The organism is Rhizobium phaseoli, from assembly GCF_003985125.1.
Classification (GTDB): domain Bacteria; phylum Pseudomonadota; class Alphaproteobacteria; order Rhizobiales; family Rhizobiaceae; genus Rhizobium; species Rhizobium phaseoli.
In genome coordinates this window covers 1-54,835 of sequence record NZ_ML133577.1, presented here as the reverse complement: position 1 = coordinate 54,835, position 54,835 = coordinate 1, and the positions used below count along the sequence as shown (strand labels likewise).

General features: G+C 61.4%; 53 protein-coding genes and 4 pseudogenes (1 of these 57 cut by a window edge). 27 read left to right on the top strand and 30 right to left on the bottom strand.

What is annotated here, in order from left to right; translation table 11 throughout:
- Positions 1–843 carry the 3' portion of a right-handed parallel beta-helix repeat-containing protein gene (locus EFD56_RS20660; RefSeq protein WP_126906106.1) on the top strand. The gene continues 651 nt to the left of window position 1, outside the view, so 843 of the gene's 1,494 nt are visible here — the last part of the coding sequence; its start codon lies beyond the left edge, outside the window; its stop codon occupies positions 841–843.
- A 364-nt stretch (positions 844–1,207) separates the two neighbouring features.
- A complete protein-coding gene (locus EFD56_RS20655) occupies positions 1,208–2,680 on the top strand; it encodes a right-handed parallel beta-helix repeat-containing protein (protein WP_184332850.1) in 1,473 nt (490 codons plus the stop codon).
- Between the two features lie 20 nt (positions 2,681–2,700).
- Here EFD56_RS20655 and EFD56_RS20650 read toward each other — a convergent pair whose 3' ends face one another.
- The 3 genes from EFD56_RS20650 to EFD56_RS20640 form a co-directional block, all read right to left on the bottom strand.
- Positions 2,701–2,982, bottom strand: a complete 282-nt coding sequence (locus EFD56_RS20650) for a hypothetical protein (RefSeq protein WP_004677200.1) — start codon at positions 2,980–2,982, stop codon at positions 2,701–2,703.
- A gap of 212 nt (positions 2,983–3,194) precedes the next feature.
- Positions 3,195–3,971 carry a dioxygenase family protein gene (locus EFD56_RS20645; protein ID WP_126906104.1) on the bottom strand — a complete coding sequence of 259 codons (777 nt, stop codon included), beginning with the start codon at positions 3,969–3,971 and terminating at the stop codon, positions 3,195–3,197.
- A 79-nt stretch (positions 3,972–4,050) separates the two neighbouring features.
- Entirely contained in the window at positions 4,051–5,952 is a 1,902-nt protein-coding gene (locus tag EFD56_RS20640) for a potassium transporter Kup (RefSeq protein ID WP_064831202.1), read from the bottom strand.
- Positions 5,953–6,166: 214 nt separating this feature from the next.
- On the opposite strand from EFD56_RS20640, the gene EFD56_RS20635 reads away from it, so the two are divergent.
- Positions 6,167–7,750, top strand: coding sequence for a Na+/H+ antiporter (locus EFD56_RS20635; RefSeq protein WP_126906103.1), 1,584 nt, complete (start codon positions 6,167–6,169; stop codon positions 7,748–7,750).
- A 357-nt stretch (positions 7,751–8,107) separates the two neighbouring features.
- Complete coding sequence (locus EFD56_RS20630) at positions 8,108–8,530, top strand: TIGR02594 family protein (protein WP_004677204.1); 423 nt, start codon at positions 8,108–8,110, stop codon at positions 8,528–8,530.
- 36 nt (positions 8,531–8,566) lie between these two features.
- On the opposite strand, the pseudogene EFD56_RS20625 reads toward EFD56_RS20630, so the two are convergent.
- Positions 8,567–9,981, bottom strand: a pseudogene (locus EFD56_RS20625) (pyridoxal phosphate-dependent decarboxylase family protein).
- A gap of 242 nt (positions 9,982–10,223) precedes the next feature.
- Positions 10,224–11,144, bottom strand: a complete 921-nt coding sequence (locus EFD56_RS20620) for a phytanoyl-CoA dioxygenase family protein (protein WP_064818491.1) — start codon at positions 11,142–11,144, stop codon at positions 10,224–10,226.
- A gap of 96 nt (positions 11,145–11,240) precedes the next feature.
- On the opposite strand from EFD56_RS20620, the gene EFD56_RS20615 reads away from it, so the two are divergent.
- From EFD56_RS20615 to EFD56_RS20600, 3 genes and pseudogenes are all read left to right on the top strand, one after another.
- Entirely contained in the window at positions 11,241–12,056 is an 816-nt protein-coding gene (locus EFD56_RS20615; RefSeq protein WP_037117112.1) for a helix-turn-helix transcriptional regulator, read from the top strand.
- A 1,045-nt stretch (positions 12,057–13,101) separates the two neighbouring features.
- Positions 13,102–13,608 (top strand): GNAT family N-acetyltransferase, encoded by a 507-nt coding sequence (locus EFD56_RS20605; protein ID WP_064827856.1) that lies wholly within the window; start codon positions 13,102–13,104, stop codon positions 13,606–13,608.
- Positions 13,609–13,705: 97 nt separating this feature from the next.
- Positions 13,706–14,648, top strand: a pseudogene (locus EFD56_RS20600) (ornithine cyclodeaminase family protein).
- A 133-nt stretch (positions 14,649–14,781) separates the two neighbouring features.
- On the opposite strand, the gene dapB reads toward EFD56_RS20600, so the two are convergent.
- The 4 genes from dapB to EFD56_RS20580 all read right to left on the bottom strand — a co-directional run bounded on the left by dapB (position 14,782) and on the right by EFD56_RS20580 (position 16,993).
- A complete protein-coding gene (dapB, locus tag EFD56_RS20595; RefSeq protein WP_126906102.1) occupies positions 14,782–15,552 on the bottom strand; it encodes a 4-hydroxy-tetrahydrodipicolinate reductase in 771 nt (256 codons plus the stop codon).
- Positions 15,553–15,565: 13 nt separating this feature from the next.
- Positions 15,566–15,919, bottom strand: coding sequence for a hypothetical protein (locus tag EFD56_RS20590; protein ID WP_126906101.1), 354 nt, complete (start codon positions 15,917–15,919; stop codon positions 15,566–15,568).
- Between the two features lie 61 nt (positions 15,920–15,980).
- A complete protein-coding gene (locus EFD56_RS20585) occupies positions 15,981–16,196 on the bottom strand; it encodes a hypothetical protein (RefSeq protein ID WP_004677210.1) in 216 nt (71 codons plus the stop codon).
- A gap of 212 nt (positions 16,197–16,408) precedes the next feature.
- The gene (locus EFD56_RS20580) at positions 16,409–16,993 is read right to left on the bottom strand and encodes a nucleotidyltransferase family protein (protein ID WP_064818485.1); all 585 of its coding nucleotides are present in this window, start codon (positions 16,991–16,993) and stop codon (positions 16,409–16,411) included.
- 197 nt (positions 16,994–17,190) lie between these two features.
- On the opposite strand from EFD56_RS20580, the gene EFD56_RS20575 reads away from it, so the two are divergent.
- Positions 17,191–17,664 (top strand): VOC family protein, encoded by a 474-nt coding sequence (locus EFD56_RS20575; RefSeq protein WP_010004586.1) that lies wholly within the window; start codon positions 17,191–17,193, stop codon positions 17,662–17,664.
- Between the two features lie 55 nt (positions 17,665–17,719).
- On the opposite strand, the pseudogene EFD56_RS20570 reads toward EFD56_RS20575, so the two are convergent.
- Positions 17,720–18,120: pseudogene (locus EFD56_RS20570) on the bottom strand (GFA family protein).
- Positions 18,121–18,339: 219 nt separating this feature from the next.
- Here EFD56_RS20570 and EFD56_RS20565 point away from each other — a divergent pair.
- Both EFD56_RS20565 and EFD56_RS20560 read left to right on the top strand, forming a co-directional pair.
- Entirely contained in the window at positions 18,340–20,226 is a 1,887-nt protein-coding gene (locus EFD56_RS20565) for an ABC transporter ATP-binding protein (protein ID WP_126906100.1), read from the top strand.
- A complete protein-coding gene (locus tag EFD56_RS20560) occupies positions 20,223–20,819 on the top strand; it encodes a demethoxyubiquinone hydroxylase family protein (protein WP_126906099.1) in 597 nt (198 codons plus the stop codon). Before EFD56_RS20565 ends, EFD56_RS20560 begins: the two co-directional genes overlap by 4 nt.
- Before the next feature lie 199 nt (positions 20,820–21,018).
- On the opposite strand, the gene EFD56_RS20555 is transcribed toward EFD56_RS20560, so the two are convergent.
- From EFD56_RS20555 to EFD56_RS20550, 3 genes are all read right to left on the bottom strand, one after another.
- Complete coding sequence (locus EFD56_RS20555) at positions 21,019–21,792, bottom strand: phosphodiester glycosidase family protein (protein WP_126906098.1); 774 nt, start codon at positions 21,790–21,792, stop codon at positions 21,019–21,021.
- 208 nt (positions 21,793–22,000) lie between these two features.
- Positions 22,001–22,174: a hypothetical protein gene (locus EFD56_RS32705; protein WP_016733396.1), complete on the bottom strand. Its 174-nt coding sequence runs from the start codon at positions 22,172–22,174 to the stop codon at positions 22,001–22,003.
- A gap of 215 nt (positions 22,175–22,389) precedes the next feature.
- Positions 22,390–23,604, bottom strand: a complete 1,215-nt coding sequence (locus tag EFD56_RS20550) for an argininosuccinate synthase (protein ID WP_126906097.1) — start codon at positions 23,602–23,604, stop codon at positions 22,390–22,392.
- A 125-nt stretch (positions 23,605–23,729) separates the two neighbouring features.
- On the opposite strand from EFD56_RS20550, the gene EFD56_RS20545 reads away from it, so the two are divergent.
- Together EFD56_RS20545 and EFD56_RS20540 are read left to right on the top strand one after the other, a co-directional pair.
- A complete protein-coding gene (locus EFD56_RS20545; protein WP_126906096.1) occupies positions 23,730–24,197 on the top strand; it encodes an Lrp/AsnC family transcriptional regulator in 468 nt (155 codons plus the stop codon).
- 351 nt (positions 24,198–24,548) lie between these two features.
- The gene (locus EFD56_RS20540; RefSeq protein WP_064825386.1) at positions 24,549–24,785 is read left to right on the top strand and encodes a hypothetical protein; all 237 of its coding nucleotides are present in this window, start codon (positions 24,549–24,551) and stop codon (positions 24,783–24,785) included.
- 124 nt (positions 24,786–24,909) lie between these two features.
- Here the strand turns inward: EFD56_RS20540 and EFD56_RS20535 are convergent, their stop codons facing one another.
- Positions 24,910–25,749 carry an SDR family oxidoreductase gene (locus tag EFD56_RS20535; RefSeq protein ID WP_126906095.1) on the bottom strand — a complete coding sequence of 280 codons (840 nt, stop codon included), beginning with the start codon at positions 25,747–25,749 and terminating at the stop codon, positions 24,910–24,912.
- A 131-nt stretch (positions 25,750–25,880) separates the two neighbouring features.
- Here EFD56_RS20535 and EFD56_RS20530 point away from each other — a divergent pair, with 131 nt between their 5' ends.
- Entirely contained in the window at positions 25,881–26,258 is a 378-nt protein-coding gene (locus EFD56_RS20530) for a winged helix-turn-helix transcriptional regulator (protein WP_037114584.1), read from the top strand.
- Positions 26,259–26,345: 87 nt separating this feature from the next.
- Here EFD56_RS20530 and EFD56_RS20525 read toward each other — a convergent pair whose 3' ends face one another.
- From EFD56_RS20525 to EFD56_RS20515, 3 genes are all read right to left on the bottom strand, one after another.
- On the bottom strand, positions 26,346–27,344 hold the full coding sequence (locus EFD56_RS20525; protein WP_126906094.1) for a DUF808 domain-containing protein: 999 nt from the start codon (positions 27,342–27,344) through the stop codon (positions 26,346–26,348).
- Positions 27,345–27,461: 117 nt separating this feature from the next.
- Positions 27,462–28,274 (bottom strand): hypothetical protein, encoded by an 813-nt coding sequence (locus EFD56_RS20520; protein WP_064825383.1) that lies wholly within the window; start codon positions 28,272–28,274, stop codon positions 27,462–27,464.
- A gap of 167 nt (positions 28,275–28,441) precedes the next feature.
- Complete coding sequence (locus tag EFD56_RS20515) at positions 28,442–29,095, bottom strand: O-methyltransferase (RefSeq protein ID WP_126906093.1); 654 nt, start codon at positions 29,093–29,095, stop codon at positions 28,442–28,444.
- Between the two features lie 92 nt (positions 29,096–29,187).
- On the opposite strand from EFD56_RS20515, the gene EFD56_RS20510 reads away from it, so the two are divergent.
- Entirely contained in the window at positions 29,188–29,862 is a 675-nt protein-coding gene (locus tag EFD56_RS20510) for a TetR/AcrR family transcriptional regulator (RefSeq protein ID WP_126906092.1), read from the top strand.
- A gap of 104 nt (positions 29,863–29,966) precedes the next feature.
- Entirely contained in the window at positions 29,967–31,085 is a 1,119-nt protein-coding gene (locus EFD56_RS20505; protein ID WP_037139958.1) for an IS110 family RNA-guided transposase, read from the top strand.
- A 695-nt stretch (positions 31,086–31,780) separates the two neighbouring features.
- Here EFD56_RS20505 and EFD56_RS20495 read toward each other — a convergent pair.
- Complete coding sequence (locus EFD56_RS20495; RefSeq protein WP_085743652.1) at positions 31,781–31,984, bottom strand: hypothetical protein; 204 nt, start codon at positions 31,982–31,984, stop codon at positions 31,781–31,783.
- A gap of 259 nt (positions 31,985–32,243) precedes the next feature.
- On the opposite strand from EFD56_RS20495, the gene EFD56_RS20490 reads away from it, so the two are divergent.
- Both EFD56_RS20490 and EFD56_RS20485 read left to right on the top strand, forming a co-directional pair.
- Positions 32,244–33,689 carry an adenylate/guanylate cyclase domain-containing protein gene (locus tag EFD56_RS20490; protein WP_126906091.1) on the top strand — a complete coding sequence of 482 codons (1,446 nt, stop codon included), beginning with the start codon at positions 32,244–32,246 and terminating at the stop codon, positions 33,687–33,689.
- Between the two features lie 229 nt (positions 33,690–33,918).
- Positions 33,919–34,185, top strand: coding sequence for a hypothetical protein (locus tag EFD56_RS20485; RefSeq protein WP_225881608.1), 267 nt, complete (start codon positions 33,919–33,921; stop codon positions 34,183–34,185).
- 54 nt (positions 34,186–34,239) lie between these two features.
- On the opposite strand, the gene EFD56_RS20480 is transcribed toward EFD56_RS20485, so the two are convergent.
- Complete coding sequence (locus tag EFD56_RS20480; RefSeq protein ID WP_126906090.1) at positions 34,240–34,881, bottom strand: dihydrofolate reductase family protein; 642 nt, start codon at positions 34,879–34,881, stop codon at positions 34,240–34,242.
- 89 nt (positions 34,882–34,970) lie between these two features.
- On the opposite strand from EFD56_RS20480, the gene EFD56_RS20475 reads away from it, so the two are divergent.
- From EFD56_RS20475 to EFD56_RS20455, 4 genes are all read left to right on the top strand, one after another.
- Positions 34,971–35,492, top strand: a complete 522-nt coding sequence (locus EFD56_RS20475) for a winged helix-turn-helix transcriptional regulator (protein WP_064818470.1) — start codon at positions 34,971–34,973, stop codon at positions 35,490–35,492.
- Between the two features lie 546 nt (positions 35,493–36,038).
- Positions 36,039–36,710 carry a response regulator transcription factor gene (locus EFD56_RS20465; protein WP_126906089.1) on the top strand — a complete coding sequence of 224 codons (672 nt, stop codon included), beginning with the start codon at positions 36,039–36,041 and terminating at the stop codon, positions 36,708–36,710.
- Positions 36,710–38,053 (top strand): sensor histidine kinase, encoded by a 1,344-nt coding sequence (locus tag EFD56_RS20460; RefSeq protein ID WP_126906165.1) that lies wholly within the window; start codon positions 36,710–36,712, stop codon positions 38,051–38,053. The genes EFD56_RS20465 and EFD56_RS20460 overlap by 1 nt, the downstream gene beginning before the upstream one ends.
- Positions 38,054–38,134: 81 nt before the next feature.
- Complete coding sequence (locus EFD56_RS20455) at positions 38,135–39,025, top strand: DUF3313 domain-containing protein (protein WP_245440617.1); 891 nt, start codon at positions 38,135–38,137, stop codon at positions 39,023–39,025.
- Between the two features lie 146 nt (positions 39,026–39,171).
- On the opposite strand, the gene EFD56_RS20450 is transcribed toward EFD56_RS20455, so the two are convergent.
- On the bottom strand, positions 39,172–39,744 hold the full coding sequence (locus EFD56_RS20450; protein WP_126906087.1) for a GNAT family N-acetyltransferase: 573 nt from the start codon (positions 39,742–39,744) through the stop codon (positions 39,172–39,174).
- 146 nt (positions 39,745–39,890) lie between these two features.
- Positions 39,891–40,400, bottom strand: a complete 510-nt coding sequence (locus tag EFD56_RS20445; RefSeq protein ID WP_126906086.1) for a BA14K family protein — start codon at positions 40,398–40,400, stop codon at positions 39,891–39,893.
- Between the two features lie 199 nt (positions 40,401–40,599).
- Between EFD56_RS20445 and EFD56_RS32695 the strand changes: the two genes are divergently transcribed.
- On the top strand, positions 40,600–41,520 hold the full coding sequence (locus tag EFD56_RS32695) for a hypothetical protein (protein ID WP_164736850.1): 921 nt from the start codon (positions 40,600–40,602) through the stop codon (positions 41,518–41,520).
- A 112-nt stretch (positions 41,521–41,632) separates the two neighbouring features.
- Here EFD56_RS32695 and EFD56_RS20430 read toward each other — a convergent pair whose 3' ends face one another.
- On the bottom strand, positions 41,633–41,848 hold the full coding sequence (locus tag EFD56_RS20430; RefSeq protein ID WP_085743651.1) for a hypothetical protein: 216 nt from the start codon (positions 41,846–41,848) through the stop codon (positions 41,633–41,635).
- Between the two features lie 574 nt (positions 41,849–42,422).
- Positions 42,423–43,259 (bottom strand): alpha/beta fold hydrolase, encoded by an 837-nt coding sequence (locus EFD56_RS20425; protein WP_126906083.1) that lies wholly within the window; start codon positions 43,257–43,259, stop codon positions 42,423–42,425.
- Between the two features lie 569 nt (positions 43,260–43,828).
- Here EFD56_RS20425 and EFD56_RS20420 point away from each other — a divergent pair.
- Entirely contained in the window at positions 43,829–44,785 is a 957-nt protein-coding gene (locus EFD56_RS20420; protein ID WP_126906082.1) for a S1C family serine protease, read from the top strand.
- Between the two features lie 64 nt (positions 44,786–44,849).
- Here EFD56_RS20420 and dusA read toward each other — a convergent pair whose 3' ends face one another.
- The 4 genes from dusA to EFD56_RS20400 form a co-directional block, all read right to left on the bottom strand.
- Positions 44,850–45,851, bottom strand: a complete 1,002-nt coding sequence (gene dusA, locus EFD56_RS20415) for a tRNA dihydrouridine(20/20a) synthase DusA (protein ID WP_126906081.1) — start codon at positions 45,849–45,851, stop codon at positions 44,850–44,852.
- Positions 45,852–46,006: 155 nt separating this feature from the next.
- Complete coding sequence (locus tag EFD56_RS20410; protein WP_126906080.1) at positions 46,007–46,498, bottom strand: DUF1643 domain-containing protein; 492 nt, start codon at positions 46,496–46,498, stop codon at positions 46,007–46,009.
- A 150-nt stretch (positions 46,499–46,648) separates the two neighbouring features.
- Positions 46,649–46,861, bottom strand: coding sequence for a cold-shock protein (locus tag EFD56_RS20405; RefSeq protein ID WP_003540801.1), 213 nt, complete (start codon positions 46,859–46,861; stop codon positions 46,649–46,651).
- Positions 46,862–47,343: 482 nt separating this feature from the next.
- Positions 47,344–47,811, bottom strand: coding sequence for a DUF3828 domain-containing protein (locus tag EFD56_RS20400; protein WP_126906079.1), 468 nt, complete (start codon positions 47,809–47,811; stop codon positions 47,344–47,346).
- Positions 47,812–48,094: 283 nt separating this feature from the next.
- Between EFD56_RS20400 and EFD56_RS20395 the strand changes: the two genes are divergently transcribed.
- Together EFD56_RS20395 and EFD56_RS20390 are read left to right on the top strand one after the other, a co-directional pair.
- On the top strand, positions 48,095–48,817 hold the full coding sequence (locus tag EFD56_RS20395; protein WP_126906078.1) for an SOS response-associated peptidase: 723 nt from the start codon (positions 48,095–48,097) through the stop codon (positions 48,815–48,817).
- A gap of 119 nt (positions 48,818–48,936) precedes the next feature.
- Positions 48,937–49,656 carry a hypothetical protein gene (locus EFD56_RS20390; protein ID WP_126906077.1) on the top strand — a complete coding sequence of 240 codons (720 nt, stop codon included), beginning with the start codon at positions 48,937–48,939 and terminating at the stop codon, positions 49,654–49,656.
- Here EFD56_RS20390 and EFD56_RS20385 read toward each other — a convergent pair.
- The gene (locus EFD56_RS20385; RefSeq protein ID WP_064827828.1) at positions 49,643–50,029 is read right to left on the bottom strand and encodes a GNAT family N-acetyltransferase; all 387 of its coding nucleotides are present in this window, start codon (positions 50,027–50,029) and stop codon (positions 49,643–49,645) included. The genes EFD56_RS20390 and EFD56_RS20385 overlap by 14 nt on opposite strands.
- A 273-nt stretch (positions 50,030–50,302) precedes the next feature.
- Here EFD56_RS20385 and EFD56_RS33590 point away from each other — a divergent pair, with 273 nt between their 5' ends.
- Entirely contained in the window at positions 50,303–50,734 is a 432-nt protein-coding gene (locus EFD56_RS33590; RefSeq protein WP_342635159.1) for an Imm26 family immunity protein, read from the top strand.
- 165 nt (positions 50,735–50,899) lie between these two features.
- Here EFD56_RS33590 and uvrB read toward each other — a convergent pair whose 3' ends face one another.
- On the bottom strand, positions 50,900–53,944 hold the full coding sequence (uvrB, locus tag EFD56_RS20375; protein ID WP_126906076.1) for an excinuclease ABC subunit UvrB: 3,045 nt from the start codon (positions 53,942–53,944) through the stop codon (positions 50,900–50,902).
- A 225-nt stretch (positions 53,945–54,169) separates the two neighbouring features.
- Here uvrB and EFD56_RS20370 point away from each other — a divergent pair, with 225 nt between their 5' ends.
- The gene (locus EFD56_RS20370; RefSeq protein ID WP_126906075.1) at positions 54,170–54,526 is read left to right on the top strand and encodes a lipoprotein; all 357 of its coding nucleotides are present in this window, start codon (positions 54,170–54,172) and stop codon (positions 54,524–54,526) included.
- A gap of 69 nt (positions 54,527–54,595) precedes the next feature.
- Here the strand turns inward: EFD56_RS20370 and EFD56_RS20365 are convergent.
- Positions 54,596–54,835: pseudogene (locus EFD56_RS20365) on the bottom strand (IS110 family transposase); the annotation flags it as partial.

The following is a 54,835-nucleotide window of genomic DNA, read 5'->3' as shown; positions in this document are numbered from 1 at the left end:
AATGCCGTAGTCGAGGACAATACGCTGACCGGCGGCGGCTTTGGTATCAGCGCCCCCGCGGGCAAGAATGTCGCCATCCGCGACAATGATATATCGGGCTTTCACGGCTACGATTGGTCGTTCGCCGTCGGTCTCGGCGATCAGGGCGATAGCAGAGATTACGATATCGCGGGCAACCATATCCACGATGGAGCATGGGGCGTGGTCGTCACTGCTCCCGTCGACGGCACGAGCTATGTCCGCAGCGGTATCAAGGTCCATGACAATGTCTTCGACGACCTCACGCAGTCGGCGCTGAAAGTCGACCGGCCGGCATCCGGCTCCTTCTACAACAATACCATCGAAAGCGGTGTCAAGGCCTACAGCATATCGCCGGCGGTCGCCGACGCGCATACTTTTTCCGTCAGCAACAACCATACAGTCGCCAATGTCGAGACGGCGCTGGCGACGACTGCCACCACGGCGGCGGCAACGACGGACGCGGTCGCGGATCCGGCGGTTGTCGCGGTTCATGACAATTTGAAGATCATCACAGATACGGGCGAGGCCCATCGCGGCAATCTCCTGGAAAACGACAGCTCCGACAATGGCACCCTGTTGCTTCGCCGCTTCGGGAATGAAAGCGTCGGGAAGCATGGTCTGACCCTGACCGGAGAATACGGTGTCATCCACGTCGACCGGGACGGGAGCTATGCCTATACGCTGGATGAGACGAAGCTGCCTGCCGATCATGATGGACATGTGAGCGAAACCTTCCACTACGGGATCAACGATGGAACATCGCAGCATAGCGACGGGGATACGATGACCGTCTTCATCCATATGGATGGCCTGCTGAGCTAAGGGGCGGGCAAGCAGCCCTCGCGGACTTGACGCAGAGGCGCCCTGGGAGGGCGCCTCGAAGGATTTCCTGTCGGCAGCCGCCGCTCGTCGGCCTGCTGTCCAGCTTGCCGGACGTGAATTGCCGGACGCTGCGTTACCATTCGTTCACCTTCCGGTCGTTGTTTTCTAGATTATTTTCTTAAAAGTTGTATTGTTGAGCATGCAGCCACCGCCAGGCGCTTCTCGGGAGCGGGGCAGGCCCCATGCCTGCCGCCGCCGTAACGGCAATCGACGTCATCCTGGATGGCCTCCGCCCCCGACCGCATCCGATCCACGCGCTTCAGCCGTCTCAGACGGCTGAGCGACAATGCGAGAACAAGGCGAAATGACAATCTATTATGTGAATTCAGCGACGGGTTCGAACACGAACGCCGGAACGAGTGAGGACGCGCCCTTTGCAACCTTTTGGGCGGTTGAAAACCTGAAGCTGCAGCCTGGCGACAGCGTGCTTCTCGCCGCCGGAAGCGTGTTCAACGACCAGCTCGACCTGAAATATTCTGGCACGGTTGACGCCCCGATCACCATCGGCAGTTACGGCATCGGCGACGCCCCTATCATTCACAGCCCTGGCGACGGGATTCACAGCCTCTATGCTTCCAACATCGTTATCGAGAACATCAAGATTTCAGACACGGGTGGCGCGGCCATCTATGGCGGCTATGTTTCAAACTGGACAGTCAACAATGTCGAGGTTGACCACACCGGCTTGGCGGGAAAGGCCGGTTCCATCACGTTTCGGACCGGCTCGAACATCACGATCGAAAACAGCACGATCAACGACGTCAATGGCGATGGCCTCTGGCTCGAGAAGATCAACGGCATCACTCTGCTCAACAATACCGTCACCAACGCCCATGGAACTGCGGCAGATGCCGTTCAGATCAACGACAGCAGCAACATCGTCATCAGTGGCAATTATCTCGATCAAACGGGTGCGGTGACGCCGAAGGGTGTGCTGACGCTGGTCCGGCCGGTGGATGCGGTGATCGAGGGAAACACGATTATCGGCGGCGGCTTCGGGATCAGCGCGCAGGCCGGCACCAATATCGCTATCCATGACAACGATATTTCCGGCTATGGCGGCTACAGCTGGTCTTATGCCATCGGCCTGGGCGACCAGGGCGATACGCGCAACTACGATATTTCCGGCAACTATATCCATGACGGCGCGTGGGGCGTGTCAGTCAGCGCAGCCGGCACGACAACCTACGTTCGTGAGGACATCGATATTTACGGCAACCTTTTCGACGACCTGACGCAGGCGGCGCTGAAGGTCGACCGGCCGGCATCCGGATCCTTCCACGACAATTTCATTGCGAGCGATGTCACGCCTTACAGCATCTCCCCCTCGATCATTGCCGCAGGCACGTTTCCCGTCAGCGACAACACGAGTATCGAAGGAAGTGCCGCCACGCTGGCAAGCGCCGACAGTCTGGTCGCCACGGATGCCAGCATCAACCTCGTGTCGGACACCGGGCTCACATCCCATGACGGCATGAAACTTGGTGCCGACAAGACCGCAGCGGACAAGGCCGGCGCTCATCACGACGATCCTGTCGGCGAAAACGGCGTGTCGGATGGAACCTTGCTGCTTCGTCACTTCGGCAAGGCTGCCTTCGAAAAACACGGACCGAACCTTGGCGACGATGATCACAGCTTCACGATCGAAGCTGCGGATCTCGCCGGCCCGGAAAACGGCAGCGGAATTTTCCATCATGAGATCGCACCTCAGCCGTTGCATCATTCACAAGCGGACGGGACGATCGTCTCCATCCTTCAAGACGACCTGCTGCACTGAGGGTCGCCGCGGCAGGGCACTCAGCGGTCGCCGAGCAGGATCCGTTGGACGTCGGCTTCGATTTCCGCACAAATGATCTCATATTCGGCGATGATCGCAGGATCGGCCGATCTATCCTTGCGCATGCGGTCGAGGACGGAGCAGGCTTCGCCATAGGCGCCGCACAACTCGTAGAGAAGGGACTGGCTTGCTGCGGCGGCTCTGATCGTCGCCCGCGTGGCCGGCAATTTCATCATCAGCCGGGCCAGCCCCTGTTCGGCGGCATGCCTTGCGATCGGGGCGATGCCTTCCTTTCTGATCATGCCATCATCCCTCGCTGCCTGAAACTAAAGCGTGTCGTTCAGATTCGCTTGTCACGCTTTAGGTCATTGTTTTTACGCATGTTTTTATCGCCAAACCGCCGCACCCTTTCGCGAGACATGCTTTGGTGAGGTTCTGCGGTCGAGAGGTAGTACGCAGAAATCCTGCGTCTGGTTTCATGGCTGATGGAAGAAAGGTTCTCGCTCCTACAGGCTCAGGAGGAAAGACCGATCGTAATCGTGGCGGAAAGCACGCCGCTGTCGAGCCTTTCGAAATCGAATATGTGATCGACGGCGTCCTGCGGGATCAGGCCGTCCTCATCGTTGCGCGTATCGCGGGGAGGGCGCTGGAAATAGTCGGGATGGCCGCCATAGACGATATCGCTCAGCGCATCGTCGAAATAAATCTGGCTGACGAGAAGTTCCCTGCCTTCGACAAGAATGCGGCAGTGAACATGCGGCGTGCGGCCCTTGTACCATCCGGGATAGATCGTCAGAAAGCTTGCCTGCCCGGCCGCATTCGTCAGCTGGCGGCCGCGAAAGGCAAGCCCGCTTATCGCCTCGGCATCGTTGAGCGTACACATGTTTGCAGCTTCTCGGCCCGAGTAGATACCGCGGTGATCGGTATGCCAGATTTCGATATCGGCGTTTTCGACCGGTCGGCAATCGGCTGCATGGACAATGCGGACGGCCAGCCGCAAGGGCAACCCAGCCTTCCCTTCGCTGACGTCCTGACGAGCAGGGATGTCGTCGACATGGCAGGGGCCAAGGGTCTGGGCGACGGTCGCGACGCAATTCGGGCGCGTCCGGAAGCGCGGCGCGGGCAGCTTTTCCAAAGCAACAGACCGTGTGCCACCGCTGAGGAAATCAGTGCCCTTCCAGTCGAATGTCCTGGCGGCCATGACGATTTGCCGCCGCGGCCAGATTGCCACCGCAGCGACGGATGATGCGACAATCGCCGCACCGCCAAACACAATGGTCCGCCTTTTCATATATTCTCCTCGGCTTCAAGGCTTAGCGTGTAAGGAGGATGGGCCGAGGCTTCCAGTTAATTCCAGGCAATGTCAGGCTTCAAATGGCAATCTGTTCGCCAAGTTCGACGACGCGATTTGAAGGCAAGTTGAAATAATCGGACGGGTCGATTGCCAAGCCCTCCAGCGCCATGAAGATCCGTTCCTGCCAGCCGGGTAGCCCGGTGTTGGGGGTCCTGACGAGGTTGCGGCGACCGAGATAGAAGGAAGTCTTCATGATCTCGAACTTGAACCCTCCCTCCCGGCAGAGTGCCAAGGCCCTGGTGACATCGGGGTCGTCCATGAAGCCGAAGGTGATGTCCAGGCGCACGAAACGCGGCGAGAGCTGACTGATTTTGATGCGTCTGTTGTCAGGGACGTAGGGTTCATCCTCGGTCCAGACGGTCAGGATCACGTTCTGTTGGTGGAGCACATGGTTGTGCTTGAGATTGTGCAGCAGAACGTTCGGCGTCCGGTCGGGGACGCTGGTCAGAAAGACTGCCGTTCCCGGCACGGTGACCGGTGCATGGTCGGACTTTCGCTCGATCGAACGGATGAAGGAATCGAGTGGGATCTCATTGTTGGCGCGCAGTCTCTTCAGGTAGGCCTGCCCGCGGGTCCAGGTCCACATCAAAATCATGATCGCCAAGGCGAGGGCAACCGGAACCCAGCCGCCGTCGTAGATCTTCATCAGGTTGGCCGCCAGGAACATGACTTCGATGGCGAAGAGCGGCAGCAGCAGGGCGGCGGCGAGCACGAGGGAGTAGCCCCAGACGACACGGAGGAATTGAAAGACCAGCATGGTTGAGATGACCATGGTCCCGGTCACAGAGATGCCGTAAGCGGTCGCGAGCGACTCGGAGTCGCCAAAGGAAAGGATCAGCATCAGGACGCCGACCAACAGCAGAAGATTGACGCTCGGCACGTAGATCTGGCCGGTGTTAGTTTCCGAGGTGAATTTGATGCGCAGTCTTGGCAGGAAGCCGAGATGGACCGCCGAGCGGGCGAGCGAAAACGCGCCTGTTATGACAGCCTGGCTGGCAATGATCGTTGCCATCGTCGCCAGAATGACCACCGGCAGCAAGATCCAGTCGGGATACATCAGAAAGAACGGGTTGGTCGCCGTTTCGGGATGGGCGAGAACCAGCGCGCCCTGGCCGAGATAGTTCAGGAGCAATGCCGGAAAGACGAGCACGAACCAGGCCGTCTGGATTGGCCGCCGCCCGAAATGTCCAAGATCGGCATAAAGCGCTTCGCAGCCCGTCACCGTCAGAAAGACGGCGCCGAGCACGATCAGGCCGACGGTACCGGCATGGGCGAGGAATGAGAGCGCGTTGATCGGATTGAGCGCGGCCAGGATCCTCCAATCGTCGCCGATATGGATGAGGCCGCCGGCTGCCATGGCCAGAAACCACAAAACTGTTATCGGCCCGAAAAAGATTGAGACGGCGGCCGTGCCCCTCGACTGAACGGCAAAGAGAACGATCATGATCGCAGCTGAGGCAAGCGGGACGTAGTCGGCAAAAGTCGGCGTAACCAGCTTTAAGCCCTCGAGCGCCGACATCACCGACAGGGCAGGCGTGATCATCGCATCGCCGATGAAAAGGGCCGCCCCGATCAGGCCGGCGAAGAACAGTACCGGCACGTTTCGCCCCATCTTCTTCATCAGCAGAGCGAGAAGCGAGAGGGTTCCGCCTTCGCCGTCATTGTCGGCCCTGAGAAGGAACAGCACATATTTGAAGGTCACGATGACGGTGAGCGTCCAGACCATCAGCGAAATCAGACCGATCACCTCCGGCTCGTGTATGCCATCGGCGGCAAAGGGCCTCAGCGCCTCGCGGAAGGCATAGAGCGGGCTGGTGCCGATATCGCCGTAGACGACGCCTATCGCGCCGACGACCAATCCGACAAAGCCGCTCCGGCTGCCGGCGTCACCGGTCTTGTCTGCATGTGTTGAAGTCATAGTCCCCCGCTCATGCCGCTTGCTTACATACAGAAACATATGCCGCATTGGAGAACGGCAAGTAAATTGACGCTGATGCAAACTTTTCGTGACGGCCAGGCGCCAGACGCGGGCCCACATGATGGCCTGGAACACGGCCCGAATGAAACGATTTCGATACGGGATATTTTGTTGTAGGCATTCGAAATCAGTTTCCGAGCCGGGGGCGAGGCAGATGGAACCAACCCAATTGTTCGAGCTTGTCATCGCGATGTTCCTTGCGATCATCGCGCTGCACTACGCCGCCCACAGGCTCGGACTGCCGCCCTCCGTCGCGCTGCTGGCAGGTGGCTCTTTGCTCGCCTTCGTGCCGGGGCTGCCGGCGATCATCGTCGATCCCGGGCTGGTGCTCGTCATTTTCCTGCCGCCGCTGTTGATGGATGGCGCCTGGGCCATCGCGCTGGCGCGCCTGCGGCGCCATATGATCGGCATCGCTTCGCTCGCCGTCGGTGCGGTGTTGTTCACGTGCGCCGTCGTGGCGGTGACGACCCATCTCCTCTTTCCATCACTTCCCTGGGCTGCCTGCGCAGCGCTCGGCGCCATCGTTTCGCCCCCGGATGCGGTGTCAGCACGCGCCGTGCTGGAGCGTGTCAGGCTGCCGAGGCGAATTCAGATCCTGCTCGAAGGCGAGAGCTTGCTCAATGATGCGAGCGGCCTGGTTCTCTTCCGTTTCGCCGTTGCCGCCGCCGCGACCGGAACATTCGGCGCGATGGAGGCGGTCGGCAATTTCTTGGTGCTGGCGCTCGGCGGCGCCGTTGTCGGCTTGGCGGTGGGCGCGACATGGGTCAAGCTTGTCCGGCGTCTCGGCGACGAATATCTCATCATCGCCGCCACGGTGCTGCTTGCCTGGATATCCTATCTGCTCGGCGAACTGCTGCATGTTTCCGGCGTCATCGCCACCGTGACAACAGGACTGATCGCCTCCTGGCACCAACATACCGTCTTTTCAGCGGCCATGCGCATGCGCGGCACATCGTTCTGGACCGTGATGATCTTCCTGATGGAAGCCGCGGTCTTCACATTGATCGGGCTGTCGCTTCGCGACGTAGTCGAGCGCGGCGGCGGCTTCGCCACTGTGATTGCGACCATGGGGCTGCCGATGCTGGCGATCCTCGTGACGCTGGTGATCGCGCGTTTTGCCTGGGTCTTTGGCTCTGATCTCCTCATCAGGCTCTGTGCCGCCTTCGGCTCGAAACACGCACATCCGATTGGCGCCGGCGGCGCTGCCGTGCTGGGCTGGGCGGGTGTGCGTGGCGTGGTGACGCTCGCCCTGGCCCTCAGCCTGCCCGAGACATTCCCGGGCCGCGACTTCATCCTCGTCACATCGTTCGCCGTCATCCTCGGAACGGTGCTTGTCCAGGGCACGACACTGGGGCAAGTGATCGCCTGGGCGGGGTTGGTGGAGCCGCAGTCCGAAAGCGCGCGACTGACAATGAGCCAGGCTGAAGCCGCCATGGCGCAGGCGCAGCTTGGGACCGTCCAAAACCTCGCCTATGACGCAGATGGCAAGCTTATTCATCCTCAATTGCTGGAGCGATACCAGCGCAGAGCGACAGCTATCGTCGACTATGCCGCGCGGACGGAACACTACGTGCCGATGCTCCATGCGCATTTCGACGTCGTTCTCGAGGCGGTCGCTACCGGCCGCCGGGAACTCATTCGTCTTCATCGCGCCGGCGAGATCGATGACGAGACATTGCACGAACTGGAGCGCGATCTCGATCTTGAGGAGCTGAGTGCGATCTCCTCCAAGGCCTGATCTCGCAAGTCCCACGACGTATTGCCGTCTCTGCCGAAAGTATTATCCGTGTCGTTGGAACTATAAGTCCTGCGGGCGATGACGGTGTTATGCGACGTCGTCCAATGTGGCTTGTCGACGATGGCCCTTCCTGCGGTAGGATTCTGGTTTCGTCTGCGATAGGCCGAACCTTCCGAGATGACCGTTTTCGAGACAGTATTGCATTTTGAATGCCGCGGGATTGTCTGCGCAATTTAGAAAAATTCGCCGCCAGATTGTTTCTAATTGCCGCCATGATTCAAATATACGTTCCCGGCCGCGATTTTTTCTTCGCCACATTTCGGATGTTCCAAATTGTCCAAACAATGGTGAGAAACAATGAAAATTATTCTCGTCATGGCCCTCACGCTTTTCGCCATCCCCTGTGAGGCCGATATGTTGGGTACGGCTTCCAAATACGACCGCATGCACGAACGCTCCATCTCTTTCCTCGACATCAATCCCCGCAGAACGTCGTGGTGCGGCGCCTTTCTTGCCTTCATCGCCAAACGATCCTCGCGGGAGCCGCCGGCAAATCCAAATATGGCGGTGTCCTGGAGAAACTTCGGTAAGCCCGTCTTCTTCCGCTTCGCCAGGCGGGGAGATGTGGTGGTGATCCGAAGCGGCAGGCGATTCCATGTCAGTTTGTTCGATCACTTCGACCAGCGGCGTCAGTACGTCTATCTGTTCGGCGGCAATCAATCCAACCGGGTTCAGCTGTCGCGCTATCGGGCAAGCTCCGTCATTGCCGTGCGACGATGATGGCGAGGATGGCTGCCCTCCACATGCCAAACCAGTTTAGCGCCGCAAAGCGTCATTGCTGACGCTCCTGAACGCAGCGATGATGCTTTCTACAGCCAGTTCCGCCTGGTCCGATGTCGTCTGGAAATTGGTGACGGAGAGGCGCAGGACGTCGCGGCCGCGCCATTTGGCGCCACCGGCGAAGAGGATGCCGTCCGACTGGATCTTTTCGATCGCCTTTCGTGTTAGCGCGTTGCTTTCGTCGTCCGGGCAATCGACTCCGAAACGGACGACGAGCTGGTTCAGCGCCACCTCGTTCAGGATGGCGATGCCGGGTTCGCGTGCGAGCCGTCGGCCATCAGGCGGGCCGAGGCGCAGCATTGGTCGATGAGGGTTTCGATGCCGTTGCGGCCGAAATGTTTCAGCATCGCCCAGGTGGCGAAACCGCGCGCCCGTCGCGAAAGCTCCGGCACGTAATGGGAGGGATCACGCTCGCCTTCGCCGGCGAGCGGCAGGTAGCTTGCGGCGATCGTCATGGCGCGGCGGTGGGCGAGTTCATCGCGGACGATCGCATAGCCACAGTCATAGGGCGTCTGCAGCCATTTGTGGCCGTCGGTTGCCCAGCTGTCGGCCCCGTCGATGCCCCGGCTGAGATGGCGCACCTTCGCCGATGCCTGTGCCCACAGCCCGAAGGCGCCGTCGACATGCACCCAGGCGCCTTTCGCCTTCAGCGGCGGGATGAGCCTGTCAAAATCGTCGAAAGCGCCGGTATTGATCTGACCGGCCTGAAGAACGGCGATCAAGGGACCGGTGATCGCGTCAAGCGCTCCGGGAAGCGCCGCCGGGTCGATCCGGCCCATCGCGTCGGTGGGCAGGCGCAGCACACGGTCATGCCCGAGACCCAGGAACTGAAGCGCGGAGAAGACGGTCGTATGGGCGTCGTCGCCGATCAGCACGGTGATCTCAGGCGCGCCGAACAGGCCGTCGGCATCGGCATTCCAGCCAACCTTTCGCAGCAGCTCGCCGCGGGCGGCGGCAAGGCAGGTGAAATTTGCGACCGTGGCGCCGGTCACGAAGCCGACCGAGCTTTCGGCCGGCAGTTTCAGGAGATCGAGAAGCCATCGCGCCGCTATGGTTTCAACGGCAGCGGCAGCCGGAGCGGCGACGTGGTTTCCGGCATTCTGGCCCCAGGCGCTGGTGAGGAAATCGGCTGCAACGCCGACGGGATGCGAGCCGCCGATGACCCAGCCGAAAAAGCGTGGACCGGTGGTTGCATGCAGTCCGGGTTCGGCGCCAACGGCGAGCTGCCGGATGACTTCGAGCATATCGGAGCCCGCCCCTGGTAGCGGCTCGTCGAAGACGGCAAGGGAGGTGGCGTAATTGCCGCTTGGCATATGGCGGGCAAAGGCCGTTTCCCGAAACCCGGCCGCAAGCCGGGCGGCCTCCTGAAACAGAGTTGCAATTGCCGACATCGGATCCCCCGCGCCAACGGCTGCCGGCCCTGACAGGACCTCCTCACAGCAGGCTGTGACGCAGGCAGTCTAGTCGATATTGCCGACGCTGTCTTGCCGCTCCTCTGAACAGGCGGTCACGACGACACGCGGGCATGGCTTCGTCAGGCATTCAGCCGGAAATCCGGATACGGGTGGCGGCCTAGTCTTCGGGGCGATCGGATAGGCGCAGGGTCTTTTCGTTTCCCGCACGGCCATCGTCGCTACAGCATATCCCCGAGGCTCCAATGATTGTTCCAGCGGGCGTCGATTTCGTCATCGACGTTCTGGAAGCGGATGTCGGTGGAGAGGCGCAGACGTCCGGCGCGGTCCTGGTTGGTCGTGGCGGCGTGGATCATGTAGGGCGAGTGCAGGACCACGTCACCGGCTTCGTAATCGGCGGCTAGCCAGCGGGCGTTGAAGCGTTCGGCCATGTCGGGGAGATCCTTCGAGACCCAGCCGCCTTCGGCCATATGGCTGTTATAGGCGCTGATCCGCTCCTCCGGCGAGAGATCGCCGCTGCGGCGCCGGAATTCGGCTTCCATCCCCCGCCCGATGGCATGCGAGCCTTCGAGATAGATAAGGCCGCCCATTTCGGCCGGGACATCGCCGATCGGAATCCAGGCAGTCACCAGCCGGCTGGTGCCGCCGCGGAGATAGACGAGATCGTAATGGGCAGGGGTCGCCGTTGCCGTGCCCGGCTTGGTATAGCGCATCAGCTTGCGCTTATGGAGATAGGAAATGCCCTGGAGAAAGGCGTCCATGAAGCGCACGAGCGGCGGCTGAGCGCAGAAGCCTTCATAAGCCGCCGACCGGACGATCGACATCAGGCGCCGGTCGGCCAGGCTCCAGTCGACGCCTTCGGCGGCGGCGATGCCGAGAGCAAAATCATGGCCCGGCTCCAGCAGGCCGGTTTTGGCAAGGCGTGAAAAGACCCAGCGGCGAAAATCGATCACTTCGGAGCGCGGCAAAAGGCCCTTCAGCCAGACATAGCCGTCCTCCTCATAGCGGTGGCGGATGGCGTCGATACCGATGGCCGGGTCCGTCGGCTGAAGCGGACCAAGCCTTTCCGCCGGGATCGTCCGGCCATGGGCGGCAAGGGAAAGGTCGGCTTTTGGCGCCTCGACATTTGCAGCAATTGACATTTCGTCCGTCCATCGCTTGGTCTATTGTCGCTTAAAATGACCGATAACAAGGCCGGAAGACATGGAGGAAAGTCAAAGCTGGACTTTTCGCTCAGCGTGAGAGCGGCTGAGGCCATCTATCGATCGCCGCTGGACGCAGCTGGCGGGCTTGCTGTCATCGGGAGCGGCAGACAACATGCGCGCCACGTCGTGAAGAGGAGGAAGCTCCCGAGTTTTGCGGTCGTGCTGGTGGAGCGCGGGCGGGGCTTTCTCGAAACCGCCGGCGTGCGCCGGCATATCGAGGGACCGGCGCTCTTCTGGCTCTTTCCCAATCGCCTCCATTCCTATGGGCCGGATGAGGGCGGCTGGGACGAGCGATGGGCGCTGTTCGGCGGCTCGTTCACGCGGGATTTCATACGCCTGCGCCTGATCGCTGAGCGGCACCCTGTCGTGGCTCTGCGCCATGTCGAGGAGGTGGCGCGGCTCTTCGCATCTCTGCACGCTGACCTCATCAACGACACCCCTCTAGGCCAGGCCTCAGCGGCATCGGCGCTGCATCACATCGTAATCTCAGCCGCAAGGGAGGTGAGCGCTGCGGCAAGCGAGCGCCAGGTTGATGCCGGCGACATCGTCGAGATCTTGCGGGGGCGGGCGCTACAGCCGCTCGACCTTGCTGCTTTCGCTGTCGAGCACGGAATGTCGCCGGCCACACTGCGGCGCAGATTCGTGAGTGAAACAGGTTTGCCGCCTAAGGCATTTCAGCTCCGTGTCCGCATGGATCAAGCCAAGCAATTGCTGGCCACCAGCGATGAAAAGATTGAATCCATCGCCGCCAGGATCGGCATCGACGATCCGTTTTATTTCTCGCGCCTCTTTCGCGAGCGTGAAAGCTGCAGCCCAAGCCAATTTCGAGCGCGGTACCGGAGAATGTGAGGTGCGCGGCCAATAGTCGTTATATGAGGATCCTTCATCTTAGCCGCGATACGCACGATGAAATCGATCATTGCGAGAAGTAATTTTTAATATTGTTAGCGTTTTCCTGCCGGAACTTCTAATCACTCCGGGTAACTTTAAAATTCATTGCCTTTTTGTAAGTATCGATCAAGATGTGAAAATATCATTCGCAGTTCTGCAATGTCGTTCTGCCAACAGCGAGGGATATACGCTGAAATATTTTGTTCTCTACGCGCTCGTGTGCTCGACGGTTGGGGTAGTCCTTCTCGTCGTTATCCATCAGATCACACCGTTCGATACGGACGGGCCGAGCCATTCTATCGCCGACCGAATGATTGATGACACTGCGACCGGGACGGTAGGCAGTGCGCCAATCCGGCCAGATGACCTCGTCGTAAGGTCAACTCCTGCGCCTGCGCCCTATGAACCACCCGTCCGGAAATCTGATCAATGGGACCTTCGGCCAACGAATTCGCCGGCGGGGGACCCATTCGATTCAGCGGTCGCACGAAAGGGCGGTCGGGTGGGAACGCCGATGCAGTGACCGGTGGAGCGCCGCGGGCGCGACACCTGATGAGCCTATAAGCATCAGCCGAAAATAGAGCTGATACGCGCGTTGTCACTGTTTCGGCGTCCTTTGCGCAACTTCCAAGACGCTGTTCCACACTGCGCAGGAACACGACCCCCCTTGGCCATATTTATGGCAACCTAGACGACGATTGCCAGGCAAAATGCAGCATCCACACAACGCCGTCAGGCCCTCGGCAGGACCGATGAAAATCACGGCGACGCCACCAGGCAGAATCGCGGCCATCGCCGGCACAAGACTGGTAACGCTCCTCATGCTTGTGCACAGCCTACAGAATAACAGTTGGTAATTTCAGGCTGCCCCTACCGTTCGGCGCCAGCGACTTGTGGGCATTACACGGCTGCGATGTCGCGTCGCGATTGTCGGCACCGGCCTCGGTTGCATTGTTCCGAACTGTCAGTATTGACAGTATCGCGTTGATTGCAGGAGGTTTCGATGGATGCGAGCTGCGTGACGATCAGGCTTATCCAGGCAGACGAGGTGGAGTCTTTCCAGCGTGTCCGACTGGAAGCGTTGCGCGCCGAACCGTCGCATTTTGCCAGCCGCTACGAAGACTGGGAGGTTCTTTCCATCGAGGAGTGGCGCAATCGGCTGAGCGACCCGGTTTTTGTCGCTTTTCAGAATGGCGAACCGGTCGGCATTATGGGCCTGCTTCGGCAACGGTCGAGCAAGATGATCCATCGCGCCACCATTATCATGGTCTATGTCCGCGCGGAGCTGCGCGGAACGGGTCTTGCCGCGAAGCTGCTGGAGACGATCTCGGATCACGCGCGTGATATCGGCGTCCGGCAGTTGGAACTGTTCGTCAGCGCGGAGAACCCGCCGGCAATCCGGTTCTATCAGCGTGAGGGTTTCTCCGAAATCGGCAGGATTCCCGGCGGGGTGCTGGAGGAGGGCAGGGAGATCGACGACGTGATGATGGCGCGCCGTATCGTCGATTAGACATTAGGCGGATTTTCTTCGCGTAGCGGTTTATCTCACCTCTTGACCTCAACCGCGGTTGGGGTCGCAGGATGCGGCCAGGAGCGGGAGGTGTGCCATGGCGAAAATTCTGCGAGACGAGGATCTGGTCGGCAGCGCGTTGATGCCCATCGCCATTGATGCGCTGGAGGCCGCCTTTCTCGCGAGAGCCGGCAATCGTTTGATCTCTCCGCCTCGGCATCATGTGTCGTTCCCCGATCGAGGCAACCTCGTTTTCACTGTTGGTGGCCTTATCGATGAGACGCCGATCGCCGGTTTTCGCGTCTACGACACATTCAATGGGGCGGAGCATACGCAGATCGTCGCGGTTTGGTCGGCCGATAGCGCCAGGCTCGAGGGTGTCATTCTCGGCGAACGCCTCGGCACCCTCAGGACCAGCGCCATCGGAGGGCTCGCCGTCCGCCATCTCAGCGCGCCCGATGCCAGGAATGTCGGGATCATCGGCAGTGGGGCGCAGGCGCGAACCCAGCTTGCCGCGGCGGCCGCCGTTCGCAACCTAGACCGCGCCCGCGTCTATAGCCGCGACGACACAAATCGCAAAGTCTTCGCAAGGGAGATGCAGCACGCCCTGGGCCTTGATGTGGAGCCGGTCGACAGCGCCTCGAAAGCCGTTGATGACGCCGACATCGTCATCTGCGCGACCACGAGCCAAACGCCTGTCATCCATTCCGGGGATTTGAAGCCCGGCGTGCATGTCACCACCGTCGGCCCGAAAACGCTTCAAGGATACGAACTCGGGTTGGATGTCGCCGATGCCGCAGATCGCGACGGATTCTTCCGAACAGGCACGGGCCTATGCTTCGCCGTTTTTCCTCACCGGCTCCGGCAACGATGATCGCATCGCCGATCTTGCCGACATCATTGCCGGGAAAGCGGCCGGACGGCGATCGTCCGAGGAGATAACGCTGTTCTGCTCGGTGGGCCTGGCTGGAACGGAGGTCGTCGTCGCCTCGGCGATACTCCGATCACCCGCCCTCGACCTTCGAGGCCCTTCAGGATGATCCTTCGAGGCTCCTTCGGGCACTTCAGGATCCTTCGAGGTCTCAGGATGATCCTTCGAGGTCCTCAGGATGATCCTTCGAGGTCCTCAGGATGAGGGCTGATCGCGGTGCGCGCAGCGTCTGTTCGCCTGTCTCACGTCAGGCCCAAGACGTCCCGCATATTGTATTCGCCGGGCGCGCGCCCGACGATCCAGCGGGCAGCGGCAAGCGCGCCGCGGGCGAACATGCCGCGATCGAGAGCCGAATGCGAAAGCGTGAGAACTTCCTCGGCGGCGGCAAACAGCACCTTGTGTTCTCCGACGAGCCCGCCGGCGCGCAGCACGGCGAAGCCGATCTCGCCGGGCGGCCGCACGCCGGTGATGCCGTCGCGCCCGCGCCGCTCGACCGATGCGAGGGAAACGCCGCGTCCTTCGGCGGCTGCTTCACCGAGCATCAGCGCCGTGCCGGACGGCGCATCGATCTTCTGGTTGTGATGCGCTTCCAGGATTTCGATATCCCAACCATGGGCAGGAAGAGCGCGCGCGGCCTGGGTGACGAGGCCGACCAGCATATTGACGCCGATCGAAAAATTACCGGAGCGCAGGATCGGAATGCTGCGCGTGGCCTTAGCGATCCGTTCGAGCTCCTCCGGCTCGAAACCTGTGGCGCCGATCACCAGAGCCGGTCCGCCCGCCGCGGCGCATAAGCCGGCAAGTTCGGCGGCGGCAGCTCCCGTCGTGAAATCCAGTATCACGTCGGCGGCTGCCATCGCGGCCGAACGAGCGATCAACCCGGCGCCGTCGGCGGCCTCGCGGCCGATGCCGCCGACGAAGGCAAAATCCGGATCGGCCGCCAGCAGCGACAAGATGGCTCGACCCATGCGACCGTTCGCGCCGGCGACGGCTACTTTGATTGGTGTGGTCACGTTCGTTCCTAACTCAGGAGAGTGAGCGCGCGGCGGAGGGGTTTTGTCGCGCTGGACGCAAATAAAGCAGAGCGATGGTGTAGACAACGAGTACGATCGGTATTTCCCCTAAGACCGGAATCAGAATGATGCCGTCGCCCGGCCCGGCCTCTTCTCCCGGCGCCATCGTCGGCGTTGCCAAAAGGGCGAGCGTGATTGGCGAGAAAAACACCCATAGAAATGCCGATGCATGCGGTGCCCATCTATGTCGCCTGAGCATTCGCGTGATGACAATCGCGGAAGCAGGGATTAGGACATTCGAAACAAAGACAATCGAAAGCGCCAGGAATTCCGGCAGGATTGTCGGGTAATGTGGATCGTATTCCATCAGGTGTCTCAGAGACTGGTATTTATCGGATGCGCGTTAGCCCCCTGGGCTGCCCCGGCATCTACCAGTTGCCGGGGTCGGCGGTGTGATCGATGCTGGCAAACTCGTCAGCTTTGTCCCGGTCCAGCTTGACCTCGGTCGTCACTTTCGTCTCGTCGGTGACCGAGTAGCCGTCAGGAACCGGCCCTTTTGATAATTCCTGGTACAGAAGCAGAGCGGCCTCCTCGGCGGTATCGGCCTCGATCTCGCGGGTAATTGATACGGTATACTTGTGCATGGCTTCGGCCTCTTGATGGTCGCGCAGGCATGGCAGTCTGACACGAGTTTCGCGTTGAGGACACAAAAACCGCGCCGCGGAATTGGATTCATGCGACTGCTTCGGCCCCATTTCGAAGCCGGTGCGAAGTTCCGCAGCGTTATCGGTCTCAGGCCTGTTCTAGCCTGCGTCGCCCGAACGAGAATCGCCGTCACCCGCAGGTCATCCCAAACTCACCTTGGCTCGTCGATTGCAGCCTCCGGCTCGACGCGCAGCCATGGCCAGCGCTGCCGATATTGTTCGCACTTCCGACCGAACAATTCCGGCTGCACGTTCAGAGGATTCATCCTGAGCCTGCCATGCCACATGTCGTCGAGGTTATCGGGCGCGTAAAGACCGCCATCCGAAACTCTCACCCCTAGCCGGGTACAGGAAATGAGATAATGATCGATGCCGTCTTCGGTGCGTTTGAAGGCCGGGAAGTCCTTGCCGAACTTTGCGCCATACCAAAGATGGACACGAGCCTGGTTCTTTATATCGACCTTGTCCGCGAGGTTTCCGAGTAGAGCGCCGGCACAGCGGATCACTTCGTTCTCGGCTTCCCACGAGAGGTCACGGTCGTCGAAATAAAAAACGTCGTAGTCCTTGATGCCGTGCTCTGGATCCTTTCCAGCCTTCAAGTTCCAGATCGTCTGAAAGAGGCAACCAGCCGTCAGCATGCACTGCGGCAGGCCAAGAGCCGGCAATTTTTCCAGGAGCAGGAGGTTCACCGGATTGAGCCGAATGCCGGCCAGGAATCGTTCGGGAGTGATTGCCACGCGAGTCCTCCAAATCTTGTGAGGGATAAGCGATTCTTGTCGCCTGCCTATCGGCGGCATCCGGCGATTCGACACCCAGCAACCATTTGGCAGATCGATCATCATCGGTTGCAAGAAATACGTCGCATGGGCTGGAGAAAGACGGTTCGGCTCTTATTTCCCGGTGGACCAGAGAACGAAACGCGAAAGGCCCCGTGATGGCAAAGAATACGATTTGCGTATGGTACGACAAAGAGGCTGAGGCTGCCGCCCGCTTTTATGCCGCGACTTTTCCGGATAGCGCCGTCGGTGCGGTCACTCGTGCGCCGGGAGATTATCCCGAGGGTAAGCAGGGAGACGTGTTGGTTGTTGAATTCACCGTTGCGGGTATTCCTTGCATTGGCCTGAACGGCGGTCCTACTTTCAAACACAACGAGGCTTTCTCATTTCAGATCTCAACCGAGGATCAGCAAGAGACCGACCGCTACTGGAACGCCATAGTCGGCAATGGCGGCCAGGAAAGCGAGTGCGGCTGGTGTAAGGATAGATGGGGCGTGTCCTGGCAGATCACGCCGCGGGTATTGAGCGAGGCGCTTGCCGCAGGTGGTGATCAGGCAAAGCGCGCCTTTGATGCAATGATGACCATGCGGAAGATCGACGTTGCCGCAATCGAGGCCGCCCGGCGCGGCTGAGCCGGCCCGGGCGGACGATCTGTGCCCACCTGCTGCGGCAGGTATACGGCTGTTTTCAGAACCAGAGATCGCGCACGCAGCGCCCTTGGGAAGGAAGGTCTTCGAACGTCTCAAGCCCATCGAAATGATCGATGGGCAAGTCGGCCACGCGATCCGGTGGCGCAAGCCGAATGTTGACGGCCATGCGGCGACGGCCGTCCTTTTGAAGCCGCAGGCCGCGCCAGCTCAAGACGCAGGCGCAGGAGGGCAGAACAGAATTTCGAGAGATGGATTCTCTCTGTCGGCGCGGGTGTAGGAAGCGGTCTGCCCGGTGAGAGCGATACGCTCGCCCTCATAGTCATAGGCCCACAGAACGCCATAGCGTCGGCAAAGGGTGCAGTTGCACGCGGTAATCGAGCCGGGATCGCCCTCGAGCGTCCAACTCGCCTTGCTGCAATGACATGAGCCCGTCAGCATGCGCGTGTTCAATCCCTGCGCCTCTTCACGCGCCGCATCCTGCCTCAATCGGATAGCGACCGCAATCGGACATGCGACGTTGCTTCCCGGGCCTGAGCCATCGCGATGACGCCATTCGATCATTTGGAAATTTCTAATTGAGGTTGAGGCTGGAAGATGATCCGATGCGACCTGACGTAGTTGAGTCCACGTCTCTTTCCCATTTGATCGGGTGGCCAAATGTCGATCTCAGATGCGATCTATCGTCCTTTCGAAACCTGGATCCGGCCGCTCGACATTGCCTATCGGCCGCTGCCGTCCAAGGGGCCCGTGGCCGTCCTTCTGCACTTCATTTCGATGTTTCGCGGCGTGCTGATCGCACTTGCGCTTTGCTCCATGGTATTCGAGGTGATCAACCTGACGATCGTCTGGGGGCTGTCGGTCATCGTCGATGGCGTGACGCAACAGGGTGCTGCCGCCTTCCTGGAGAGGGAATGGCGGCTGCTTGCTGTCCTCGGCTTTCTGATCTTTCCCGTGATGCCGATCGTTTCGTTCACACTCAACACGCTGAGCTCGCATACATTGGGCATCGCCATGCCGGCTGCCATTCAGTGGCAGGGCCACAAGGCGGTGGAGCGGCAGGATCTTGCTTTCTTCCATGATCTTTATGCTGGCCAGGTTTCCTCGCGGCTGCAGCAGGTCTCTTCCGCCGTCCAGCAGCAGATCCTTGCCGGCTTCCAGACCATTCCGCGTTTCCTGATGCAACTGGTCGGCTCGGTTATCCTGCTGAGCGCTCTCGCCTGGCAGCTTGCCCTGCCAGTCGTCGTCTGGATCGCGCTCAACGTTGCATTCACCGCCAGGATCGTGCCTGTTTTCGTCGAACGCTCGCGCCGCACCGCCAAGCAGCGCAGCGTGGTGGCCGGCGCCATCACCGATCTCTATACCAACATGCAGATGATCAAGCAGTTTGCGGCCGAGGACAGTGAGGCAGGCGCAATCCGCCGCATCATTCAGAAAGCCGTGCAAACGCAGCACAGCGAGCAGCGTATCTATCGCTCGTCGGAAGTGACCGTCGTTGTTCTCAACACGCTGCTGTGGCTGGCCATGCTGTCGATCGGATTTTCCGGCCTTGTTAAAGGCTTCCTCACGGTCGGCGAGTTCGTCGGCGCGGTCTACATCCTCCACCGCCTGTCGTCGCAGATCTTCGTCTTCCTGCAGATGGGCCAACAGATCTTCCAGGCGATCGGTACGATCAAGGACGCGATGCCCGTCATGACGACGCCGCCGACGATCCGTGACCGGCCGGATGCGGGCGAACTCGCCGTGCACCAGGGCGAGATCCGGTTTGAGAATGTCCGCTTCGCCTATAAGTCGGGCAAACCAGTCATCGACGCGCTGTCGCTGACGGTGCAGCCGGGCGAGAAGGTGGGGCTCGTCGGTCTCTCCGGGGCCGGTAAGACCACGCTCACAAACCTGCTCCTGCGTTTCTACGACATCAAGGAGGGCGCGATCCTGATCGATGGACAGGATATCCGCGCGGTCACCCAGTCAAGCCTTCGCCGCGCCATCGGCGTGATCGCCCAGGATGTCGCGCTGCTGCACCGCTCGGTCGGCGACAATATCCGCTACGGCCGGCCGGGGGCAACGCAGGAAGAGATCGAAAGGGTGTCGAAGATGGCGAGTGCCGATGCCTTCATCGCCGATCTTGCCGACAGCGAGGGCCGCAAGGGCTATGACGCCTTCGTCGGCGACCGCGGCATTAAACTGTCCGGCGGCCAGCGGCAGCGTGTCGCCATCGCCCGCGTGCTGCTGAAGGACGCGCCGATCCTGGTGCTTGACGAAGCGACCTCCGCCCTCGACAGCGAATCCGAAGCGGCGATTCAGGAAAGGCTCAACCTCGTGATGGAGGGCAAGACGGTGATCGCCATCGCTCACCGCCTCTCGACCATCGCCAGGATGGACCGCATCGTCGTGCTCGATCACGGGCGGATCGTGGAAGAGGGCAGGCCGGACGAACTGGTCGAACGGGATGGCCTGTTTGCCCGCCTGTGGAAACGCCAGACCGGCGGTTTCATTCCTGAAGACATCGACGATCCATTGCCGGGCTCGGGGGCGGCTGTGTTATGAGTCATACGCCAATCCGGTCGGGCATGCGCGACCTCGATGTCACCATCCGCCGCATTCTCAAAGTCAATCATGCCGGCGAATTCGGCGCCGTCAGGATCTACGGCGCCCAGCTTCTGGTGGCCCGGCGACTGTTTCCCGACATGGTGCCAGCGCTGGAAGAAATGCGCGAAGACGAGATTGACCATTGCCGCCTGTTCCGCGAGGCAATGCCCGCAAGAGGCGCCAAGCCTTGCCGAGTGATGGCGTTCTGGAGCCTCGGCGGTTACCTGCTCGGCTTGATGACATCGCTTGGCGGGCGAAACATGATCTGGATTTGTACCGAGGCCGTCGAAAGTACGGTCCATCGCCATCTCGAAGACCAACTGGCCTTCCTCGCCAAGCGCAATCCCGAACTCCATGCCCTCATCGCGGCGATACAGGAACAGGAACTGGCGCATCTGAGGAAAGCCGAGAACAGCCAGAAGAGGCGAGGCCTGAGCCACGCCTTGCTCCTGCCTCTCATCGGCGCCCTGACCGACCTGATGATCTGGCTCTCCACCTGGGGTGACTCGAGCTGGATGCGCGCCGAAATGGCGCGTGCGGGAAAGGATTAGAGCCGGATTGGGAATCTTAGGGGAAGGTATGGCGTTCTCGACATCCGGCCTGGAGCATGATGCCGAAAACTGTGAGCGGTTTTCGGACGATATCATGCTCTAACTCTTTAATTTAGAACAGTATTAAGATTTTAGGCCGACCGGGTCTAAAATCATCCTGTTCCAGCGCAGAGGTTAGCTGACAAGGTTTCCCCGTGCGCTATTCCACCAGCCCGAAGATCGGGCCAAAGCCGCCGTGCCACGACCAGTCGTTGCGTCCCATCGCCGGATTGTAAAGTCCAACGCCGCGACCGCCATCGAGAAACAAGGCGTCGGGACATTGCAGACGATCGCGGAAGAGCCGCGCGAAATCGTGGAAATTCACACCGTCATCGCTGATCGCGAAGCGAACGGTCCCGTTCTCGCAGACACCGACACCGCTTCGGCGGGTCCGGTCCGTCGAACCGCTGATGAAGATCGGATTGAGCCTGTTGGCGATGACGAGCATCGGGCCGGACTGGGTGGCAACGCGTGTCTTGGGGGCGAGTTTGAGGAACGCATCGGTCGGAAGGATGCCGGCGCCGGCTTCGCCCAGAAAGAACACGCCGTTCGGCTTCTTGTAGAAATTCGGCACCTGACCCGCGGCGCCTTCGGCAGTCGCCATATTGGCGGGTTTCAGTTCCCTGCCGTTCTCGACATACAGTCCCATCGGCGAAAAGTCGGCCCGGTACATGCCTGCATTGACGGCGAAAATCAGTTTTCGTCCTTCGGCGCGAACGGCGTCGGCAAGGCTTGAAAAAGCGCGGTATGGCTCGCCGTCGGCGCCCTTCCAGAACAGACGCAGGTCGACTTTACCCACTTCTAATGTGCAGACGACGTATTTCGCCTCATCGAAAGTCTCCTGTGCGCATTGCTCGGCACGGGCTTGATGCAGGGGCAACAAGGCTGCCAGCATCAATGCCAGAGCGAGCAGGCCATGTTTCAGGTAGGTCATTTGGGTCACTCATCCGATTTGCCGCCGCCGAGCTGGAATCCGGTTTCCGCTCCGGCGGCACCGCGGGGAGTAGGAACTCCGTACATACCGCGATGATCGCTTTTCTGCGGCTGGCAGCCAATGATGTCTGCTGGCCTCTATCCGGTGGGTGCCGGGTGCTCCGAAATTCTGTCATCCGTGAGCGGCGAAGAACGTCTGAAACCCAGTTCTACCAGGCGGTACGGGCCGTGCCCAGGGCCGTTGTGTGCGAGGATGAAACCTGGGCGACGTGCGCCTTGAGTGATACGACGCAGTTTCCGGGATAGGTGAGCTTGTGCAGCGTCAAATGCTTGAGCAACGCTTCTGCATCGCGCTTCTCGGTCAGCGGAAATGTCACAGTCATGCGAGTCCTCCAAACGACAAACTGAGCATCTGCTAAGAGCTAATGCCGAGTTTCTGTTGCGCCGCAACAAGAAAATTTTAATAATAAAATTAAAATCGATTAATTCTTCCGTGAGATTTTTTTAAAATCGTTTGAAATGCTGCGGCGACGACCGATCGGGTTAATCGGCGGGATGGCAGCGGTCATTCAGACTGGCCGCTGCCAGGTCAGCCGCGTCATCTTCCGTTGCGGGCGGCCCAGTTTTTGAGGCGCAATCCGTTCAGCCTGATGAAGCCGTCGGCGTCGTGGTGGTTATAGGCGCGCCGTCCTTCCTCGAAAGTGACGAGATCGGCGGAATAGAGCGACGACGGCGAGGCCCGCGATATGACCGAGGCGTTTCCCTTGTAGAGCCTGAGCGTGACTTCGCCGCTGACGAAGGTCTGGCTGCGGTCAATGAGGGCCTGCAGCATGTCCCGTTCGGGGGAAAACCAGAAACCGTTATAGATCAACTCGGCGTAGCGGGGCATGAGTTCATCCTTCAGATGCGCGGCGGCGCGATCGAGGGTGAGCGATTCGATGCCGCGATGGGCTGCAAGCAGGATTGTGCCTCCCGGCGTTTCGTAAACGCCCCTCGACTTCATGCCGATGAAGCGGTTTTCCACCAGATCGAGCCGCCCAATACCATGCCGTCCACCGCGCGCGTTGAGTTCAGTGAGCAACGCGGCCGGCGTCATCGGCCTGCCGTCCACGGAAATCGGGTCGCCGCTTTCGAAGCCGATCGCGACAGTCTCGGGCCGATCCGGAGCGTCGACGGGATCGACGGTGCGCTGATAGATGTAATCGGGTGCGATCTCCGCCGGGTCTTCAAGGGCCTTGCCCTCGGTCGAAGTGTGCAGCAGGTTGGCGTCGATCGAGAAGGGGGCGTCGCCGCGCTTGTCCTTCGGCACGGGGATTTGATGCCTCGCGGCATAGTCCAGCAATTGGGCGCGAGAGCGGATATCCCATTGGCGCCAGGGGGCGATGACCTCGAGTGAGGGGTCGAGTGCATTGACGGCGAGTTCGAAGCGGACCTGGTCATTGCCTTTGCCGGTCGAGCCGTGGGCGACGGCATCGGCGCCGACTTTACGGGCGACGGCGACGAGGTGTTTGGCGATCAGCGGCCGGGCGATGGAACTGCCGAGGAGATATTGCCCCTCATAGAGCGCGTTCGCCCGCAGCATCGGAAAGACGAAGTCGCCGATGAACTCCTCCCTGAGATCGACGATGCGAATGTCCTTGATGCCAAGCATCGCAGCCTTCGCCCGCGCAGGCTCGAGCTCCTCGCCCTGGCCGAGATCGGCGGTGAAGGTGACCACCTCGCACCCATAGGTCTCCTGCAGCCATTTGAGGATGATCGAGGTATCCAGCCCGCCGGAATAAGCGAGCACGATTTTTCCTATCTTTCTTGCCATCAGGTCTTCTCCACATTGATGCGTGGAACGATAGGCCAAACCTCACGCAATGAGCTTGCGAAGCATCCCTGAAGTTGCGAAAGTTTGGCATAATATACCATTAATGAATCTCATGGGGCTATAAAATGTCAGTCACCCTGGATGCGATCGATCGGCATATCTTGCGCGTGCTCCAGTGCGACGGACGCATCTCGAATGTCGAGCTGGCAAGGGAGGTGGGGCTGTCGCCTTCACCCTGCCTGCGCCGCGTGCGGCTGCTGGAAGAGGCAGGCATCATCGATCGCTATGTCGCCGTGCTCGACCCCGCGAAGGTCGGCGCGGGGCTGACGGTGTTTGCCCGCGTCTGGTTCAAGACGCAGGACGCCGAGGTGACGCTGCGCTTCGCCGAGGCCGTCCGGCGGTTTCCTGAAGTCATGGAATGCTATCTGACGACGGGCGAATGCGACGCCGTGCTGCGCATCGTCACCGCCGACCTGCACAGCTACTGGCGCTTCCAGGCAGACCATCTGACGCGCATTCCGGGCGTGCTCAGCGTCAAGACCGACGTGCCGATGGAAACGCTGAAGCGGAGCTACGAGCTGCCGCTGCGATAGGTGTCGCTCATTCCTCCAGCCATATGGGCCTCCAACCATATGGGCCTCCAACCATCTCCAACCATGTGGGTGGCCAGCCCCGTTCTTCGAGGCCCCTTCGGGGCGGCTCAGGATGAGGCTGGAGAGAAGCGGGCGCCTGAGACGGCTGGAGAAAAGGCGTGTTTGGCATTGCTAGGTGGGGACCTCTGGATGCGGGTGGGAGAGAAGGGCGTGTCGATACAGAGGCACGCCGATCAGCCCTCATCCTGAGGGCGGAGGCTGAAAGCAGCAGCCTCGAAGGACGAGGGCGGTGGCCGGTTGCAGGATCGTCGCCGCATCACCACGTGTCAAGGAAGAGGCTATGGAGCAGCCATGGACAGCCAAGAGCAGAAGGCAAGCAATGGGGGATTCTTTCGTTATTTTGAGACGCCGCTTGACATTCTCTTGGAGGCAGATTGCGACATCACTTTTCTGCTGGCGATAGCAGTCTTCGCAGTCCTAGTTATCCTCTACGCATGCCGCGCCCTGTACCGCCTGGGACATTGGATCTGGAGCGTTTGCCGATCCGGCCACGTCAAGAAAGCTGTTTCCAGGTCGGCTGATGCGTGATCGAGGAGCGCCGCTGCTGCTCGAGATCGGCAGCAAGGCCGCGCAAGCAGGTGCGCGGCCGATCGGTTATCCTTGGTGCCGCGGGCAGACGGCGGAGAACCGCCGTCTGCATGCATCGTTCTGATTACGCCTTCAGCGCGGCTGCATAATCGGCCGCATAAGTCTGCAGTGAACGCGGGGCCTTGCCGGTCAACGTCTCGACATCGCCGGCGACGACGGCGGTCCAGCCCTGGCGGACGGGATAGAAGATCGAGGCGAGGAAGCTTGCGTAATCGGCCGATACGCTGGCGCCGGTCAGCATGTCGATGAAGGCTTCGTCGGAGACAGCGTTATAGGAGACAGGCTTGCCGATCGCTTCGGAGAGGATGGCGGCGGCTTGCGTATAAGAGAGCGCTTCCGGCCCCGTCAGGTTAAAGGCCTTGCCGTCGAAGGAGGAGGAGGTAAGCGCCGCCACGCCGCTTGCCGCGACGTCGCGGGCATCGATGAAGCTCGACTTGCCTTCGGCGGCGGGAAGGGCAATCTGGCCGTGGTCGATACCGGGTTTCCAGAAAGTGTGGAAGTTGTCGGAAAACCAGTTCGGACGCAGGATGACATAGGGCGTGCCGGATTTTTCCAGGGCGATCTCGACCTGGCGATAGGGGATGGCATCATCGGCATCCACTCCGAACGCACTCTGGAGCACGACCTTGACCTTGCGGGCCGCGGCCGCCTCGATGACCGGCAGCAGCATGCCTTTGGAGTCGGCATAGCCGGAGGCAAGCAGCACATAGGCGCGATCGACGCCATCGAAGGCCGGCCCGAAGGTCTCCGGCTTGGCATAGTCGAAGACGACCCCCTCGGCGTTTGCCACGGGTTTGCCGGCGCGGGAGGCGGCCTTGACGGCCTCGCCCTTTGCCAAGAGCCCATCCACTACATGACGGCCGACGGTGCCGTTCGCGCCGATAACTAGAATCTTGCTGCTCATGTCATTCTCCATGGTTTCTATTGGAAACTATCTCTCCGTGGGATAGATACAGGGAAAATGGGATTGGAAAAGAGAGCACTTTTTTCTCACCTGGTTTCTCCGAGGAAACCAGAGCGGCAAGGCGGGAGCGGATGACGATGCCAGAGCAGGCTTATAATGTTTACGAGGATCGTTGTCCGACGAGGCTGGTACTCGACCGGCTGGCGGACAAATGGGCGCTTTTGATCCTCGACCGGCTGCGGGGCGGGCCCTTGCGCTTCAACCACATCCGCCGGGAAATCAAGGGCATCTCGCAGAAGGTTCTGTCGCAAACGTTGAGAAAGCAGGAGCGCGACGGCTTGATCACACGCGCCATCTTCCCGACCGTGCCGGTGACCGTCGAATATGCGCTGACGCCGCTCGGGCGCACCCTGACGGAGACCATTTCGGCGCTCACCCATTGGGCGGAGAAGAACATGGACGCGATCCTCGCGGCGCAGCGTGCTTATGACGAAAGAGATGCTGGTTGACGGGCGGGGGCCTTGCCAATGCATTAGTCGGCCCGCAGTGCCCGTATCTCTGCCGTGGTCAGGATGGCGTAGCGCCGCTGCCACCTCTCATGCGGTCCTGATCCGGCGCAGGCGTGTTGCGCACCACTGCCATGCGGGTGCAACGACGTAGCCGACAGCCGGGATCGCTGCGAGCCCGATCAAAATGCCGACGAGGCCTGAGCCGGCCGCCTGGACCAGCCAGGAAAGCACACCGCCGACAGCCGGCAATGCATGGGCGGCGCCTTCACCGGCATCGTGGAGGAGGTGGCTCAGCCAGCCGAAGCCGAAGGTTTCGGCGCCGTGCACGATGATGCCACCGCCGACCCAGATCATCGCCGCCGTCCCGATCAAACCGAGCACCTTGAGAAGATAAGGCATGCCCTGCACGAGGCCGCGCCCGAGCATGCGCAGGAATGCGCCGGCTTGAGACGGGGAGGAGCGCTGGGCAAGCCAGAGGCCGAAATCATCCGCCTTCACGATCAGCGCGACGACGCCGTAAACGGCAGCCGTGATCAGTGTTCCGACCAGGGCGAGAACCAGCGCCTGCACCGCCAGCCCCGACTCGGACAGCGAGCCCAGCGTGATCGCCATGATCTCGGCCGACAGAATGAAATCGGTCCTGACGGCGCTCGCGACCTTTTCGTCCTCGAAGGTTTTGGGATCGACGCTGATCGTCTCGAGCTCCGCCTCGTGGGCATGGGCAGCATGCGGCACGACGAGCTCGTAGATCTTTTCGGCGCCTTCGTAACAGAGGTAGAGCCCGCCGAGCATGAGCAGCGGCGTCACAGCCTGCGGCAGGAGAAGGCTGAGGGCGAGTGCTGCCGGCAGCAGGAACAGAAGTTTGTTCTTGAGGGAGCCGACGGCGATTTTCCCGATGATCGGCAGTTCGCGCGCTGCCGACAGGCCGGTCACATAACGCGGCGTGACGGCAGCGTCGTCGATTACGACGCCGGCGGCTTTGGCGCCGGCTCTGCCCGCCTGAGCGACCACATCGTCCAGGGAAGCAGCGGCCGCCTTTGCCAGCGCGGCAACATCATCAAGCAGGGCAATCAGGCCGACACTCACAAGCAAACCTCTCGTTTAAGGATATGGACAGCGAAAATAGTCAATCGGGCGGCAGCTGGAAAGGGGCGCTGCCACGGATGGTTGCGGCGCCCGATGCGAGCTGACGTTCGACTGCGTTCACTCGACCTGGATATGAAGATGGTCGTCGTGGCGAGCAGCCCGGCAGCCCTGAAAGCGGACATGGGCATCGGTGATGCCGAGCGCGTTCTTCAGATGCGGTTCGATGAAGATCTTCTGCAGACCGAAGCGCGCGACTCCTTCCGTCGTCAGCCAGGCTACCGCCGCCGCGGTGCGCTGCTCCTCGATCCGGTAGGCCGGGAACAACGGCTGCAGCGCGTCGAAATTCCAGCGGGTGGTGAGCCAGTCGTGGCGACCCGCACAGGGCAGTTCATCACCCGGGCCAGGTTCCTCGAAAGCGAAATAACCAATCGGTGAGCGGGTGGCGCCGTTCAGGAAGGCGCCGCCGGCATCCTTGTAATAGTAAGCGAAATCAAGCTTCTTGCCGTCGGTATGCGAGAGATGCGGCAGCAGCGGGAAACCGTTGACGAAGGGGAAGTTGGCATCCAGCGCGACAGTGACGGTGCCGGGGAATTGCGCGTCCATATGGGCGGCGAGCGCCTCTGCAAGATCGCGAAGCTTGGGCGTGACGTAGTTACGGTTCAGCGCGCAGTAGATCGCCGAGCGGACCATGAGCCTGTCTTCGGCGCTTGACAGGCAGGAGAGTGGAACGCGGCCGAATGCCGGTGCCGCAAACTGTGTGGCGACGGTCGCGGCGGCGTAGCAGAAAAGGAAGAGCACGAACTTGGCGGGAAATCGCCTGAGGCCGCATATGCGCGCGGCGGCGAGAGCGATGAGATAGGCGACGCCGCCGATCTGGGTGAGCAGCGTCAGGATGAGAGCGGCGAGGGCGTGGAGGATGAAGCGGAGCACCGGGCGGCCTTGCGGAAGGGAGGTTGCATTGCCTTAGGTGAGGGAATGGGGATGTGCAAGATGGGTGGTGAGTGTGAGGGCAGTGGGTTGCTCGATATTTGCCGTTCGCTTTGTGTAGCAACGCCAAGGCAGACTTCGCTGTGGAGCGCCCACTCAGGCTCCCGATATCAAATCCGCATCGACAGCTCGATATCGTCGGCGAATGGCGTCGAGAGGTAACCGGCGGCGAGGGTGCGGACGCGGGCGAGATAGCCCGGGCTGACATCGGCGTTGTCGGCGACGATGAGGGCGCCCGGTCTCAGGCGGTCTTCCACCAATTCCAGGATATCGCGATAGAGCGCTTTGGCGCCATCGAGGAAGAGCAGGTCGATCGTTTCGGGCATGTCGACACTCAGCGTTTGCAGGGCGTCGCCCTCCCTCATGTCGACGAGGTCGATCAGGCCACCGACCGTCAGGTTTTGACGCGCCCGCCTGAGCTTCGAGGGCTCGAACTCGCTGGTGATCAGCCGGCCGCCGCCATTGTCACGCAGGGCTGCGGCGAGATGAAGGGTCGAGATGCCGAAAGAGGTGCCGAACTCGACGATGGTGCGGGCGCGGATGCTGCGGGCCAGCATATAGAGCAGGGCGCCGGCTTCACGCGAGACGGGAAGCCAGAGGTCCTTCAGGCGGCCGTAGAGATCGAGATATTCCGTCTTGCTCTCAATAAGGCGCATGCGCTCCTCGCCTGTGAGCCCTGACATGGCAGGGCTCGTTGCCGCGGCGGCTTCCGCAAACAGGCCATCGAGCAGGGGCGCCAATGGCGCGGTCGTCAGTGTGGTCATGGGTGATTCTCCTTGGATTTGGGAGGGTGTTGCCTCGGGTGAAAAATACGAATAATTCGTCGCGTCTGGTAATCGCATTGCAGGACGCCGCCATGACCGACCGGCCAAGTGCCCGGATTTCCTCACGAAAGCAGCCGAAGCAGGCCCGCTCGACGGAGCTGGTGGCGGCTATTCTCGATGCCGCTGCTCAGGTTTTGGCACGGGAGGGTGCGCATCGCTTCACCACGGCGCGGGTAGCGGAAAGGGCCGGTGTCAGCATCGGATCGCTTTACCAATACTTCCCCAACAAGGCGGCAATCCTCTTCCGGCTGCAGAGCGATGAGTGGCGGCAGACAACCGATATGCTCTCCGGCATCCTCACCGAAGCGCAAAGGCCGCCGCTCGACCGGCTGCGCAGCCTGGTTCACGCCTTTCTCCGCTCCGAGTGCGAGGAGGCGGCGATGCGGGTGGCGCTCCACGACGCCGCACCGCTCTATCGCGATGCGCCGGAGGCGCAGGCGGCGAGAGCGTCGGCGGACCGCATCATCGAATTGTTCATGCAGGAGGCGTTGCCTGGCGTCCCGGAGGCAACCCGGGCGCTTGCCGGCGACCTGATCGTCACAACGCTCGCCACGGTGGGGAAGCAGTTCTCGGAGGCTCCCCGAAGTCTCGACGAGATCGGAACTTATGCTGAGGCCATGGCCGACATGATTTGCGGTTATCTCGAAGGGCTTCGATCTCGGAGCCGGGACGTGCGCGATCTCGTCGCTGTCGACACCGGCAATTAGACCGTATGTTCGTGTGGAGAAAGTGGCCCTCCCCCGCGGTAAGCTGAGTCGGGGGTTGCTCTGGATCGGCCGGAGCCTTGCCCCATGCTTAGCGAGGGCGAACCATGGCAGACGATAGCGTAATTTTCATCGGCTTGGATACATCGAAGTTGAAGATTTCGGTGGCCATTGCCGACGGATCCCGCAATGGCGAGGTGCGGTTTTTTGGCGACATCTCCTCGGAGCCGTCTTGCGTGGCATCGATGGTCAACAAGCTTTCCAAGCGGGGAGCCAAGCTTCACTTTTGCTATGAGGCTGGTCCCACGGGTTACGGCCTTTACCGCCAGATTGTCGAACTGGGGCATGAATGCACGGTGGTGGCGCCTTCTCTGGTTCCCAAGCGTGCAGGCGACCGGGTGAAGACCAACCGTCGGGATGCCGTAAGTCTGGCGCGCCTGCACCGTGCAGGCGAACTGACCGCGGTCTGGGTTCCGGATGAAGGCCATGAGGCGATCCGCGACCTGGTGCGCGCCCGCGAGGCGGCCAGCGATGCGCTGACGCAAGCGCGTCAGCAACTTCAATCTTTCCTGTTGCGCCATGGCCGGATCTATAGCGGCCGCAAACCATGGACGCGAGCCCATACAAGATGGCTGGCGAGCCAGGCCTTTGATCATCCCGCCCACCACATCCTGTTGGCGGAATATCGCCAGGCCATCGAGGATGCCGGCGTGCGTCTGGACAGGCTGACCAAATTGGTGATGGAGACTGCGGCATCCTGGTCGATGGCTCCGGTTGTGGCTGCCTACCAAGCGATGCGCGGCGTTGCATTCATGACAGCGGTCACTTTTGTCGTCGAAATCGGTGATGTCAGGCGCTTCGACAATCCCCGCCAGTTGATGGCCTATCTCGGTCTGGTGCCGTCGGAAAGCTCGACGGGAGAAAGGGTCAAGCGCGGTGGGATCACCAAGGCAGGCAACACAAGAGCCAGAAGAGTGCTCATAGAAGGTGCTTGGACATATCGCTTCCCGGCACGTGTCAGCCCAACGATCCAGGCACGGCTGGAGGGATTGCCAAGGACGGTTCGAGAGATTGCTTGGAAAGGTCAGGTGAGACTTTGTGCTCGCTATCGAAAGCTGGTGACGGCGGGCAAGCCCAAGGTCGTCGCGGTGACCGCCATTGCTCGGGAAATGGCAGCGTTCCTTTGGGCGATCGGACAGGAGGTTGCTCCCACAGCGCAAGCATGATGCCGAGGGTCCGTTAAAGAACAACGCCTGACCGAAAATTGAACTCATCTGTGTTGGACAAAGATGGAGGCAGAGCTCCGGTGGGGAACCCTCGCAGGCTCTATGTGGCGGGTAAATCCATGCCCGACCTTAGACCGAGGCAGCCCCAGACGAACATACGGAAATGCGGTATCCAACCCGCGCATGAGAGTATGCCAGCCGTCGTCTAAATGCTCTGCCTCCTCCTTTGTTCAACCATTCGCGTGTGTGCTTTCGTCGTCAAAGTCGGAAAGGAAAAATCATGACCAAAGAACTTGAAAACGAACATAAGAGAGCCTTTCCTGGTTAGATTGAAGCATTCTGCCCGAGCAGGTTTTCGTCAGGGCAGAGGCAATTGGCGACGGGCATACCCCCAGGTACGTCCGAGCCGATCGCCTCTGATCCGGAAAGATGCCCGGCCCACCGGCCGCACCGCTTCGCCAATGGCGAAGCGATCAGTGCGTCCGGCGCTTCCTAAGTCTTGCAGATTTGCCTGGCAAATCTGCGGGAGGGTTGGCTGAAACGGGCCGGCTGATCGACCGGCCGGCTTGGCCGTAGAACTGGGCTACGACACGCGCCGGCCGGTCGACCATCCGACTCCGTTTGAGCCAACAGAATGCTTCAATCTAACCAGGAAAGGCTCTAAGGACGCCCGAGCGCACCGATGAGATACGGATCTACTGGTGGTCCAGCTGCTTCGACAGTTCGGCAAAAAGCTTGTCGCAGCTGGTGTTCATCTGGACCAGATCGACCGCGACCGTAATGGCGCGGCGTCCCTCGACGCTGTCGATGTCGAGCTTCTTCTCTCCGCACCATTGCCGAACGGCATCAATGACGATGGTTATTTCTTGGTCGTCGAGTGAGATGAACGATAGGAGCATCGTCGTACCCTCCATAAAGCGGCAAGAGCACTTATGATCTCCCAAGCGGTCGCGCCGATAATGCGATGGGCCGATGACGCTCACTCTACGCTCATTCCGCGGCAATGCTAGCGCTGTTTTGGCACGGTCGGCAGGCTCGGCGAGCCTTGCTGCCGGCGCGTCTGAGGCTGCCGGAGGCGGACGCAAGAGCCTTTTTTTGTTATAATTGCAGGTGCCGCCGTGGATCCCACGGCCTGGCCAATCGAGGCGCAGCTGTGCAATGAGCCATGTTCAGGAACGACTCCTCGACAATAAGATGACCGAGATGGAGCTTGCCCGGTCCTGGAGCCCGCGCGTCATCTCCAAATTCGAAAGCCTGATCCGCAGCGGCGACGATTTCTCGCTTTATCGCGTCAACCCGCTGGCTTTCGCGCGCGATTACGCGATCTCCGAGGCGGAAAGCATCGATCTTTTCCTCCATGCGACGCGCAGCGGCCTGTTCGAGATGAGCTGGGATGTCGTGTGTCCCCAGTCCGGCATGGTGCTCGACAGTTTTGGCGCCTTGCGAACGCTCAAGACCTATTATGTCTGCGGGCTCTGCGACGTCTCCGGAGAAACCGACCTCGACGATTTCATCGAGGTGACCTTCACGGTGTCGCCGCAGCTGCGGCGGCTGTCGTTTCATGATCCCGGCTTGCTTTCGGTCGAGGACTTTCACTGGAAGGCGCGGTTTCTGAGCGATGCGCGGCTGCCCGGCCAGCATGCCCGCTTCCTCGACGTGCTCAAGGGGATGGTGCGCGGCCTCACCTACCTGGCGCCGGGGTCGGTCACGACGGTGAGGGCCGAGCTCGGCCCCGGGGCGCTCGCCGGCATCAATGTGCAGACCCAGGCGAGCTTCGCGCTGCCGGTGGCGGGCGAGCCCGTGACGGCGCCGACGCGCCTGCGTGTCCGGTATGACGGGCAGCGGTTCTGCGCTTCGCTGCCCGCGGTGCAGCCCGGCCCTGTCATCGTCGAAATCGAGAACTCGGCGGCCATGCGCGGCTCGCTGTTGCTGATCAATTGGCCGCCCGAGATCCTGGCACAGACCGCCAAACCGGTTCTCGACTTCGATCCCTATATGTCGGGCGGAATGCTGTTGGCACGCCAGACCTTCCGGCGCCTGTTCCGCTCCGAGCGCGTCGACGAGCGGGAGGGGCTCGGCATCCGCCAGGTGACGCTTCTGTTCACCGATCTCAAGGGCTCGACCGCCATGTACGAACGGCTCGGCGATCTCAATGCCTATGCGCTGGTGCGCGAGCATTTCGCCTTGCTCGAAGCCACAGTGCAGGCGCATGCGGGCGCAATCGTCAAGACGATCGGCGATGCCGTGATGGCTGCCTTCTCTCGCCCGGCCGATGCGGTTTCAGCGGCGCTGCACATGCTTGGGGAAATCGAGCGGTTCAACAGCGAACATGGCGATCCCAGCATCATCCTGAAGATTGGCGCCCATTGCGGCCCGTCCATCGCCGTCACCTTGAACGACAACCTCGATTATTTCGGACAGACGGTCAATGTCGCCGCCCGGGTGCAGTCGCTGGCCGACGCCGGCGAGATCTGTATTTCCGAAGCGCTGTTTTCGGCACCTGGTGTCGCGCAGTTGCTTTCCGGCCACAGGCTGACCGCCTTCGAGGCCCCGCTTCGCGGCGTCGAGGGGACGGCATGCGTGTACCGGGTGACGCCGGGCTAAAGGCGCTGCGTCGCCACGAACAAAAAAGTCCGCCGCTGATGTAACCAACCAGGTTCGGTCTGCGTAGACTCTGGCGGGGGATGCAGGCCGCGCGGTGTGACCCGTTCGCGGCGGGCGCTTCCAGTCGTCGTTTCGTGCATGTCTTCATCCCAAACCGCTACACGCTCATGGGCGACATGCATTTCATGATCTTGCAACGGGCAATGATGCCCACAAGGAGGAGAAGACAATGTTGAAATGCACAGTTGCCGTCATCGCTTTCGCATTGGCATCGGCCATGCCTGCCTTCGCACAGGATACGATGATGAAATGCGACGATGCATCGATGATGAAGATGCAGTCCGACATGGACGCCATGACCGATCCGGCCATGAAGGAAAAGAAGGAAATGGCATCCAAGGAGATGAAGATGGCGAAGGATTCCATGAAGGCCAAGAAGATGGACGACTGCAAGATGCACATGGAGAACGCCATGAAAAGCATGGGCAAGATGTGACGCCCATGACGCAGGAGCAGGCGGCCCTCTGGGCCGCCTTGCCTGATGCCGGCGCTATTTTGCCAGCACGATATGGGTGGCGTGTTCGCTGGCGACATGCTCGGTGACACGGAAGCCGAGCGCGGGCAGATCGATGCCCGCAAATATCGCTTCGCCCTTGCCGAGCACGACGGGTGCGACGGCGAAATGCAGTTCGTCGACGAGGCCCGCCTGCAGGTACTGGCGCACGGTGGCGACGCCGCCGCCAATCTTGACGTCCTTGTCGCCGGCGGCAGCCTTCGCCTTGTCGAGCGCTTCCTCGATGCCTGAGGTGACGAAGTGGAATGTCGTGCCGCCTTCCATGACGATCGGCTCGCGCGGATAGTGGGTCAGGATGTAGGTCGGCGCGTGGTAAGGCGGGTTCGGACCCCACCAGCCTTTCCAGGCGTCATCGGGCCACTCGCCGCGGATCGGGCCGAACATATTGCGGCCAAGGATGAAGGCGCCGAAACCGGCCATGGCGCGGGCGGCGTAATCCTGGTCGAGGCCTTCGGAGCCGTCATCCTTGCCCGTCATGGCGCGGAAGGTGCGGGTGTGGAAGAACCATTGGAACATTTCCGGCCCCCGTTTTCCCAGGGGATCGTTGAGGCTCTGCTCGGGGCCGGCGCCGAAACCGTCGATGGAAACGGAAAACCCTGCAACGCGTACCTTGGGCATGCTCTCCTCCGTGTGATTGCAAATTGAAACTAGTTGGCTTCTCGCATGAGTGATCCTATAATGCAACTGGTTTTTACAGGAGATGCTTCGTGGATATTGAATTGCGGTCCGGCTGCCCGATCAACCTGACGATGGAGGTGTTGGGTGACCGGTGGAGCCTGATCATCGTTCGCGATATCATGTTTGGCAACCGCCGGCACTTCCGCGATCTGCTCAACAATTCGGAGGAGGGCATCGCCTCCAACATTTTGGCGGCGCGGCTGAAGCGGCTGCTCTCGCTCGGCTTCATCAGCAAACGGGACGATCCGAGCCACAGCCAGAAGGCAATCTACAGCCTGACGGAGCCGGCAATCCAGCTCGTGCCCGTTCTCGCCATGATCGGCGCCTGGGGACGACGTCACCTGCCGGTGAGCGAGGATCTGAGCATTCGCGCCGAGCTGCTGGAGGAGGGCGGCCAGCCGCTCTGGGACGAATTCATGGAGGATCTCCGGCAGATCCACATCGTCGATCCGGTCGGCGGGGCGAATGGGACGGTCACCTCGCCGGTGCTGGCGAGGCTGACGGCGGCGTTTCTGGAGGTGCGCGAGAGAATGGCGGCGGGGGCAGCGTAAGCCAAGGGCGATATTGGATGGTGTGCCGTGCAGCCCCCTCATCCGACCCTTCGGGCCACCTTCTCCCCGCTGGGGAGAAGAGGCAGCAAGGCCTGGGCACTGTGCCCAAACGATGCGTCTGTTCAAGGCACTCTATTTGATAGGATCGCTGGCCAAGCGGCATTCTCCCCTTCTCCCCCAGTGGGGAGAAGGTGGCCCGGAGGGTCGGATGAGGGGGCCGCACGGCACGCCTTTGCTGGCCGGAAAAGCCAATTCCGGTCAATCTTCAATGTCGTTATCGTTTCCTTGGCTTGAGCTTCATCCCTACCTCACGACCAATATGATCAGCGGCCCGGCCAGCAGGCTGGCGAGGATGAAGGCGGAGAGGAGGTAGGTTTCGAGGATGCGGAGGATCGATTTTAGGCGGATCATCTTGAAGTCCTGAGATTGCGATGGCTCACCCTCGGCCCCAACAATTGCGGCAGCATGACCACCGCTGCCTTTCAAGCTCCGCAATGTTGCTGCAACCCTTGCGGCCGATACTGGGGCGCAAGGCATGGGTGGGCGATGCGGATTCTGCTGATCGAGGATGAGAAGGAGCTGGCCGAGGCGCTATCGGCGGCGCTCGGCAAGCATGGGATCGTGACCGATCACACCGCGCATCTGGCCGATGCCGTCGAGCTGACGCAGCAAAATCTCTATGACGCCATCCTGCTCGACCGGCGCCTGCCGGATGGTGAAGGCCTGCGCTTCATTCCGGAGCTCAGGCGCACGGGCAGGGAAACGCCGATCATCGTGCTGACGGCGCGCAACGAGCCGAAGGAGCGGGTGGAAGGGCTCGATCTCGGCGCCGACGACTATCTCGGCAAGCCGTTTCTGGTGGAGGAACTGATGGCGCGGCTGAGAGCCGTGCTGCGGCGGCCGCCGAACCTTGCCGAACTCAAGATCACCGCCGGGCGGATGGTCATCGATCCCTTGCATCTCAGCGTAACCGTCGATGACGCGCCGCTCGATCTGCCCCGACGCGAGCTGCTGGTGCTGGTGGCCCTTGCCAAGCGCAAGGAGAAGACCGTGCTGCGTGCGACGCTGGAGGCGGCGGTCTACAACTACGAAGAGGAAATCCAGTCGAACGCGCTCGATGCGCATATTTCGCGGCTGCGCAGGCGGCTTGCCGAGGCCGGCGCCGAAGTTTCGATCCATAATATCCGCGGCGTCGGCTATCTCCTGAGGGAAGAATGATGGGCGAAAAATGCAAGATCAACCCTTCGCTCTGGTGGCGGCTCAGCTGGCAGCTCAGTGTGGTCTTCGTCGGTGTGGTGACGGCTGTCACCATCGGGCTCTGCTTCTACGGCGCGACGATCCTTTCTCCAAACGTCGCGCTGGAGGATCATGTTACCGCGGCGCTGGCTCCTGCCGTTGCGCTCGATGCCGAAGGACGGCTTGAGATAAGGGATACGCCGGAGCTCGATGCGCTCAAGCAGCAATATGACGGGCTCTGGTATGTCGCCGCGACGACGAACGGTTCTTTCGTCTCCTACGGGACCATTCCGCCAGCCTACACCGAGCTTGCACGTCTGACCTATTTGTTCGAGGGGGCCGATATCCGGGGATCGGTCGGCACGAACGAAATTGCCTCGGTCGAAAGCGTGGAGACCGGCATTGGCGAGCTCAGGGTTCTGTTCGGCGGCGTCGCCGACAAGGGCTGGCCCGTCCTGACCCTTATGGGCGCGGTTTACCCGATCTACGTGCCGCTGTTTGCCATTGCCTTGCCGGCGGTTTTTCTCGCCGTCCCCAGGATTGTCGGGCGGGGTCTTGCCAGCGTCAGCGAGGTTGCCCGCAAGGCCTCCGAAATCGACGCCCGCCGCTACGATGCGCGCCTGCCACTTGACGGCATTCCGAGGGAGGTCGCGCCGCTGGTGATCGCCTTCAACGAGGCGCTCGACCGGCTGGAGAACGAGTACCGCAAACGCCAACACTTCCTGATCGATGCGGCGCATGAGCTGAGGACGCCGATCGCGATCATGCAGACCCGGATCGACGGAACGCCGGAGGGGCAGGACCGCCGGCGATTGCTCGACGACGTCGCGCGGCTGGCGGAGACGGCCGAACAGCTGCTCGATTTCGAGCGCAATGACCAGGCGACCGATCTCCACGAAATGGTCGATCTCGTCGAGATTGCCCGCTCCGTCGTTGCCGATCTCGCGCCGCTGGCGATCGGCGCCGGCTACCAGATCTCATTCCAAAGCGAGGTCGAGAGCCTGAAGCGCAAGGGCAGCCCCTCGGCGTTGCCGCGGGCGGTCAGCAACCTCGCGCGCAATGCGATCGACCATGGCGGCGGGAGCGGCATGATCACGGTCTCCGTGTCGGCCTCCGGCGGCGGGCGGATCAGCGTGGCCGACGAGGGGCCGGGCATTCCGGCCGAGCACCGCGAGCTGGTGTTCGAGCCGTTCTATCGCGTCACGCCGAAGAGCACGGGGGCAGGGCTCGGCCTCAGTCTCGTCAAGCAGATCGCCGCAAACCATGGCGGCGAAGTCAGCATCGAGAGCCGAGACGCCGGCACCGAGGTGGCAATCCGGCTTTGACGGCGCGGGAAAGATGTAATGCTGCGGCAATTCTTGGCCGCCACTTTTGCCAGAGATCATCGGCGATGGAGGCCAGACAGAGTGCGCAGCAATCCATTCACTTCATCCTTTTCGAAGCGGGTTTCGAAGCTTTTTTCTCTTGCCCTGCCGCTGGCGCTTGCGGCGGCTGCGGCAGGATGCAGCACGGTGCCGCTGAAGCAAGCGGGCACGCTTTCTTCCTATTCCAATCTCGGCCCGCCCAAGGGCAAGCTTCAGAAATCGCGCATCTATGTCGATGGCGCCGGTCTTGCGCCGGCGAAGACGGTCGCCATTGCGCCGACGACCTTTGCCTTCAGCGCCGCCACCCGGATCAAGTCACCGGCCGACCGGACAATGGTGGCGAATGCGCTTGACCGGGCGCTCTGCATCTCGCTCAGCGACAAATACAAGATGGTGGCGCCGGGCGAGCCGGCCGACCTGACGATCCGCTCCGTGGTCACCGACATCGTGCCGACCAACAAGGCGATGGCCGGCGTTTCGACCGTCGTGACCGTCGGCAGCGGCTTCGCGCTGCCGGTCGGCCTGCCGCGCCTGCCGATTGGGCTCGGCGGGCTGGCAGTCGAGGCCGAGGCAGTGGACGGCTCCGGCGTGCAGCGGGCGGCGATGGTCTGGTCGCGCGGAGCGAACTCGCTGCAGAACGAGCCGCGCGTTTCCGAGGTGGGCGACGCCTATGGCCTTGCCTCGAAGTTCAGCAGCGAATTTTCCCGTATCCTGATTGCCCGCAAGGAGCCGAAGGGGCTGGATATTTCCCTTCCTTCCGGCCAGCGGATGAAATCCTGGCTCGGCGGCAAACCGAAATATGTCGCCTGCGATGCCTTCGGCCGCGAGCCCGGGCTGGTCGGCGCCGTCGCCGCCAAATATGGCGCGCCGCCGCAATGGACGGAGAAGAAGCCGAAGCCGGCCGCCGTCTACCAACCGAACGCTCAGCCCTAACCCCGAGGGAGTGGTGCCGTCACTCCGGGAGCGACTCATCCTGGAGTGAAACACTCCCGGAGTGATTCACTCCTGGGCTGACGGGGCGGGCGGGGCAAAGGTCGACAGGCCTTGCTCCGTCCGTCTTTTGCTGTGTGAAGGGATTGTCAGATGGCGGCGGGATGTAGCCAGAAATATAATTTGATTTGCTCGGGCGTGTCGGAAGGATGCGGGCCTCGCAGGAAGAATTGCCCGCCATTGCGCTCGATCACGCGCCTGGAGGCGTGGTTATCCTCGTTGCAGAAGATGAGTAGGCGGGCGAGGCCATGCCGTGCGGCCACCTCAAGCAGCAGCCCGAGAGCGGCTGTCGCATGGCCTTTGCGCTGCTTACACGGCACGACGGAATAGCCGACATGGCCGGATACCTCTGGCGGCAGATATTCTGCGCCGGGCTGAAAGCGCAGGCCGATGCCGCCGCAGAATTCGCCGTCCCAGACCCCGAACAGATGGTTGGTGAGCGGTGGCACCGATGCGGCAGGTTGGACGAGATTGTCGAGGAAGCTCGCCCTATCCCGGCGCAGCCGCTGGAGTTCGCCGCCGATATAGGCCTCGTCGCCGGCGCGGCGCGGATCGGGCGACCAGCCGGCGGAAAGCGCTGCCTCGAAGCCGGACAGGTTTTCGAGATCCGGCGCCAGCAGGGCCACGCGGCCGGCGGGTTTTGCGGTGTCTGCTGATGTCATCGATCACCTCGCTCCATGCGACCGGTTCTGATCCGGAGAAGACAAGCATGGCGGAGAGGCAATGGAAAGTGGGGCAGGCTCGTTCCGTCGCGCAGCAAAAAGCCCCGCATCTCATGCGGGGCTAGCTGCCGTGCCGGGTGACTGGGTTACCGGCACTGGCGGCGTGGGCCGTAGTTCGGCTGGTAGGTGTTGTCGTAGGCGCGGTACGACCGATAGCGGGCATAGCAATATTCGGCATGCGAGCTATAGCCGCTCGAACTATAGGCGCGGGGCTGCGAGGCGATGATGCCGCCGATCAGCGCGCCGGCTGCCAGGCCGCCGATGATGGCCCCGGTATTGTCATGATGGTGATACCGCCGGTGATAGCGGCGATCCCAGCCGTAGCGGTCGTCACGATAGTAGTCGTGGTCGCGATAATAGCTGCGGTCTCGGTAGTGGTGGCGTTTGCGGTACCAGTCCTCGTTGTTGCCGAATTGGCCCGGGCAGTTCGTGAAGTTATTGCAGCCGACCGTGATGATCCTGGCCTCGCCACCTCCGGGGACTGGCTGCGCGGCTGCCTGTTGCTCCGCGCTTGGCACAAAGACGGGGCCTGCCGAAGCCGGCATTCCGGAGAAGGCCGTCGCTATCGACAGGGCAATGATGGCGAATTTGTTCATTTCACTCACCTTGGGTAAACGAATGTATCGGGGGGATAACGCAAGGGCAGGGACTTAGTTTCATTCTGGGAATGATGAAGGCCTTTCTCGCCGAAATATTCGGCAAGAAGTTCAAATTGAAAGCAGTTGCTCAATTGGATCTTTATGAGCTTGCTGGTTCAATCCTGATGCAACGGCACTCCAGTGCGGAAGGATTATCATGCGGCTCTCCAGGCTTCTCGGCGTTCTCTGTCTCTCGACGACAGTTGCGCTTTCACCCCTCACCATTGTTTCCACCGATCTCTCGCCGGCGTTCGCCAAGGGCGGCAACGGCGGCGGCGGTGGCAACGGCGGAGGCGGTGGAGGCGGCGGCAACGGCGGCGGTGGCAGCCACGGCGGCGGAAGCGGCAGCGGCAACAGCGGCGGAAGCCATAGCGGCGGCGGCAACAACAGCGGCGGCAGTGGCAAGGGCAGCGCTCATTCCAGCGGCAAGACCGAAAACGGCCGTAGCGCCAAGAGCGCTGGCAACGCGAAGTCGGCCAAGCAGACCGTCAGCACGAAGGGCTCGGCCAAGAAGACGACCGTCGCCTCGGCCCCTGCGGCAAAGACCGCGAAGAAGCCTGCGGCCGAGCTCGCCGGTCTCAATTCGCTCAAACGCAACTTCCATGCCCTGATGAATACGGCGGATCCGCGGATGGCGGCGATCTCGGCATTCGCCACCGCCTATGCGCAGTACGAACTGGCTAACGGGGCTGCACCGCCGGCCGACGATCCCGCTCTCGGCGACGCCACGCTGGCCGCCGCGCTCGCTTCCGCCGCCAAGACCGGCATGGTCAGTCCTGAGGCCCTGAGCTGGGCAAAGGATACGCTTGGCGTCGGCACGGCGGTCGGCACGATTGACCAGATGCGGGAGACCATCGCGGCGCAGGCTCCGGCGGCGGAAACCCCTGCGGACGGAACCGAAACCGAGACCAGCGATACGGCCGCGGGTAGCGACACGACTGATCCTGCCGTGACTGCGGAGACGCCGGAAGCCGACACGGGCAGCTCGGAAGAAGTATCGGGAACGACCGAATCCACGCCGGCCATCGATCCGACTGAAACCTCGGCGCCGACGAGCACGGACACCACCGGCCTCTGATCGCGCGCCAAGCAGGCGTCATCGGAAAAAGGTCGATCCTATCTCGATCGTGGCGAGGAAGGTCAGAGGCGCGGAAAAGAAGGGGCCGCCGGGCATGGCATGACGTGCCCGGTCAGCCTCGTTTCCCGCCGGCAAGCAGGCGAAGCTGGGTCTCATCATGCACACCCTGGCGATAGAGCTCGATGATGAGGGCGCCAAGACGATCGGCTTCCTCGCCTGACCTGTCGATATTGAGCCCCCTGCAAAGCGCTTCGTGGACACGCCTGCAGACAGCAAGGTCCTCCGAGGCGAGCGGTTCGTCACGCGTGCTGAACAGCTTGTCTGACATCGCAATCAGCCCTTTTTCGATGCCGTGAATCGCTATTGCGAAAAAGATAATTTCGCAGACCTCGCTCTGCAAGATGGGCGAACGTCCGAAATGAAAAACCAGGGCGCCGCTTCAAAGCGCGTTGGAAAACAGGGCGTGCGAAACGCAGGCGAGGGCATGGAGATGCGCGGGTTGATGGCATTGGGCTAGGTTTACCTCGGTGCCGGGTCCTTGCCGCCCTGCTTCGACAAGCGCAATTCTTTCAGCCGCTTCGTCTTTTCGCGGCGAGCCCGCTGCTCCGCCTCGATGGTTTCCTTGGCGGCTCGCTCGGTGTTTTCAAAACGATCCTGCCGATAAGCCTTTGATGAGGGTTCGCGTTCTCTTTTCATGGCCGCTAAACGCAAATCGGCGAAAACGGTTTCATGCGAAAGCCGTTTTGCCGGAAAACGGCATGGCCGGCGGGCGCCTCGTTAAAGCATGTCTCGCAAAAGTGTGCTGCGGTTTTGCGATAAAGACATGCGTAAAAACAAAGACCTAAAGCGTGACAAGCGGATCTGAAAGATCGCGACACGCTTTAGCGCCCGCCGGCCCGGCATCAGCCCTTGACGAAGGCGAGAATGTCGGGGTTTACGATATCGGCATGGGTGGTGCACAAGCCGTGCGGGAGTGTCTCGTAAACCTTGAGCGTGGCGTTCTGCAGCAGCTTGGACGAGAGCAGGGCGGAATCGGCGATCGGCACGATCTGGTCGTCGTCGCCATGCATGACGAGGGTCGGCACGGTGATGATCTTCAGGTCTTCGGTGAAGTCGGTCTCCGAGAACACCTTGATGCCGTCGTAATGCGCCTTGGCGCCGCCCATCATGCCCTGGCGCCACCAATTGTTGATGACCGGTTCCGACACTTTCGCGCCCGGCCGGTTGAAGCCGTAGAACGGGCCGGCCGGCAGATCGTGATAGAACTGCGAGCGATTGGCGGCGAGCTGCTGGCGCAGTCTGTCGAAAACTTCGATCGGCAGACCGCCGGGATTGGCATCCGTCTTGACCATCAGCGGCGGCACGGCGCCGATGATGACGAGCTTGGCAACGCGGCCCTGCGGCTGGCCGTGGCGGGCGACATAATGGGTCGCTTCGCCGCCGCCGGTGGAATGGCCGACATGCACGGTGTTCCTGAGATCGAGATGCTCGACGACGGCTGACGCATCGGCGGCGTAATGATCCATGTCGTGGCCATCGCCGACCTGGGTGGAGCGGCCGTGGCCGCGCCGATCATGGGCGACGACGCGGTAGCCCTTCTCGAGGAAGAACAGCATCTGAGCGTCCCAGTCGTCGGCGCTCAGCGGCCAGCCGTGGTGGAACATGATCGGCTGGGCGGTCTTCGGCCCCCAATCCTTGTAGAAAATCTCGACGCCGTCCTTGGTTGTGACTGTGCTCATGTCATGACTCCTTGATTGGTTGGTTGGACTAAGACAGACGGTTGCAGATGGGATCGGCAAGGCCAGGAGGATCGTTACGTCCCAGGGCCTGAGACCCACCCTGCGGGGATCAAAATCGGCTCAAGATATGCTAATGTGCTTATTGAGCGTATTATTCTATATTATTGATATGACAGGGGTTTGGTAGGTCTGTCTTCATGCTTGTCGCCCATTCTCCGATGGCACGGCAACGGGACATGGCGCCCGTTGCCAAGCTGCTTCGCACTGCCAACATTCCTCTGGCCGCCCGCATCTCGGTTGCGGACCGCGGCCGAGATGCCAGCGGATATAAGCAATGAGCCATTTTATTTCCATTCGTTCAATATATCTGTCGAGGTAGTTCGATTATCCGTCCGGTTAGGTTCAGTTTCCTCCTGTTGCGCCGGGACGCGGGCTCTGCCGGCGCTCACTTGAACGCGGATCGACGCCCAACCATCTAATTCTCACAACAGCGCCATGGCCAAACGATCGCAATCGCGATTGCTTTGCCGGCGGCGGGACGGCCGTTGCTGCCGCCAGAGGATCAGATCATGGGTTTCATGGACAAGGACATCGCGCCCCAGAATGACGGGGCGCTGATCGATGCCTATTCGCAATCGATCGCAGCCGCAGTCGACACGGTCGGGCCGGCGGTCAGCCGGATCGAGCGGGTGGGAGGCCGGCAGGGGCACGGGTCGGGCTTTGCCGTTTCGCCCGATGGCCTTGTTATCACCAACAGCCATGTCGTCGACGACGCCAAGCTCGTGCGTATTACGACGCCGGACGGATTCATCACCGAGGGGCGTGTGCTCGGCCGCGATATCGATACCGATATTGCTCTTGTTCGGGCCAATGCGAGCACCGGGGCCTGGGCTAGGCTCGGCGACTCCCAGCGCCTGCGCCGGGGGCATATCGCGATCGCGATCGGAAACCCGCTGGGCTTCGAATGGACCGTCACTGCCGGCATCGTCTCGGCGCTCGGCCGCTCGATGCGGGCGGCAAGCGGCCGGCTGATGGAGGATGTCATCCAGACCGACGCGGCGCTTAATCCCGGCAACTCCGGCGGGCCGCTGGTGTCTTCGGGCGGCGAGGTCATCGGCGTCAACACCGCCGTGATCCAGGGCGCGCAGAGTATCGCCTTTGCCGTGGCATCGAATACGGCCAATTTCGTCGTTTCGGAAATCCTCCGCTACGGCCAGGTCCGGCGCGCCTTCATCGGTATTTCAGGCGACACGATCGTGCTGCCGCGCCGGGTTGCGCTCGCAGCGGGCACAGTGCAGACGACCTCCGTCCGCATCCGGCGTGTCGAGCCGGAAGGGCCGGCGGCAAAGGGCGGGCTGCAGGAGGGCGATTACATTCTCGCCATCGACGCCAGCCCGGTCGGCGGCGTCGACGATATTGTCCGGCTGATGGATGGCAGCAGGATCGGCGGAGAAACGGAAATCCTGGTGTTCTCGGTGGCCGGCCGGATCGAGAAGAAGACGTTGCGGCCGATGGCGCGGTCATAAGCCGTGGCAGATTTCGTCAGACGGTAAGCGCATGCGGAGGTAGCGACGAAGAGATAAGGCCATGTCAGGCGCTGACGGCCTCCTGCTCCGTCCCGGAAAAATCCACTGCCGCGAAGGCCGCCGCCAGCACCTCCGGTCCGGCGCCGTTTTTTGCCGCGTCGGTGGAGAGGATCTGGCGGTAGCGCCGGGCGCCGGGCAGGCCGGTGAAGAGGCCGACCATGTGGCGGGCCACGTGCTGCAGCCGGCCGCCGCCGGCGATATGGCGCTCGGCATAGGCCATCATCCGCTCACATAGCGCCGGCCAGTCGGGTTCGGCCGCCGGCGCGCCGAAGAAGCGGTGGTCGACATCGGCAAGCACCGCCGCATTCTGGTAGGCTGCCCGGCCGAGCATGACGCCGTCGACATGGGCGAGGTGGTCGGCGGCCTCGTCGAGCGTGCGGATGCCGCCGTTGATGCCGATGAAGACGTCGGGCCAGCGCTGTTTCATCCGGTAGACGATCTCGTAGTCGAGCGGCGGAATTTCACGATTTTCCTTTGGGCTCAGGCCTTTCAGCCAGGCCTTGCGCGCATGGATCCAGATCGCGTCGGCGCCGGCATCGAGAACGCGCGTGACAAGCGCGGGTAGCGCCTCTTCCGGTTCCTGCTCGTCGACGCCGATGCGGCATTTCACCGTCACCGGCGCGGTCGAAACCGCCTTCATCGCCGTGACGCATCCGGCCACCGTCTCCGGCGTCAGCATCAGGCAGGCGCCGAAGGTGCCCGATTGCACGCGGTCGGAGGGGCAGCCGACATTGAGGTTGATCTCGTCATAGCCATAAGGCTCGGCGATCCTCACCGCCTCGGCAAGCTTGGCCGGATCCGATCCGCCGAGCTGCAGGGCCAGCGGATGTTCCGCAGCATCATGGCCGAGCAGCCGCTCGCGCGGGCCATGGATGATCGCGTCAGCCACCACCATCTCGGTATAAAGCAGCGCCTGCCGGCTGATCTGGCGGTGGAAATAACGGCAATGCCGATCCGTCCAGTCGATCATCGGCGCTACTGCGAAAACATTCTTAAACTCAGTCACTTAAGCGCCGTTTTATATTAGAGGGTGATTGTCCCGACGCCCTTTGTCGGCGTCGTTGCCACAAATTTTCTACATGAGCGGTTTGTCGGGATTTTGACCGCTCGTATAGCAAATGAGGGTAGAAGAGTCTAGAAAACAGAAAAGTATTCAGGTGATTAGCACCACTGCACAAGCGGCGTGTCGTAGCCGAGCATTAGCGGATGCTTAGGGTCGCCGCTAGCGGTGAGTCCAAAATGAAAAACCGGCTTACCGCTTGTGCGGAGGTTGTGTAGCATCGTCACGATAAGGGGGCGAAGTTTCTTCGGCACCTTATCCGAGTTACCCCAGCACGGAACCAACACATCAGCTTCAGCAATGATCTGGTCGAGGTGTTCGAAATGGCCTTCTCCCGTGCAAACATCGGCGGTGCCGAGTTCGCGCACGTCAGTTGCGCGATAGCTGAATACATTCCCGACGATGAAACGATGTCCGCCGTTCCGGATAGTGAAGCCGCGCCATTTGCGGACGGTGGCGTCGTCAAACGTGGCATCCGCAGTGCTTGGGTTGATTCCAAAATATGCGAAGACCTTGCTTCCTTCGAATGGCCCGCAGCATTCTCTTTCAAGCCTGTAGCGGAATTGGCCGCATGCAGAAATCACAGCACTCATGACTGTCTCCAATAGGGACAGCGCCGGGGTGTCTGGCTGGCCGCATCGCAACCATATTACCGTGGATCAGAGCCCGTTCATTCGCAAGCGCAAACAAAAACGGCGCCCCTTGCGGAGCGCCGTTCATGCCGCAGAAAGCGGAAGTCCGACTTACGAAGCCGAGATGTTGACGGCCTTCGGGCCCTTGCCCATGCGGTCCGGCTCGGTGTCGAAGGTAACCTGCTGGCCTTCGCGCAGCGACTGGATGCCAGAAGCCTGCAGCGCGGAGATGTGGACGAAAACGTCCTTTGCGCCCCCGTCCGGCGTGATGAAACCAAAACCCTTGTCCTGGTTGAAGAATTTTACGGTGCCTTTGGTGGCCATTGGGATCGTCCTTTTCCCTTAGTCTGTGTAGTATCCGCGCCCCCGAGGGGAAGCGGACGGCTTTAGCTTTCGCCCCGAATCGAGGGGACGAAGGGTCAGTCGGAGAAGTCACGTACGGGGAAAGAACGTCTACGCAGGCGGGTATTCCCGCGTCTCCTTCCGTAATGGAAGGGATTGCCACATCAGTCCAGTCACCGGCATGCAAATGCCCGAGTAGGTGGATTGGTGCCATCATTTCGGTCAAAATGCAAGCGCCATTATTGTGGCATGCCGCTTATCGTGACAGGAAATGCCGAAGATTCAGATACTTGACCAAAAGTTAGCAGATCCTTGCACAGCTGTGCCATAGCGGGATCGGCGTGCCGAAACGGGACAACATGGCGCGCAACAACCCTGCATTGCTCTTTGCTCGCGCTCGGTGCATACCGCATGCCAGCACGTTTCTCTGACGAGAGGGGCGGCGCGCCTGGGTCTGCCCCCGCCTACTGCGCATCCCCCAGCAGCGCGCTCAGGCTCCAGGGAGCATCCCCTTTCTGATTGGCGATGTCGTCAACCTTCCAGCCGCCGTGTTCGCGCACCAGGGTATAGAAGAGCGTTATCTCTCCGCCGTTTTCGAACTGCACTTCCACCTCGGCCTTGTCGTCCAGCAGGATCGGCTGGCCGATCCGGACGTTGTTGGCTTCGCCGTCCTGGCCTGCAATGACAGGATCGAAATCGACCGCGCCGACGTCGCCCTCCGGCGTGTTGTCGAGATCGGCCTTGAGAAGTTTGTTCAGCTGATCGGAAAAGAAGATCGAATAGGGCGAGGGCGCCTCGGCGTCGCTTCTGTCGGTGTCGTAGCTGTAGAGCGCCTTGAGCAGCGCTTTCGGCGTCTTGTAGGTCTCCGCCAGAGCTGGCAGGGCTGCGAAAGCCGAGACGGCGAGGGCGAGGATGAAGGTGGGCAGACGCATGCAGGCTCTCCGCGGATGGGTGGAGAATCATAGCCGAAACCGGCGTCGACGTGGAGCGGCATTTTCGGAGGGTGTCCGCATGGCCGCCGGCCCCGCCGATTCCGGGTGGTGCGAAACTATTCTTCCCGGCGCGCTTCAGTTTAGTAAGATCGGCAATCGGCCTGCCGCTCCGGTCCCCGGCGGGAGGGGCATTCCGGCAAGCACACAACTGACGCTTTGTTGACCGGGCCTCGTTCCGGAACATAATAAGAACATCTAATCTTCTGTCGGCAGCGAGGGCCCTATGTGCGGACGCATTTTCGTCAAGACATCGCTTGAAGAACTGATCAGCAATTTTCCCTTTGCCGTGAAGGGCGGGGATATTGATGGGCTTGGAAATCGCTTCCCTCGCTGGAATGGCGCGCCGTCGCAGGACTATCCTATTATCATCCGGGACATTGTGCGCGAACCCGATACGTCAGGCCCGATGTTCGTGGTGGCGCGATGGGGTCTGATGCCCTCCTGGGTCAAGCCAGGCGGCCGGCCGCCGCCGGTCAATATCCGCTGCGAAGGGATCAGCTCCAATGGCATGTCCCGTGCCGCATACCGCTCGCGCCGCTGCCTGGTGCCGATCAACGGCTTCTTCGAATGGAAGGACATTCACGGCACCGGCAAGAACAAGCAGCCCTATGCCATCGCCATGAAGGACGGCTCCGCCTTCGCGCTCGCCGGCATCTGGGAGACGTGGAAGGACGCCAATGGCGTGTCCATCCGCAACTTCGCCATCGTCACCTGCGAGCCGAACGCGATGATGGCGGAGATTCACGATCGCATGCCCGTTATCCTGCATCGCGAGGATTACGAGCGCTGGCTGTCTCCCGAGCCGGACCCGAACGATCTGATGAAACCTTTCCCGGTGGAACGAATGACGATGTGGAAAATCGGCCGGGATGTCGGCTCGCCGAAGAACGACAGGCCCGAGATCATCGAAGAGGTCGAGGATGATCCCGAACCGACGCTGATCTAGCGCAGTTCCGGCAAAGCCGTGGCGCCTTGCGCCCGGAATGGCTCTGATATTACCGGCTCGGGCGGGGGCCTTTTACGAAACCATGCGGCAAACACATCCTCACGGGGAGAGGACCACGCATGCAAGACGATATAGGAACGCTCCTGCGATCGTTCCTCAACAATGCCCTTCGCAAACAGTCTCAGCGCCGCATCCGGGATTTCGGCGGCTATCAGGTCGGCAAGCGCCGCAACCTGCATGTCATCGAACCGATCGCGCGGGATACGGCGGAATTTCTCTGCACCTATCTCGGCATCAGCCTGCGCGGCGAACCGGCAAGCAAGGAAGGCGTCGCCTCCGCCATCGCCGCGGCCTTGAGGAATGTCTCCGACGAGCTTGCCTTCAAGCTGACCCGGCACAGTGACGAGGCGTGGACGACCCTCTGTCATTCTGTGGCGGAGTTTCTGGAAGGCTGCCTGCAGATCGACCATAGGCCCTATGACGGCTCGCTGACCGCGCAATCGGACTATAATGGCTGGAAGAGCTGGGAGCTGATTATCAGCGGCGAGAAGCCGAAGGGCAAATGGCGCCACGCCTGGAAGGAAAAGCCCGGCGACGATTTCATCGGCTTTGACGGCGATGCCTGCATGGGACGGATCTTCAAGATCGACCTGATGGATTCAAGCGAGCGCTGGTATTGGCTGATCGCGGCCGATGGAAGCCCCCGGCGCGGCTGGCCAGCGGCGGGGTATGAAGCGAGCGCAAGGAGTGCGGCCTGTCGGGTGGAGCGGATTTATTTTGCGCTGGTGAAGGGCGAGGAGAGGATGGTTTTGGGTGAGGGCGAGACTAGGCGAGCTTGATGAGGCCAGCTTCGGTCGGCCGGAAACCGCAGGCGCGATAGAAGGAGGTAAGGTGCGGTTCGAAATCGACATGCAGCCATTCGGCGCCGCGCTCGCGGGCAATCCCCGTGGCTTCCCTGACCAACTGCGTGGCGATGCCCTGTCGGCGCATATCGGGTCGGACGCAGGTGTCGAGAAGGAAGGCATGAATGCCGCCATCCCAGGCGACGTTGACAAAGCCGACGAGGCTGCCGTCGTGATAGGCGCCGACATGGGCGAGGCTGCGGGGCAGGATGCGAGAGAAGTCCGGCACGGTGGGGGTGTTCCACGCAGCGGACCAGAGTGTGGTGAGTTCGTCGGGCGAGGGGAAGGGGTCAATGCGGAGTTCGGGCATGGGATGGGACCGGTTTGTTTGTCGCGGTGCTTGCTGGGTTTTTTCTGCCGATTGCGATCACTTCGCAATAGGTTTCATCGCTGCGGCGGGCAAACTCCTCTCTGCCTTGACATGAGGCCGGTCACCTCTCCGCATCCCACCGTGGAATCATCTGGCTGGTAATATGTGCCGAAGGCTTCCATCGCCCTTTGCGGACTTCTCGGGACCAGCTAAACGTGCCGCTGGAACAGCGAGGGCGCGATGGTCAGAAGCAGAAAGTAGAAGCGAGGCGATATCGTTAGGATCGACATTGGAAACGGAAAGCGATTTCACGCCGTTGCCCTAACACATCCGCTGTTCGCTTTTCTCGACGGTGTTTTCGAACGTGAAGAACCGGTTCAAGACGTGCGGGATCGAGCGGTTCTCTTCAAGTTATGGGTGATGGACAGCGCTGCGAAGTCCGGGCGATGGCCCATTGTTGGAAAGGTTGATCCACCCACGGTGTTCGCGTTGGACGGCGCGGTGTTTTTCAAGCAGGATAGGGTTTCGGGCAGAATTTTAGCGTATGATGTGATCGCGAATGCCGAGTCCCCGCTCAGCTTTGAAGAGGCCGACCGCCTAGAATGCGCTGCTGTTTGGAGCCCTGAGCATGTTGAAGATGGGCTTCGTGACCATCTGAACGGCATCTCGAACAAGTGGTGGGCATCAATGCGGCCCCGAAAATAGCGCTGATCGACCTTATCGGAACGCCCGATGTTGCGGCGAAGCGCCGTCGCACCTTCACGACGCAGTCTTCGAAAAGGCAGAAGCACCGTGGTCAACGTGGGAGCGAGACAGCGCTTACCGAGTACCGATTACCCGGCGTTCTACGCACCAAACGGTCTGCGTTCGCTACCGCCCCGGCCGCCCGGTCTTCCCCTTCGTCCGGCCCTTGCGCTTCTGCTCGCCCGGCTCCTCATAGCTCCCGGCGCCGACGCGGCCACGCGCCACCGGTCGCACGCCGTCATCGCGTTCCGGCTGTCCCTCCAGCAGCGGCGAGAAGCGCTTCGTACTCTTTGAGGCATCCGGCTTCTCCGGCACGCGGCCGATCACCGGTTTTTCGGTGCGGCCAACTGTCATCTCGTCGAGGTCGTTCTTGCGGAAGAGGCTCTTGCCGGCGGGGGTGGTGGGGTCGCGGCCCATTTCATCTAGATCGGGTTTGCGGAAGAGGGGCGTGGTCGTGTCGGTGCCTGGGCCCATGTCGTCGAGGGAGGGCCTGGAGAAGTAGGAGGGTGTTGCCCCCTCATCCGCCGCCCTGTCGGGCACCGACTGGGGTCGAGCCGGTTGTCTCGACCCGTCCTCCGGACCCCCGGCGGGGAGAAGGGACTCGCGGGTGGCCTTGGCGTTCCGCTTGATGCCTTCCATTGCCTTGGACTCTTCGCGCGCCATCGGATCGTCCATGACCGCCAGTTCGGCGGCTTTGAGGCGTTTGATTTCGTCTCGCAGGCGGGCGGCTTTTTCGAAGTCGAGGTCGGCGGCGGCGTCGCGCATGCTTTTTTCGAGCGCGTTGAGATGGGCCTGCAGGTTGTTGCCGACGAGATTGCCGCCGTCGGCGAAGCCTTTGCCCGAGACACCGGATATGTCAGCGCGGACGTGGTCGCGCTCGTAGACGCTGTCGAGGATGTCGGAGATCTTGGCCTTGACCGATTCCGGCGTGATGCCGTTTTCGAGGTTATAGGCCATCTGCTTTTCGCGGCGGCGCGCGGTCTCGTCCATGGCGCGCTGCATCGAGCCGGTGACCTGGTCGGCATAGAGGATGACCTTGCCGTCGACGTTACGGGCGGCGCGGCCGATCGTCTGAATCAGCGAAGTCTCGGAGCGGAGGAAACCTTCCTTGTCGGCGTCGAGAATGGCGACGAAGCCGCATTCGGGAATGTCGAGGCCCTCGCGCAGCAGGTTGATGCCGACGAGCACGTCGAAAGCGCCGAGGCGCAGGTCGCGGATGATTTCGATGCGCTCCAGCGTGTCGATGTCGGAATGCATGTAGCGCACGCGCACGCCCTGCTCATGCAGATATTCGGTCAGGTCCTCGGCCATGCGCTTGGTCAGCACGGTACACAGCGTGCGGTAGCCCTTGGCCGCGGTCTCGCGGATCTCGCCGAGCACGTCGTCGACCTGGGTGCGGGCGGAGCGCACCTCGACCGGCGGGTCAATCAGGCCGGTCGGGCGGATGACCTGTTCGGCGAAGACGCCGCCGGATTGTTCCATCTCCCAGCTGCCGGGGGTGGCCGAGACGGCGATGGTGTCGGGGCGCATGGCGTCCCATTCCTCGAAGCGCAGCGGCCGGTTGTCCATGCAGGAGGGCAGACGGAAGCCATATTCGGCCAGCGTCGCCTTGCGGCGGAAGTCGCCGCGATACATGCCGCCGATCTGCGGTACGGTGACATGGCTTTCGTCGATGAAGACGAGGGCGTTGTCGGGGATATATTCGAACAAAGTCGGCGGCGGATCACCGGGGTCGCGGCCGGTGAGGTAGCGCGAATAGTTCTCGATGCCCTGGCAGGAGCCGGTGGCTTCGAGCATTTCGATATCGTAGCGAGTGCGCTGTTCCAGGCGCTGCGCTTCCAGCAGGCGGCCGGCCTTTTCCAGCTCGGCGAGGCGAAGCCGGAGTTCCTCCTTGATTGATTTGATGGCGCCGTTCAGCGTCGGGCGCGGGGTGACATAGTGCGAATTGGCGTAGATTTTCACCGATTTCAGATCGCCGACCTTCTGGCCGGTCAGCGGATCGAACTCGGTGATGGCATCGATCTCGTCGCCGAACATCGAGATGCGCCAGGCGGCATCCTCCAGGTGGGCGGGGAAGAGCTCGATCGTATCGCCGCGCACGCGGAAGGAACCGCGGGTAAAATCCATGTCGCGGCGCTTATATTGCTGGGCAACGAGGTCGGCCAGCAACTGGCGCTGGTCCAGCCGGTCGCCGACCGACATCTGGAAGGTCATCGCCGTATAGGTCTCGACCGAGCCGATACCGTAGATGCAGGAGACCGAGGCGACGATGATGCAGTCGTCGCGTTCGAGCAGCGAGCGCGTCGCCGAGTGGCGCATGCGATCGATCTGCTCGTTGATCGAGCTTTCCTTCTCGATATAGGTGTCGGAGCGCGGCACATAGGCTTCCGGCTGGTAATAATCGTAGTAGGAAACGAAATATTCCACCGCATTGTCGGGGAAGAAGTTCTTGAATTCGGAATAGAGCTGGGCGGCCAGCGTCTTGTTCGGTGCCAGGATGACGGCCGGGCGCTGCGTCGCCTCGATCACCTTGGCCATGGTGAAGGTCTTGCCGGAGCCGGTGACGCCGAGCAGCACCTGGCTGCGGTCGCCATTCTCCAGCCCCTCGACGAGGTCGCGGATGGCTGTGGGCTGGTCGCCGGCCGGCTCGTAATCCGATTTCATCAGGATGCGGATGCCGCCTTCGGATTTGTCGGGGCGGGCAGGGCGGTGCGGTGTCCAAATCTTGCCGTTCTTGTGCAGCGGATTGCCGCTCTCGATCAGCTTCGACAGCGCCTCGACCGTAGCGGTGACGCCGCCGGGCGAGATATTGCCGGCATCCTCCAGCGAGATATCGAGGCCGGCGACCGGGTTGAGCCCGGCGGCGGCGCGGGTCTTCGGATCGGTCGAGCCGCCGATCGAGACGCCGCGCGCGGTCTTGCTCGCGGTCGCCTTCTTGTTGACACTGACGGCCTCCGAATGCTTGCGCGCCTGGTTTTCCACCGCCTTGCGGTGCTTGCCGGCCTTGGAGGCGATTTCGCGCTGGCTCTCGACGCCCGAGGCTTCCGCATCGGCCTCCAGCTGCTTCACCCAATCGGCAACCGAGCCGGACAGAGGGGCTCCCTCAAAAGACGATTGCGGGGCTTCCTCGAAGCCATTCGGGGCGGGGGATTTCTTCGGAGATTTGGCCATGGCGCGAATATGGAGAGAGTCAGCGCGAAAGGGAAGAGGCAAAGAGTACAAAAGGGAAACGAATGAATCGTTCGGATTGGTGAATAATGTTGGGCGCGGAATGCCGGCAAAGAGTTAGCAATCGGTTCTCGAGTGGGAAAATAAAAAGTCTGTGGTTGAAGGTATGGTCGTCTCCCGCATTGCGGGCGGCAATGTTACAGCTATTACGGGAATTGGGGACCATTCATGAAAAAGATCATTATCGCATTCGCGGCGACGGCGACACTCGCCGGCTGCGCCAAACGTCCTGACGCCATCGTTCAGGTCGATATTCCAATGGCGGCTTATACGAACCTTAGCTGCGAAGCTCTCGCTGGCGAACTCAAGAAGGAGCGCGCCAAGCTGGACGATTTGTCGAAGCAGCAGATCAGCGCGGCGAACGGCGATGCCTTCGGCGTCTTTCTCGTCGGCGTCCCGATCGGCAGCGTTGCCGGAGGAGACAAGGAAGGCGAAATTGCCGCATCAAAAGGCAAGGTTTCCGCCATGCAGTCCGCCGGCATGAGCAAGGGTTGTAAGCTGCCAGTTGATCGGCCTGCCAAGTAAAGAGGGTGGCGCCGCCAGGTTGGCGCTCCCGCCTCGCCCTTCGAGGCTCCAGCCTTCGGCTTCCGCGCCTCAGCAACCGTGTTGTTGCGGCTCGTTCCAAGGCGTTTGTCTTTTGAGGATAGTGTTGATCATGATGATGAGCTTTCGCATGGCGGCGACGATGGCGACCTTGGGCGGTTTGCCGGCGTCTCGCAGCCGCTTGTGAAAGGCCTTGATGGTCGGGCTGCAGCGGATGGCCGAGAGCGTTGCCATGTAGAGAGCACATCGGACGGTGGCGCGGCCGCCGGCGATGTGGCGCTGGCCGCGCCA

Excerpts from the sequence above, each read along its gene's own strand:
- EFD56_RS20480 (WP_126906090.1), bottom strand. The coding sequence starts at position 34,881 with ATGCCCAAGGTACGCGTTGCAGGGTTTTCCGTTTCCATCGACGGTTTC.
- EFD56_RS20430 (WP_085743651.1), bottom strand. The coding sequence starts at position 41,848 with ATGTCAGACAAGCTGTTCAGCACGCGTGACGAACCGCTCGCCTCGGAG.
- EFD56_RS20465 (WP_126906089.1), top strand. The coding sequence starts at position 36,039 with ATGCGGATTCTGCTGATCGAGGATGAGAAGGAGCTGGCCGAGGCGCTA.
- EFD56_RS20535 (WP_126906095.1), bottom strand. The coding sequence starts at position 25,749 with ATGAGCAGCAAGATTCTAGTTATCGGCGCGAACGGCACCGTCGGCCGT.
- EFD56_RS20370 (WP_126906075.1), top strand. The coding sequence starts at position 54,170 with ATGAAAAAGATCATTATCGCATTCGCGGCGACGGCGACACTCGCCGGC.
- EFD56_RS20460 (WP_126906165.1), top strand. The coding sequence starts at position 36,710 with ATGGGCGAAAAATGCAAGATCAACCCTTCGCTCTGGTGGCGGCTCAGC.
- EFD56_RS20555 (WP_126906098.1), bottom strand. The coding sequence starts at position 21,792 with ATGACCTACCTGAAACATGGCCTGCTCGCTCTGGCATTGATGCTGGCA.
- EFD56_RS20515 (WP_126906093.1), bottom strand. The coding sequence starts at position 29,095 with ATGACCACACTGACGACCGCGCCATTGGCGCCCCTGCTCGATGGCCTG.
- EFD56_RS20655 (WP_184332850.1), top strand. The coding sequence starts at position 1,208 with ATGACAATCTATTATGTGAATTCAGCGACGGGTTCGAACACGAACGCC.
- EFD56_RS20495 (WP_085743652.1), bottom strand. The coding sequence starts at position 31,984 with ATGCTCCTATCGTTCATCTCACTCGACGACCAAGAAATAACCATCGTC.
- EFD56_RS20540 (WP_064825386.1), top strand. The coding sequence starts at position 24,549 with ATGGACAGCCAAGAGCAGAAGGCAAGCAATGGGGGATTCTTTCGTTAT.
- EFD56_RS20505 (WP_037139958.1), top strand. The coding sequence starts at position 29,967 with ATGGCAGACGATAGCGTAATTTTCATCGGCTTGGATACATCGAAGTTG.
- uvrB (WP_126906076.1), bottom strand. The coding sequence starts at position 53,944 with ATGGCCAAATCTCCGAAGAAATCCCCCGCCCCGAATGGCTTCGAGGAA.
- EFD56_RS20605 (WP_064827856.1), top strand. The coding sequence starts at position 13,102 with ATGGATGCGAGCTGCGTGACGATCAGGCTTATCCAGGCAGACGAGGTG.
- EFD56_RS20635 (WP_126906103.1), top strand. The coding sequence starts at position 6,167 with ATGGAACCAACCCAATTGTTCGAGCTTGTCATCGCGATGTTCCTTGCG.
- EFD56_RS20410 (WP_126906080.1), bottom strand. The coding sequence starts at position 46,498 with ATGAGTGCTGTGATTTCTGCATGCGGCCAATTCCGCTACAGGCTTGAA.
- EFD56_RS20585 (WP_004677210.1), bottom strand. The coding sequence starts at position 16,196 with ATGCACAAGTATACCGTATCAATTACCCGCGAGATCGAGGCCGATACC.
- EFD56_RS32695 (WP_164736850.1), top strand. The coding sequence starts at position 40,600 with ATGCGGCTCTCCAGGCTTCTCGGCGTTCTCTGTCTCTCGACGACAGTT.
- EFD56_RS20445 (WP_126906086.1), bottom strand. The coding sequence starts at position 40,400 with ATGAACAAATTCGCCATCATTGCCCTGTCGATAGCGACGGCCTTCTCC.
- EFD56_RS20395 (WP_126906078.1), top strand. The coding sequence starts at position 48,095 with ATGTGCGGACGCATTTTCGTCAAGACATCGCTTGAAGAACTGATCAGC.
- EFD56_RS20590 (WP_126906101.1), bottom strand. The coding sequence starts at position 15,919 with ATGGAATACGATCCACATTACCCGACAATCCTGCCGGAATTCCTGGCG.
- EFD56_RS20485 (WP_225881608.1), top strand. The coding sequence starts at position 33,919 with ATGTTGAAATGCACAGTTGCCGTCATCGCTTTCGCATTGGCATCGGCC.
- EFD56_RS20390 (WP_126906077.1), top strand. The coding sequence starts at position 48,937 with ATGCAAGACGATATAGGAACGCTCCTGCGATCGTTCCTCAACAATGCC.
- EFD56_RS20400 (WP_126906079.1), bottom strand. The coding sequence starts at position 47,811 with ATGCGTCTGCCCACCTTCATCCTCGCCCTCGCCGTCTCGGCTTTCGCA.
- EFD56_RS20620 (WP_064818491.1), bottom strand. The coding sequence starts at position 11,144 with ATGTCAATTGCTGCAAATGTCGAGGCGCCAAAAGCCGACCTTTCCCTT.
- EFD56_RS20630 (WP_004677204.1), top strand. The coding sequence starts at position 8,108 with ATGAAAATTATTCTCGTCATGGCCCTCACGCTTTTCGCCATCCCCTGT.
- EFD56_RS20450 (WP_126906087.1), bottom strand. The coding sequence starts at position 39,744 with ATGACATCAGCAGACACCGCAAAACCCGCCGGCCGCGTGGCCCTGCTG.
- EFD56_RS20560 (WP_126906099.1), top strand. The coding sequence starts at position 20,223 with ATGAGTCATACGCCAATCCGGTCGGGCATGCGCGACCTCGATGTCACC.
- EFD56_RS20420 (WP_126906082.1), top strand. The coding sequence starts at position 43,829 with ATGGGTTTCATGGACAAGGACATCGCGCCCCAGAATGACGGGGCGCTG.
- EFD56_RS20575 (WP_010004586.1), top strand. The coding sequence starts at position 17,191 with ATGGCAAAGAATACGATTTGCGTATGGTACGACAAAGAGGCTGAGGCT.
- EFD56_RS20550 (WP_126906097.1), bottom strand. The coding sequence starts at position 23,604 with ATGGCAAGAAAGATAGGAAAAATCGTGCTCGCTTATTCCGGCGGGCTG.
- EFD56_RS20565 (WP_126906100.1), top strand. The coding sequence starts at position 18,340 with ATGTCGATCTCAGATGCGATCTATCGTCCTTTCGAAACCTGGATCCGG.
- EFD56_RS20530 (WP_037114584.1), top strand. The coding sequence starts at position 25,881 with ATGACGATGCCAGAGCAGGCTTATAATGTTTACGAGGATCGTTGTCCG.
- EFD56_RS20490 (WP_126906091.1), top strand. The coding sequence starts at position 32,244 with ATGAGCCATGTTCAGGAACGACTCCTCGACAATAAGATGACCGAGATG.
- EFD56_RS20645 (WP_126906104.1), bottom strand. The coding sequence starts at position 3,971 with ATGAAAAGGCGGACCATTGTGTTTGGCGGTGCGGCGATTGTCGCATCA.
- EFD56_RS20405 (WP_003540801.1), bottom strand. The coding sequence starts at position 46,861 with ATGGCCACCAAAGGCACCGTAAAATTCTTCAACCAGGACAAGGGTTTT.
- EFD56_RS20385 (WP_064827828.1), bottom strand. The coding sequence starts at position 50,029 with ATGCCCGAACTCCGCATTGACCCCTTCCCCTCGCCCGACGAACTCACC.
- EFD56_RS20425 (WP_126906083.1), bottom strand. The coding sequence starts at position 43,259 with ATGAGCACAGTCACAACCAAGGACGGCGTCGAGATTTTCTACAAGGAT.
- EFD56_RS20510 (WP_126906092.1), top strand. The coding sequence starts at position 29,188 with ATGACCGACCGGCCAAGTGCCCGGATTTCCTCACGAAAGCAGCCGAAG.
- EFD56_RS20545 (WP_126906096.1), top strand. The coding sequence starts at position 23,730 with ATGTCAGTCACCCTGGATGCGATCGATCGGCATATCTTGCGCGTGCTC.
- EFD56_RS32705 (WP_016733396.1), bottom strand. The coding sequence starts at position 22,174 with ATGACTGTGACATTTCCGCTGACCGAGAAGCGCGATGCAGAAGCGTTG.
- EFD56_RS20640 (WP_064831202.1), bottom strand. The coding sequence starts at position 5,952 with ATGACTTCAACACATGCAGACAAGACCGGTGACGCCGGCAGCCGGAGC.
- EFD56_RS20650 (WP_004677200.1), bottom strand. The coding sequence starts at position 2,982 with ATGATCAGAAAGGAAGGCATCGCCCCGATCGCAAGGCATGCCGCCGAA.